Origin of the sequence: Pseudomonas sp. JH-2, assembly GCF_036231725.1 — a bacterium.
In the GTDB taxonomy this organism is placed as follows: Bacteria; Pseudomonadota; Gammaproteobacteria; order Pseudomonadales; family Pseudomonadaceae; genus Pseudomonas; species Pseudomonas delhiensis.
This window is the reverse complement of the sequence record NZ_JAZAQP010000033.1, coordinates 1-55,389: the sequence shown is the minus strand read 5'-3', so window position 1 is coordinate 55,389 and position 55,389 is coordinate 1. Positions and strand designations below refer to the sequence as shown.

The 55,389-nt window shown below is 69.6% G+C and carries 55 protein-coding genes (1 of these 55 only partly in view); 44 read left to right on the top strand and 11 right to left on the bottom strand.

Translation table 11 applies throughout. The features are described from left to right. The 13 genes from VV867_RS21115 to VV867_RS21055 all read left to right on the top strand — a co-directional run. Positions 1 to 38 carry the 3' end of an aldehyde dehydrogenase family protein gene (locus tag VV867_RS21115; protein WP_328567473.1) on the top strand. It extends 1,384 nt beyond the left edge of the window, so 38 of the gene's 1,422 nt are visible here — the last part of the coding sequence; its start codon lies beyond the left edge, outside the window; it ends in the stop codon at positions 36 to 38. Between the two features lie 7 nt (positions 39 to 45). Further along, positions 46 to 882, top strand: a complete 837-nt coding sequence (eutJ, locus tag VV867_RS21110) for an ethanolamine utilization protein EutJ (RefSeq protein ID WP_328567472.1) — start codon at positions 46 to 48, stop codon at positions 880 to 882. A gap of 1 nt (position 883) precedes the next feature. Next, positions 884 to 2,083: an iron-containing alcohol dehydrogenase family protein gene (locus tag VV867_RS21105; protein ID WP_328567471.1), complete on the top strand. Its 1,200-nt coding sequence runs from the start codon at positions 884 to 886 to the stop codon at positions 2,081 to 2,083. 44 nt (positions 2,084 to 2,127) lie between these two features. Then, positions 2,128 to 3,384, top strand: coding sequence for an ethanolamine utilization protein EutH (gene eutH / locus VV867_RS21100; RefSeq protein ID WP_328567470.1), 1,257 nt, complete (start codon positions 2,128 to 2,130; stop codon positions 3,382 to 3,384). 10 nt (positions 3,385 to 3,394) lie between these two features. Next, positions 3,395 to 4,813, top strand: coding sequence for an ethanolamine ammonia-lyase reactivating factor EutA (locus VV867_RS21095; protein WP_328567469.1), 1,419 nt, complete (start codon positions 3,395 to 3,397; stop codon positions 4,811 to 4,813). A gap of 9 nt (positions 4,814 to 4,822) precedes the next feature. Further along, positions 4,823 to 6,184, top strand: coding sequence for an ethanolamine ammonia-lyase subunit EutB (locus VV867_RS21090; RefSeq protein WP_328567468.1), 1,362 nt, complete (start codon positions 4,823 to 4,825; stop codon positions 6,182 to 6,184). Between the two features lie 10 nt (positions 6,185 to 6,194). Further along, positions 6,195 to 7,076, top strand: coding sequence for an ethanolamine ammonia-lyase subunit EutC (eutC, locus tag VV867_RS21085; RefSeq protein WP_328567467.1), 882 nt, complete (start codon positions 6,195 to 6,197; stop codon positions 7,074 to 7,076). 25 nt (positions 7,077 to 7,101) lie between these two features. Continuing rightward, positions 7,102 to 7,761 (top strand): ethanolamine utilization microcompartment protein EutL, encoded by a 660-nt coding sequence (gene eutL, locus VV867_RS21080; protein WP_009615714.1) that lies wholly within the window; start codon positions 7,102 to 7,104, stop codon positions 7,759 to 7,761. Between the two features lie 13 nt (positions 7,762 to 7,774). Then, positions 7,775 to 8,269, top strand: a complete 495-nt coding sequence (locus VV867_RS21075) for a BMC domain-containing protein (protein WP_109933922.1) — start codon at positions 7,775 to 7,777, stop codon at positions 8,267 to 8,269. Beyond that, on the top strand, positions 8,266 to 9,636 hold the full coding sequence (locus tag VV867_RS21070; RefSeq protein ID WP_328567466.1) for a 4Fe-4S dicluster domain-containing protein: 1,371 nt from the start codon (positions 8,266 to 8,268) through the stop codon (positions 9,634 to 9,636). The genes VV867_RS21075 and VV867_RS21070 overlap by 4 nt, the downstream gene beginning before the upstream one ends. Further along, positions 9,621 to 10,169: a BMC domain-containing protein gene (locus VV867_RS21065; protein WP_275628626.1), complete on the top strand. Its 549-nt coding sequence runs from the start codon at positions 9,621 to 9,623 to the stop codon at positions 10,167 to 10,169. Before VV867_RS21070 ends, VV867_RS21065 begins: the two co-directional genes overlap by 16 nt. 108 nt (positions 10,170 to 10,277) lie before the next feature. Next, the gene (gene eutR, locus VV867_RS21060; protein WP_275628627.1) at positions 10,278 to 11,336 is read left to right on the top strand and encodes an HTH-type transcriptional regulator EutR; all 1,059 of its coding nucleotides are present in this window, start codon (positions 10,278 to 10,280) and stop codon (positions 11,334 to 11,336) included. 98 nt (positions 11,337 to 11,434) lie between these two features. After that, positions 11,435 to 12,619, top strand: a complete 1,185-nt coding sequence (locus VV867_RS21055) for an acetate kinase (protein WP_328567465.1) — start codon at positions 11,435 to 11,437, stop codon at positions 12,617 to 12,619. A gap of 24 nt (positions 12,620 to 12,643) precedes the next feature. On the opposite strand, the gene dxs is transcribed toward VV867_RS21055, so the two are convergent. The 3 genes from dxs to VV867_RS21040 all read right to left on the bottom strand — a co-directional run bounded on the left by dxs (position 12,644) and on the right by VV867_RS21040 (position 16,187). Further along, positions 12,644 to 14,554, bottom strand: a complete 1,911-nt coding sequence (dxs, locus tag VV867_RS21050; protein WP_328567464.1) for a 1-deoxy-D-xylulose-5-phosphate synthase — start codon at positions 14,552 to 14,554, stop codon at positions 12,644 to 12,646. 506 nt (positions 14,555 to 15,060) lie between these two features. Then, positions 15,061 to 15,948, bottom strand: a complete 888-nt coding sequence (gene ispA / locus VV867_RS21045; protein ID WP_328567463.1) for a (2E,6E)-farnesyl diphosphate synthase — start codon at positions 15,946 to 15,948, stop codon at positions 15,061 to 15,063. Continuing rightward, positions 15,945 to 16,187, bottom strand: a complete 243-nt coding sequence (locus VV867_RS21040; protein ID WP_009615726.1) for an exodeoxyribonuclease VII small subunit — start codon at positions 16,185 to 16,187, stop codon at positions 15,945 to 15,947. Before VV867_RS21040 ends, ispA begins: the two co-directional genes overlap by 4 nt. Before the next feature lie 116 nt (positions 16,188 to 16,303). Here VV867_RS21040 and VV867_RS21035 point away from each other — a divergent pair, with 116 nt between their 5' ends. After that, entirely contained in the window at positions 16,304 to 16,918 is a 615-nt protein-coding gene (locus VV867_RS21035) for an acyl carrier protein phosphodiesterase (RefSeq protein ID WP_328567462.1), read from the top strand. A 51-nt stretch (positions 16,919 to 16,969) separates the two neighbouring features. Next, positions 16,970 to 17,836, top strand: coding sequence for a universal stress protein (locus tag VV867_RS21030; RefSeq protein WP_328567461.1), 867 nt, complete (start codon positions 16,970 to 16,972; stop codon positions 17,834 to 17,836). A 148-nt stretch (positions 17,837 to 17,984) separates the two neighbouring features. Here the strand turns inward: VV867_RS21030 and VV867_RS21025 are convergent, their stop codons facing one another. Together VV867_RS21025 and olsB are read right to left on the bottom strand one after the other, a co-directional pair. Next, on the bottom strand, positions 17,985 to 18,749 hold the full coding sequence (locus VV867_RS21025; RefSeq protein ID WP_328567460.1) for a lysophospholipid acyltransferase family protein: 765 nt from the start codon (positions 18,747 to 18,749) through the stop codon (positions 17,985 to 17,987). Next, positions 18,749 to 19,507 (bottom strand): L-ornithine N(alpha)-acyltransferase, encoded by a 759-nt coding sequence (gene olsB, locus VV867_RS21020; RefSeq protein ID WP_328567459.1) that lies wholly within the window; start codon positions 19,505 to 19,507, stop codon positions 18,749 to 18,751. Before olsB ends, VV867_RS21025 begins: the two co-directional genes overlap by 1 nt. Positions 19,508 to 19,649: 142 nt before the next feature. Between olsB and VV867_RS21015 the strand changes: the two genes are divergently transcribed. From VV867_RS21015 to VV867_RS20955, 13 genes are all read left to right on the top strand, one after another. Further along, on the top strand, positions 19,650 to 20,546 hold the full coding sequence (locus VV867_RS21015) for an acyl-CoA dehydrogenase (protein ID WP_328567458.1): 897 nt from the start codon (positions 19,650 to 19,652) through the stop codon (positions 20,544 to 20,546). 70 nt (positions 20,547 to 20,616) lie between these two features. Then, positions 20,617 to 21,402 (top strand): MBL fold metallo-hydrolase, encoded by a 786-nt coding sequence (locus VV867_RS21010; protein ID WP_109934475.1) that lies wholly within the window; start codon positions 20,617 to 20,619, stop codon positions 21,400 to 21,402. Between the two features lie 96 nt (positions 21,403 to 21,498). Further along, positions 21,499 to 22,620 carry a serine hydrolase domain-containing protein gene (locus VV867_RS21005; protein WP_328567485.1) on the top strand — a complete coding sequence of 374 codons (1,122 nt, stop codon included), beginning with the start codon at positions 21,499 to 21,501 and terminating at the stop codon, positions 22,618 to 22,620. Beyond that, entirely contained in the window at positions 22,617 to 22,946 is a 330-nt protein-coding gene (locus VV867_RS21000; RefSeq protein ID WP_328567457.1) for an amidase, read from the top strand. Before VV867_RS21005 ends, VV867_RS21000 begins: the two co-directional genes overlap by 4 nt. A gap of 547 nt (positions 22,947 to 23,493) precedes the next feature. Further along, on the top strand, positions 23,494 to 24,069 hold the full coding sequence (locus tag VV867_RS20995) for a YceI family protein (RefSeq protein WP_328567456.1): 576 nt from the start codon (positions 23,494 to 23,496) through the stop codon (positions 24,067 to 24,069). Between the two features lie 74 nt (positions 24,070 to 24,143). Continuing rightward, a complete protein-coding gene (locus VV867_RS20990; protein WP_109934683.1) occupies positions 24,144 to 25,223 on the top strand; it encodes a phospholipase D-like domain-containing protein in 1,080 nt (359 codons plus the stop codon). 42 nt (positions 25,224 to 25,265) lie between these two features. Beyond that, the gene (locus VV867_RS20985; RefSeq protein ID WP_089389779.1) at positions 25,266 to 26,543 is read left to right on the top strand and encodes an acyltransferase family protein; all 1,278 of its coding nucleotides are present in this window, start codon (positions 25,266 to 25,268) and stop codon (positions 26,541 to 26,543) included. Between the two features lie 85 nt (positions 26,544 to 26,628). Further along, the gene (locus VV867_RS20980; RefSeq protein ID WP_328567455.1) at positions 26,629 to 27,228 is read left to right on the top strand and encodes a DUF2846 domain-containing protein; all 600 of its coding nucleotides are present in this window, start codon (positions 26,629 to 26,631) and stop codon (positions 27,226 to 27,228) included. 269 nt (positions 27,229 to 27,497) lie between these two features. Further along, on the top strand, positions 27,498 to 28,010 hold the full coding sequence (fae, locus tag VV867_RS20975; protein WP_275628635.1) for a formaldehyde-activating enzyme: 513 nt from the start codon (positions 27,498 to 27,500) through the stop codon (positions 28,008 to 28,010). Between the two features lie 10 nt (positions 28,011 to 28,020). Next, on the top strand, positions 28,021 to 29,055 hold the full coding sequence (locus VV867_RS20970; RefSeq protein WP_328567454.1) for an aldo/keto reductase: 1,035 nt from the start codon (positions 28,021 to 28,023) through the stop codon (positions 29,053 to 29,055). After that, positions 29,052 to 30,491, top strand: coding sequence for an NAD-dependent succinate-semialdehyde dehydrogenase (locus tag VV867_RS20965; RefSeq protein WP_109935376.1), 1,440 nt, complete (start codon positions 29,052 to 29,054; stop codon positions 30,489 to 30,491). Before VV867_RS20970 ends, VV867_RS20965 begins: the two co-directional genes overlap by 4 nt. Positions 30,492 to 30,610: 119 nt before the next feature. Then, a complete protein-coding gene (locus VV867_RS20960) occupies positions 30,611 to 31,972 on the top strand; it encodes an MFS transporter (RefSeq protein ID WP_328567453.1) in 1,362 nt (453 codons plus the stop codon). A 157-nt stretch (positions 31,973 to 32,129) separates the two neighbouring features. After that, positions 32,130 to 32,567 (top strand): hypothetical protein, encoded by a 438-nt coding sequence (locus VV867_RS20955; protein ID WP_328567452.1) that lies wholly within the window; start codon positions 32,130 to 32,132, stop codon positions 32,565 to 32,567. 395 nt (positions 32,568 to 32,962) lie between these two features. Here VV867_RS20955 and VV867_RS20950 read toward each other — a convergent pair whose 3' ends face one another. Both VV867_RS20950 and VV867_RS20945 read right to left on the bottom strand, forming a co-directional pair. After that, on the bottom strand, positions 32,963 to 33,223 hold the full coding sequence (locus VV867_RS20950; RefSeq protein WP_109933242.1) for a hypothetical protein: 261 nt from the start codon (positions 33,221 to 33,223) through the stop codon (positions 32,963 to 32,965). Between the two features lie 173 nt (positions 33,224 to 33,396). Beyond that, the gene (locus VV867_RS20945; RefSeq protein WP_109933241.1) at positions 33,397 to 34,272 is read right to left on the bottom strand and encodes a LysR substrate-binding domain-containing protein; all 876 of its coding nucleotides are present in this window, start codon (positions 34,270 to 34,272) and stop codon (positions 33,397 to 33,399) included. A 238-nt stretch (positions 34,273 to 34,510) separates the two neighbouring features. Between VV867_RS20945 and VV867_RS20940 the strand changes: the two genes are divergently transcribed. The 10 genes from VV867_RS20940 to VV867_RS20895 all read left to right on the top strand — a co-directional run bounded on the left by VV867_RS20940 (position 34,511) and on the right by VV867_RS20895 (position 44,557). Next, complete coding sequence (locus VV867_RS20940) at positions 34,511 to 35,683, top strand: hypothetical protein (RefSeq protein WP_371921125.1); 1,173 nt, start codon at positions 34,511 to 34,513, stop codon at positions 35,681 to 35,683. 93 nt (positions 35,684 to 35,776) lie between these two features. After that, positions 35,777 to 36,715, top strand: coding sequence for a LysR substrate-binding domain-containing protein (locus VV867_RS20935; protein WP_109933239.1), 939 nt, complete (start codon positions 35,777 to 35,779; stop codon positions 36,713 to 36,715). A gap of 213 nt (positions 36,716 to 36,928) precedes the next feature. Then, complete coding sequence (gene aldA, locus VV867_RS20930; protein WP_109933238.1) at positions 36,929 to 38,353, top strand: aldehyde dehydrogenase; 1,425 nt, start codon at positions 36,929 to 36,931, stop codon at positions 38,351 to 38,353. A gap of 87 nt (positions 38,354 to 38,440) precedes the next feature. Then, the gene (locus VV867_RS20925; protein WP_442965045.1) at positions 38,441 to 39,736 is read left to right on the top strand and encodes an MFS transporter; all 1,296 of its coding nucleotides are present in this window, start codon (positions 38,441 to 38,443) and stop codon (positions 39,734 to 39,736) included. Continuing rightward, positions 39,733 to 40,950 carry a mandelate racemase/muconate lactonizing enzyme family protein gene (locus tag VV867_RS20920; RefSeq protein ID WP_328567450.1) on the top strand — a complete coding sequence of 406 codons (1,218 nt, stop codon included), beginning with the start codon at positions 39,733 to 39,735 and terminating at the stop codon, positions 40,948 to 40,950. The genes VV867_RS20925 and VV867_RS20920 overlap by 4 nt, the downstream gene beginning before the upstream one ends. 52 nt (positions 40,951 to 41,002) lie before the next feature. Beyond that, positions 41,003 to 42,652 (top strand): GMC family oxidoreductase, encoded by a 1,650-nt coding sequence (locus tag VV867_RS20915; RefSeq protein ID WP_328567449.1) that lies wholly within the window; start codon positions 41,003 to 41,005, stop codon positions 42,650 to 42,652. Between the two features lie 92 nt (positions 42,653 to 42,744). After that, positions 42,745 to 43,326 carry a DJ-1/PfpI family protein gene (locus VV867_RS20910; protein ID WP_328567448.1) on the top strand — a complete coding sequence of 194 codons (582 nt, stop codon included), beginning with the start codon at positions 42,745 to 42,747 and terminating at the stop codon, positions 43,324 to 43,326. A 32-nt stretch (positions 43,327 to 43,358) separates the two neighbouring features. Continuing rightward, entirely contained in the window at positions 43,359 to 43,661 is a 303-nt protein-coding gene (locus VV867_RS20905) for a ribbon-helix-helix domain-containing protein (RefSeq protein WP_009615780.1), read from the top strand. 129 nt (positions 43,662 to 43,790) lie between these two features. Beyond that, positions 43,791 to 43,958, top strand: coding sequence for a YhfG family protein (locus tag VV867_RS20900; RefSeq protein WP_328567447.1), 168 nt, complete (start codon positions 43,791 to 43,793; stop codon positions 43,956 to 43,958). A gap of 2 nt (positions 43,959 to 43,960) precedes the next feature. Continuing rightward, entirely contained in the window at positions 43,961 to 44,557 is a 597-nt protein-coding gene (locus tag VV867_RS20895; protein ID WP_328567484.1) for a Fic/DOC family protein, read from the top strand. Positions 44,558 to 44,762: 205 nt separating this feature from the next. Here the strand turns inward: VV867_RS20895 and VV867_RS20890 are convergent, their stop codons facing one another. Further along, on the bottom strand, positions 44,763 to 46,286 hold the full coding sequence (locus VV867_RS20890; protein ID WP_109933232.1) for a fumarate hydratase: 1,524 nt from the start codon (positions 46,284 to 46,286) through the stop codon (positions 44,763 to 44,765). A gap of 254 nt (positions 46,287 to 46,540) precedes the next feature. Here VV867_RS20890 and VV867_RS20885 point away from each other — a divergent pair, with 254 nt between their 5' ends. From VV867_RS20885 to VV867_RS20875, 3 genes are read left to right on the top strand one after another with little or no spacing between them, the layout of a single operon-like run. Next, on the top strand, positions 46,541 to 47,668 hold the full coding sequence (locus VV867_RS20885; RefSeq protein WP_328567446.1) for a GGDEF domain-containing protein: 1,128 nt from the start codon (positions 46,541 to 46,543) through the stop codon (positions 47,666 to 47,668). Further along, positions 47,661 to 48,593, top strand: a complete 933-nt coding sequence (locus VV867_RS20880) for an iron-sulfur-binding ferredoxin reductase (RefSeq protein ID WP_328567445.1) — start codon at positions 47,661 to 47,663, stop codon at positions 48,591 to 48,593. The genes VV867_RS20885 and VV867_RS20880 overlap by 8 nt, the downstream gene beginning before the upstream one ends. Positions 48,594 to 48,641: 48 nt before the next feature. Continuing rightward, the gene (locus VV867_RS20875) at positions 48,642 to 49,415 is read left to right on the top strand and encodes an enoyl-CoA hydratase-related protein (protein ID WP_328567444.1); all 774 of its coding nucleotides are present in this window, start codon (positions 48,642 to 48,644) and stop codon (positions 49,413 to 49,415) included. Positions 49,416 to 50,246: 831 nt separating this feature from the next. On the opposite strand, the gene pyk is transcribed toward VV867_RS20875, so the two are convergent. The 3 genes from pyk to VV867_RS20860 form a co-directional block, all read right to left on the bottom strand. Then, entirely contained in the window at positions 50,247 to 51,698 is a 1,452-nt protein-coding gene (gene pyk, locus VV867_RS20870; RefSeq protein ID WP_109933228.1) for a pyruvate kinase, read from the bottom strand. Positions 51,699 to 51,763: 65 nt separating this feature from the next. Further along, complete coding sequence (locus VV867_RS20865) at positions 51,764 to 52,693, bottom strand: universal stress protein (protein ID WP_328567443.1); 930 nt, start codon at positions 52,691 to 52,693, stop codon at positions 51,764 to 51,766. 64 nt (positions 52,694 to 52,757) lie between these two features. Beyond that, the gene (locus tag VV867_RS20860) at positions 52,758 to 53,564 is read right to left on the bottom strand and encodes a tetratricopeptide repeat protein (RefSeq protein ID WP_275628655.1); all 807 of its coding nucleotides are present in this window, start codon (positions 53,562 to 53,564) and stop codon (positions 52,758 to 52,760) included. A 101-nt stretch (positions 53,565 to 53,665) separates the two neighbouring features. Here VV867_RS20860 and VV867_RS20855 point away from each other — a divergent pair, with 101 nt between their 5' ends. The 3 genes from VV867_RS20855 (at position 53,666) to VV867_RS20845 (ending at position 54,958) form a co-directional block, all read left to right on the top strand. Beyond that, positions 53,666 to 54,037, top strand: coding sequence for a hypothetical protein (locus VV867_RS20855; RefSeq protein ID WP_328567442.1), 372 nt, complete (start codon positions 53,666 to 53,668; stop codon positions 54,035 to 54,037). 76 nt (positions 54,038 to 54,113) lie between these two features. After that, a complete protein-coding gene (locus VV867_RS20850; protein WP_109933224.1) occupies positions 54,114 to 54,539 on the top strand; it encodes a DUF4124 domain-containing protein in 426 nt (141 codons plus the stop codon). Between the two features lie 59 nt (positions 54,540 to 54,598). Further along, a complete protein-coding gene (locus VV867_RS20845) occupies positions 54,599 to 54,958 on the top strand; it encodes a PilZ domain-containing protein (protein WP_328567441.1) in 360 nt (119 codons plus the stop codon). Positions 54,959 to 55,389 lie beyond the last annotated feature (431 nt).

Below are 55,389 nucleotides of genomic sequence, written 5' to 3'. Positions count from 1 at the left end.
GCCGCTGCGTCATGGTCGACCACCTGCGGATCGTCTGAGGCGGCCATGCAACGCGATCTCGAGCACTGGCTGTTCCCGCGCCTGGAGCGCGCCGCCTACTGCCTGGCGCACCCCGTGGCCGAACCGGGCGACCGCGGCCCCCTGACCCTGGGCATCGACCTGGGCACCAGCGACGTGGTGTCCATGGTGCTCGACGCCCAGGCGCTGCCGGTGGCGGTGCGCCTGGACTGGGCCGACGTGGTGCGCGACGGCGTGGTCTGGGATTTCTTCGGCGCGGTGAACCTCGTCCGCGCCCAGCTCGACAGCCTGGAACAGCAGCTCGGCGTGCGCTTCACCCGCGCCGCCACTTCCTTCCCGCCGGGCACCGAGCCGCGCATCTCCACCCATGTGCTGGAGGCCGTGGGCCTGGAGATCGCCTGCGTGATCGACGAGCCCTCGGCGGTGGCGCGGATGCTGCGCCTGGAGCGCGCCGCGGTGGTGGACATCGGCGGCGGCACCACCGGCGTGGCCGTGGTCCACGACGGCGAGGTGATCCACAGCGCCGACGAGCCCACCGGCGGGCACCACGTCAGCCTGGTGCTGGCCGGCCACCTCGGCGTGCCGCTGGAGGAGGCCGAACGGCGCAAGCGCGAGGAGGGTGCGGCGCTGTGGCCGCTGGTGCGCCCGGTGTTCGAAAAGATGGCCGACATCGTTCGCGAGCATCTGCAAGGCCAGGCCGTGGACGAGATCTACCTGTCCGGCGGCTCCTGCAGCCTGCCCGGCGTGCAGCCGCTGTTCGCCGCGGCCTTCCCCGCGCAGCGGGTGATCCTGCCCGCGCCGCCGCTGTTCACCACGCCGCTGGCCATCGCCGCCTGCGGCCTGCAAGCCCTGGAGGAACGCTGACATGCACGAGCAGGACGTCGGCCGGGTGATCCATCGCGCCCTGGACATGCTCAATGCCCGCGCGGTGCGCGAGTTCCGCGTGCCGCCCAGCACCTACATCGGCCCCGGCGCCACCGTGCGCACCGGCGAGGCCAGCGCGGCGCTGGGCATCCGCCGGCTGTTCGTGATGGTCGACGGCCGGCTGCACGAGCAGGGGCTGGACCAGGGCCTGCTGCGTTCGCTGGACGACGCCGGGCTGGCCCATGAATGCCTGGTCTACGCCGGCGGCGAGCCGCACAGCGAGGTGGTGGAGGCCGCCGGCCGGCAACTGCTGGCCGCCGATTGCGACGGCGTGCTGGCTTTCGGCGGCGGTTCGGTGCTCGACGCGGCCAAGGCCACCGCGCTGCTGGCGGCCAACCCGGAGCGCCGGGTGAGCGACCTCGGCGAGGGCCCGGCGCTGCGCCGGCGCATGCCGCTGATCGCCGTGCCGACCACCGCCGGCACCGGCTCCGAGGCCACCAACGTGGCGGTCATCACCGACAGCCAGCGGCACCTGAAGCAGGTGCTGGTGCACACCGACCTGATTCCGGACCTGGCGATCATCGACGCCTGCCTGACCCTCGGCGTGCCGCCGGCGGTGACCGCCGCCACCGGCATCGACGCGCTGACCCACGCCATCGAGGCCTACGTCGCGCCGAACGCCACGCCGCTGACCCAGGGCCTGGCCCTGCGCGCCGTGGCGCTGATCGGCGAGGCCCTGCCGCTGGCGGTGGGGCAGGGCGGCAACGTCGGCGCCCGCGAGTCGATGATGCTCGCCTCGTACATGGCCGGCATGGCCTTTTCCAATTCCGGCCTGGGCCTGTGCCATGCCACCGCGCACCCCCTGGGCGCGCGCTACGGCATCCCCCACGGCCAGGCCAACGCGCTGATGCTGCCGGCGGTGATGCGCTTCAACCAGCTCGTCTGCAAGCGCGCCTACGCCGAGATCGGCCACGCGCTCAGCCGCGAAAGCCTGGATGCCGAACGCAGCATCGCCGCGGTGCAGCGCCTGATCGACGAAGTCGGCGCCGCCGGCCGCGACCTGCAGGCCCACGGCGTGCGCCGCGAAGACTTCGCCACGCTGGCCGAGGCGGCCCTGCAGGACATCTGCCTGGCCGGCAACCCGCGCAGCGCCTGCGCGCAACAGATCACAGCGATCTACCAGGATGCCTGGCAGCGCTGACGCGCCTGCCGTGAAGGAAACGACGTTGTTCAGGAGTAGGTGTCATGAGCGTTAACGAAATCATCCTCTACGTGATGATGGTCTTCCTGCTGATCGGGGCGGTGGACAGGGTATTCAGCCAGTTCGGCGGCTCCGAGAAGGTCCTCGGCCGCCTCGGCCTGGGGTGGCTCGGGCGCGGCATCGGCGGCTCCGGCGGGCAGTTCGAGGAAGGCTTCATGGCCATGGGCGCGCTGGGCCTGGCGATGGTCGGCATCACCGCCCTGGCGCCGGTGCTGGCCAACCTGCTGGGGCCGCTGGTGATCCCGCTCTACGAGAGCGTCGGGGCCAGCCCGGCGATGTTCGCCGGCACCCTGCTGGCCAACGACATGGGCGCCTTCTCCCTGGCCAAGGAACTGGCCGGCGGCGACACCGCCGCCTGGCTGTACTCGGGGCTGATCCTCGGCGCCATGATGGGCCCGACCCTGGTGTTCATCATCCCGGTGGCGCTGGGCATCATCGCCCCGTCCGACCGCCGCTACCTGGCCCTGGGCACCCTTGCCGGGATAGTCACCGTGCCGCTGGGCTGCATCGCCGGCGGTCTGGTGGCGATGTACTCGGGCATCGAGGTGAACGGCGAGCCGGTGCAGTTCAGCCTGGCGATGATCCTCGTCAACATGATCCCGGTGCTGGCGGTCGCGGTGCTGATCGCCCTGGGCCTGAAGTTCTGCCCGGAGAAGATCATCGCCGGCTTCGAGGTGTTTGCCAAGCTGCTGGTGGGGCTGATCACCCTCGGCCTGGCCGCCGCGGTGGTGCAGTTCACCGTGGGCTGGACGCTGATCCCGGGGATGGACCCGATCTTCATGAGCGAGGGCGACGAGCCCGGCGCGGTGATGCGCGCCATGGAGGTGATCGGCTCGATCGCCTGCGTGCTGCTCGGCGCCTACCCCATGGTGCTGCTGCTGACCCGCTGGTTCGGCACCCCGCTGATGAAGGTCGGCGGCCTGCTGGGCATGAACAAGGACGCCGCCGCCGGCATGGTGGCGACCCTGGCCAACGTGATCCCGATGTTCGGCATGTTCGGCAAGATGGATGCCCGCGGCAAGATCATCAACTGCGCCTTCGCCGTGTCCGCCGGCTTCGCCCTGGGCGACCACCTCGGTTTCACCGCGGCGAACATGTCCGCGATGATCTTCCCGATGCTGGTCGGCAAGCTGTTCGGCGGCGTCACCGCGGTGGTGGTGGCGTTGCTCATCGCGCCGAAATCCGAACCCCAGCCCGAGCCGGTGGCGTTGCCCGACGCCGACCTGCAGCGGGCCGAGTAAGGGCACGGCCATGAGCAGGCGCGAGCTGCGCAGCGTCGGCATCGACGTCGGCACCACCACCACGCAGGTGATCTTCTCGCGCCTGGTGCTGGTCAACCGCGCCTCGCTGTCGCAGGTGCCGCACTACGAGTTCGCCGCGCGGGAGGTCACCTACGTCAGCCCGGTGGCCTTCACCCCGATCGACTTCGAGGGCCACCTGCGCGAGGACGAGCTGCTCGCCTTCATCCTCGACCAGTACCGCGCCGCGGGGCTGGAACCTGCGCAGGTGGAATCCGGCGCGATCATCATCACCGGCGAGACCTCCAAGGCGCGCAACGCGCGCCCGGCGGTGCTGCGCCTGGCCGAGCGGCTGGGCGACTTCGTGGTCGCCAGCGCCGGGCCGCACCTGGAGTCGGTGATCGCCGGGCGCGGCGCCGGCGCGGCGGAACTGTCCGCCGCCTGCGCCGGGCGGGTGCTGAACATCGACATCGGCGGCGGCACCGCCAACTACGTGCTGTTCGAGGCCGGCCGGGTGATCGGCTCGGCCTGCCTGAACGTCGGCGGGCGCCTGGTGGAGACCGACAGCCGCGGCGCATTGCTGCGCCTGCATGCGCCGGCGCGGGCGATCTGCCGCGAGCTGTTCGGCAGCGAGCCGCAGACGCTGTCCGGCGAGCAACTGCGCGCGCTGGCGCGGCGCATGGCAGCGCTGCTGTACGAGGTGATCGACGGCACGCCGTCGCCGCTGGCCCGGGAACTGCTGATGACCGAGCCGCTGCCCGCGGTCGGCCAGCTGCAGGCGCTGACTCTCTCCGGCGGCGTCGGCGAGTGCTACTACCACGGCGCGGACCAGGCGCCGTTCCGCTTCGGCGACATCGGCCCGCTGCTGGCCGCGGCGCTGCACGACGACCCCGGCTTCCAGCGCCTGCCGCTGGCCGAGCCGAAGCAGACCGTGCGCGCCACCGTGATCGGCGCCGGCGCCCACAGCCTGTCGCTGTCCGGCAGCACCATCTGGCTGCGCGAAATGCAGCTGCCGATGCGCAACGTGCCGGTGGTGCCCTGCGCGACGAACTGGGCCGCCGGCCAGGGCGAGGGCCTCGCCGACGGCTGGCGGCAGAACCTGCGGCGCATGGACCTGCGCGCCGACGAAGACCTCTACGCCCTGGCCCTGCCGGCGGACCTGCCGGTGGCCTACCGGGCCATCCAGCGCTGCGTGGACGAACTCACCGGCTTCCAGAGCCATGCAACCCAAGCCCATCCGCTGCTGGTGGTGGCCGCCCAGGACCTCGGCAAGGTCCTCGGCATGCTCCTGCAGCCGCGCCTGGCCGGCCGCGCCCTGGCGGTCATCGACGAGGTGGCGACCAGCGATGGCGACTACATCGATATCGGCAGCCCGTTGTTCGACGGCGAGATCCTCCCGGTCACCGTCAAGTCACTGGCTTTCCCTTCCTGAGGTGGTGTTATGAAGCTCAAGACCCAGTTGTTCGGCAAGACCTATCAGTTCAAGGACGTCAAGGAGGTCCTGGCCAAGGCCAATGAGCCGCGCTCGGGCGACGTGCTCGCCGGCGTGGCGGCGGCCACCGCGCAGGAGCGGGTGGCGGCCAAGCAGGTGCTGTCGGAACTGACGGTGGCCGACGTGCGCATGAACCCGGTGATCCCCTACGAGGAGGACAGCGTCACCCGGCTGATCCAGGACGGCATCAACGAGAGCGCCTACGCGCGCATCGCCCAGTGGCGCATCGGCGAACTGCGCGAGTACATCCTCGCCGACGACACCGGCGCCGACGACATCGCCTTCCTGCGCAAGGGCCTGAGTTCCGAGGTGGTGGCGGCGGTGGCGAAGATCTGCTCCAACGCCGACCTGATCTATGGCGCCAAGCGCATGCCGGTGGTGAAGAAGGCCAACAACACCATGGGCCTGCCCGGCCGCTTCAGCGCGCGCCTGCAGCCCAACGACACCCGCGATGACGTGCAGAGCATCGCCGCGCAGCTGTACGAGGGGCTGTCCTACGGCATCGGCGACGCGGTGATCGGCGTCAACCCGGTGACCGACAACGTCGAGAACCTCAGCCGCGTGCTGCACACCGTCTACGAGGCCATCGACAAGTTCGCCATCCCCACCCAGGGCTGCGTGCTGGCCCACGTCACCACGCAGATGGAGGCGATCCGCCGCGGCGCGCCGGGCGGGCTGATCTTCCAGAGCATCTGCGGCAGCGAGAAGGGCCTGCGCGAGTTCGGCGTGGAGCTGGAGATGCTCGAGGAGGCGCGCGCGGTGGGCGCCGAGTACAACCGCATCGCCGGGCCCAACTGCCTGTACTTCGAGACCGGCCAGGGCTCGGCGCTGTCCGCCGGCGCCCACCACGGCGCCGACCAGTTGACCATGGAGGCGCGCAACTACGGCCTGGCCCGCCACTTCGACCCCTTCATGGTCAACACCGTGGTCGGCTTCATCGGCCCGGAGTACCTGTACAACGACCGCCAGATCATCCGCGCCGGCCTGGAAGACCACTTCATGGGCAAGCTCAGCGGCATCTCCATGGGCTGCGACTGCTGCTACACCAACCACGCCGACGCCGACCAGAACTCCAACGAGAACCTGATGATCCTGCTCGCCACCGCCGGCTGCAACTTCATCATCGGCATGCCTATGGGCGACGACATCATGCTCAATTACCAGACCAACGCCTTCCACGACACCGCCACCATCCGCCAGCTGCTGGGCCTGCGCCCGGCGCCGGAGTTCGAGCGCTGGCTCGAACGCATGGGCCTGATGAGCGACGGCCGGCTGACCGCCCGCGCCGGCGATCCATCCATTTTCTTCTGAGGGAAGCGACATGCATCAGCAGCAGATCGAGGACATCGTCCGTTCGGTATTGAATGAACTCCAGGCCCGCCCCGCCAGCGCCGCGCCCCAGGCGCCGGCCACTGCCGGCAGCGCCGTCGAGGACGGCCTGTGCGCCTGGGACCTGGGCTCGGAGCAGGCCCGGCAGTGGATCGGCGTCGAGGCCCCGCAGCGCGCCGAGGTGCTGGAGGAATTCCGCAAGGCCACCGCCGCGCGGGTGTGCCTGGGCCGCGCCGGCGTGCGCCCGCGCACCCAGGCGTTGCTGCGCTTCCTCGCCGACCACTCGCGCTCCAAGGACACCGTGCTCAAGGAGGTGCCCGCCGAGTGGGTAGCCCAGCAGGGCCTGCTGGAAGTGCAGTCGGAGATCGACACCAAGGACCAGTACCTGACCCGCCCGGACATGGGCCGCCGCCTCAGCGAGAAGGCGGTGGCGACCCTGCTGGCCGAGTGCAGGAAGAACCCGCAGGTGCAGGTGGTGATCTCCGACGGCCTGTCCACCGACGCGGTGACGGTGAACTTCCAGGAAATCCTCCCGCCGCTGCTGGAGGGCCTGAAGAGCGCCGGGCTGGACGTCGGCACGCCGTTCTTCGTGCGCTACGGGCGGGTCAAGGTCGAGGACCAGATCGGCGAGCTGCTCGGCGCCCAGGTGGTGATCCTGCTGGTGGGCGAGCGCCCCGGCCTGGGGCAGTCCGAGAGCCTGTCCTGCTACGCGGTGTACAAGCCGACCCTGGCCGGCACCGTGGAGGCCGACCGCACCTGCATCTCGAACATCCACCGCGGCGGCACGCCGCCGGTGGAAGCGGCGGCGGTGATCGTCGACCTGGCCAGGCGGATGCTGGAGAAGCAAGCCTCCGGCATCGCCCTGAACCGCTGAGCCCCATCCTGAGGAGCAACCCGACATGAGCATTCTCGATCCGATCAAACCGAGCGTCACGGCCATGCGCCTGATCGCCTCGTTGCAGGAAGATTTCCGTCGTGAACTGAAGGTGGGCGAGCACATCCGCAGCCTCGGGCTGATCAGCGTCGACTCCGACGACGTCGCCTACATCGCCGCCGACGAGGCGACCAAGCAGGCCCAGGTGGAAGTGGTGTACGGCCGCTCGCTGTACGCCGGGGCGGCCAACGGGCCATCGTCCACCGCCGGCGAGGTGCTGATCATGCTCGGCGGCCCCAACCCCGCCGAGGTGCGCGCCGGGCTCGACGCCATGAACGAGGTGATCGAGGCCGGGCCGAGCTTCCGCTGGGCCGACGACGCCCACAGCGTGGCCTTCCTCGCCCACGTGGTGTCGCGCACCGGCAGCTACCTGTCGGCCGGCGCCGGCATCGCCCTGGGCGACCCCATCGCCTACCTGGTGGCGCCGCCGCTGGAGGCCACCTACGGCATCGACGCCGCGCTCAAGGCCGCCGACGTGCAACTGGTGACCTACGTGCCGCCGCCCTCGGAAACCAACTACTCGGCGGCCTTCCTCGCCGGCAGCCAGGCGGCCTGCCGCGCCGCCTGCAACGCCTTCTCCGAGGCGGTGCTGGAGATCGCGCGCAACCCCATCCAGCGGGCCTGAGGAGGTGAGCGCCATGATCGATGCCCTGGGGTTGCTGGAGGTCAGGGGCCTGGCCTGCGGCATCGAGGCCGCCGACGCCATGCTCAAGGCGGCGTCGGTGCGCCTGCTGCGCCAGGCCGTGACCAACCCGGCGCTGGTCACCCTGGTGGTGGAGGGCGACCTGGCCGCCTGCCGCGCCGCGCTGGACGCCGGCGCGGCGCTGGCCAGCCGGCGCGGCTGCCTGGTCGGCCGCAAGGAAATCGGCCGCCCGGAAGACGACACCGCCTACCTGCTGGGCACCCTGCTGGACGCCGGGCAAGACCCGGCGCCGCGCCCTGCGCCGGCGCCGGAGGAGGCGCTGCTCGGCCTGCTCGCCCGGCGCAGGCAGGGCTACAGCGCCAGCGAGGTGGCGGCGGCCTTCGACATCCCGGTGGCGCAGGCCCGGGCCTGGCTGGAGGGCCTCTTCGCCCAGGGCCGGCTGCGCCGCCGCAGTAGCCGCTACCGCCTGCCGGGAGGGGCGCCGCGATGATCGCCGTGCAGGCCCTGGCGCCCGACGAGATCCGCCGCCGGGTGTTCGCCGCCGGCGTGGTGGGGGCGGGGGGCGCGGGCTTCCCGACCCACGTCAAGCTGCAGGCCGAGGCGGAGATCTACCTGGTCAACGGCGCCGAGTGCGAGCCCCTGCTCAAGGTCGACCAGCAGCTCGCCGTGGAACAGGCCGAATGGCTGCTCAAGGGCCTGCTCCACGGCATGGCCGCCACCGGCGCGAAGGAGGGGATCATCGCCCTCAAGGCCAAGTACCGGGCGGCCATCGACTGCCTGCAACCGCTGCTGCCCGAGCGCGTGCGCCTGCACATACTGCCGGACGTCTACCCGGCCGGCGACGAGGTCATCACCATCTGGCTGGCCACCGGCCGGCGCGTGCCGCCGGCGGCGTTGCCGCTGGCCATCGGCGTGGTGGTGAGCAACGTGCAGACGCTGATCAACGTCGGCCGCGCGGTGGAACGGCAGCAGCCGGTGACCCACCGCACCCTGACCGTGAACGGCGCGGTGCGCCGGCCGCTGACCCTCAGCCTGCCGCTGGGCACGCCGCTGCGCGAGGCCCTGGCCCTGGCCGGCGGCAGTACCGTGGATCGCCCGGCCTTCATCAATGGCGGGCCGATGATGGGGCACCTGCTGGACGACCTCGACGAGCCGGTGAGCAAGACTACCGGCGGCCTGCTGGCGCTGCCGGACGACCACCTGCTGGTGCGCCGCCGCCGGCAGGGCATGGACTCGGTGCTGGCCATGGCCCGCTCGGTGTGCGAGCAGTGCACGCTGTGCACCGAGCTGTGCCCGCGGCACATGATCGGCCACGAGCTGCCGCCGCACCTGATCGTGCGCGCCACCAACTACCAGCACGTGGCGCAGCCCAGCGTGCTGCTGTCGGCGCTGACCTGCTCCGAATGCGGCATCTGCGAGGCCTATGCCTGCCCGGTGGACATCTCGCCGATGCGCCTGAACCAGGCGCTCAAGGCCCGCCTGCGCGAAGAGGGCGCCCGCTACCAGGGCGAACTGCGCGGCGCCGACCCCATGGCCGAATACCGCCTGCTGCCGGTCAGCCGCCTGGTCTCGCGCCTGGAACTGCAGGCCTACAACCACAAGGCGCCGCTGCTGGCGCAGGAACACCACCCCGCCGAGGTGTGCCTGGCGCTGTGCCAGCACATCGGCGTGGCCGCCCGGCCCTGTGTCGCCGTGGGCCAGCAGGTGGCATTGGGCGATTGCATCGCCGAAGTGCCCGAAGGACAACTCGGCGTGCCGCTGCACGCCAGCATCGCCGGCCGCGTGGCGGAGGTCGGCGACGGCCACATCCGCCTCGTCGCCAACCCGCCAGGAGAAGCTTCATGCACCACGCCATAGGCTTGATCGAACTGACCAGCATCGCCCGCGGCGTGCAGCTCGCCGACCTGATGCTGAAGAGCGCCGACGTGCAGCTGCTGGCGGCCAAGACCATCTGCCCCGGCAAGTACATCGCCATGGTCGGCGGCGAGGTCGCCGCGGTGCGCCAGGCGGTGCAGGCCGGCGCGGCCGAGGGCGGGCAGATGCTGGTGGACCAGTTCGTCCTGGCGAACATCCACGAGTCGGTGCTGCCGGCCATCAGCGGCGTCAACCCGGTGGACGAGCCGCGCGCGCTGGGGGTGGTGGAAACCTTCAGCGTGGCGGCCTGCATCGAGGCCGCCGATGCCGCGGTGAAGGCGGCCAACGTCACCCTGGTGCGGGTACACATGGCCTTCGGCATCGGCGGCAAGTGCTACCTGGTGCTGACCGGCGAGATCGCCGACGTGGAGGCGGCGGTGCGGGTGGCCTGCGCCAGTGCCGGGGAAAAGGGCCTGCTGGTGCACGCCATGACGGTGGCCAGGCCGCACCTTGACCTGTGGCAACACCTGCTCTGACGAATTCTCCACAGTGTGAGGCAGCCACAGAGCTACCCACCTGGCCGTGCCTTGCAGACGAAACCCGACCCGCTCGCGCGGGTCCCTGAAGTCATCGGGCAAGGCGTCATGTCGGACAAGAAAAGCACAATCGATCTGCATCACCTGTGGGCGTGCGAAGGCGCGCCGGGCGGGCTGGACGAACCCCTGGGCCACGGCGACGGCGTGCGCCGGCGGCAGACCGGCGACGTCTACGCCCACGCCTGCAACATCACCGCCTGGCAGCAGCTCTACGACCAGCTCGACCCCGGGCCCTTCCGCGGCGAGCTGACCGAGGTCTGGCTCGACGGCCTGCAGTTCTTCCGCGAATACACCAGCCACGCGCTGCACCAGTCCTGCATGGTCTGGCCCGGCGCCTTCTGGTTCGGCATCCCCTACGGCGACAAGGACGTCGGCTACATCGGCCGCGACTGCATCGACGCCCAGGCCATCGCCGTGCGCCCGGGCGGGCGCGAGTTCGAGCTGAGCACCCCGGACGACTACAACATCCTCGGCCTGGTGGTGGAGCGCGAGGCGCTGCTGGAGCACCTGGAGCTGGAGGAGTTGCGCCACCTCGGCCTGCTGCTGGAGGAGTCGCGCCTGCTGCAGGTCGAGCCCGGCGCCCGGCGGCGCCTGTGCGACTTCATGCGCGCCGCGCTGGCGCTGGCCCAGGTCGAGCCGCTGAGCCTGCGCGAGCCCGCGGTGGCGCGGCAGCTGAACCACGACCTGCTGCTCTGCCTGCTGGACCTGCTGCAGGGCGCCGAAGCGGCCCGCCACGCCTGTTCCCGCACCCTGCTGCGCAAGCACTGGGTGGTCGCCAGGGCGCGCGAATACGTGCTGGACAACCCCGCGCGGCCGGTGAGCGTGCTGGAGCTGTGCCGGCTCCTGCACGTCAGCCAGCGCACGCTGCGCAACTGCTTCCTGGACGTGCTCGGGCGCAGCCCCATCCACTACCTCAAGGCCGTGCGCCTGAACGCCGTGCACCGCGAGCTGGGCAGCCCCCACTCGCCCTACGCGACCGTGCAGGACGCCGCCATGGCCTGGGGGTTCTGGCACATGGGGCAGTTCGGGCGCGACTACCAGCTGCTCTTCGGTGAGCGCCCCTCGGCCACCCTGGCCAATCGCGAACGCCTGAGCGCGGCCTGGTAGGCCGCACCTCTTCCTCCCGGCGCGCCCGTGCCCGGCCCTTCGCGGTCCGGGGCGGCGTGGCGCGTCGGGCTCTCCCTTGTCCTGCAGGAAACCCTTCCATGTCCGACCGAAGCATCCTCGTCATCAACTGCGGCAGTTCGTCGATCAAGTTCGCCCTGGTCGAGGAAAGCGCCGCCGAGTTCCGCGCCAGCGGCATCGTCGAATGCCTGGGCACGCCCCAGGCCAGCCTGCGCATCGTCGACGCCGGCGGCCGCGCCGACCTCGCCCTGCCCAACGCCGACCACCGCCAGGCCCTGGCGCGCCTGCTGCCGCTGGTGCAGGCGGCCGCCGAAGGGCGCCTGCAGGGCATCGGCCACCGCGTGGTGCATGGCGGCGAGCACTTCAGCCAGGCCTGCCGCATCGATCCGCAGGTCATGAGTACCATCCGCGACACCGTCGCCCTGGCGCCGCTGCACAACCCCGGGGCCCTGGCCGGCATCGAGGCCGCCCTGGCGCTGTACCCGCAACTGCCGCAGGTGGCGGTGTTCGACACCGCCTTCCACCAGAGCCTGCCCGAGCACGCCTACCGCTACGCCCTGCCGGAACGGCTGTACCGGCATTTCGGGGTGCGCCGCTACGGCTTCCACGGCACCAGCCACCGCTACGTCAGCCAGCGCGCCGCCGCCCTGTGCGACCTGCCGGCGGAGGACAGCTGCTGGCTGTCGGCGCACCTGGGCAACGGCAGTTCGACCTGCGCCATCGTCAACGGCCGCAGCCGCGACACCAGCATGGGCATGACGCCGCTGGAGGGGCTGGTGATGGGCACGCGCAGCGGCGACGTCGACCCCAACCTGCACGGCCACCTGATCCGCAGCCTGGGCTGGAGCATCGAGGAAGTCGACAGGATGCTCAACGAGGACAGCGGCCTGCTCGGCCTGTCGGGGTTGTCCAACGACATGCGCACGCTGGAGCAGGCGCGCGCCCGGGGCCATGCGGGCGCGGCCCTGGCCATCGAGGTGTTCTGCTACCGCCTGGCCAAGTCCCTGGCGGCGATGGGCTGCGCCATGCCGCGCATCGACGGCCTGGTGTTCACCGGCGGGATCGGCGAGAACTCGTCGCTGGTGCGCGCCAGGACCCTGGCCCACCTGGAATTTCTCGGTTTCGCCGTCGACGAGGCGGCCAACGACGCGTGCGTGGGCGGGCGCTGCCGGGCAATCCACCGGCCCGGCTCGCCGCGGGTGCTGGTGGTGCCCACCGCCGAGGAACGCATGATCGCCCTGGACACCCTGGCGCTGCTGGGCTGACGCGGCCCGGCGCCGCGCCGGGGCTCAGGCCCCGGGCGCGGGGGTGGCCAGCTGCGCCAGGCGCTCGGCGATGGCGCGCTCGATGCCGGCGGCGTCCAGGCCGCATTCGGCGAGCATCTGCGCCGGCTTGGCGTGTTCCACGTAGTAGTCCGGCAGGCCCAGGTGCAGCAGCGGCTGCTGGCGGTTCTCGCGGGCGAGGAACTCGCCGACCGCGGCGCCGGCGCCGCCCATCACGGCGTTCTCTTCCACGGTCACCAGCAGTTCGTGGCTGTCGGCCAGCTCACGCACCAGGGCCTCGTCCAGCGGCTTGACGAAGCGCATGTCGGCGACGGTCGCGTCGAAGCGCTCGGCCACCTGCAGGGCCTCGGCCAGTTGCACGCCGAAGGCCAGGATGGCGACCTTGCCCGCCTTGCCCTGGCGGCGCAGCACGCCCTTGCCGATTTCCACCGGCTCCAGCGCCGGGTCGATCGGCGTGTTCGGGCCGCTGCCGCGCGGGTAGCGCACCGCCGCCGGGCCCTGGAACAGGTAGCCGGTGGTCAGCAGCTTGCGCAGCTCGTCCTCGTCGCTGGGGGCCATCACCAGCATGCCGGGGATGCAGCGCAGGTAGGAAAGGTCGAAGCTGCCGGCGTGGGTCGGGCCGTCCTCGCCCACCAGGCCGGCGCGGTCGATGGCGAAGAGCACGTCGAGGTTCTGCACGGCGACGTCGTGGATCAGTTGGTCGTAGCCGCGCTGCAGGAAGGTGGAGTAGATCGCCACCACCGGCTTGATGCCGTCGCAGGCCATGCCGGCGGCGAGGGTGACCGCGTGCTGCTCGGCGATGGCCACGTCGAAGTAGCGCTCCGGGAAGCGCTCGGCGAAGGCCACCAGGTCGGAGCCTTCCTTCATCGCCGGGGTGATGCCGACCAGGCGCGGATCCTGCGACGCCATGTCGCACAGCCACTGGCCGAAGACGTTGGAGTACTTCGGCCCGCCGGCCTTCTTCGGCGCGGCGCCCGCCGGCTCCAGCTTGGTGATGGCGTGGTAGCCGATGGGGTCGGCCTCGGCCGGGGCGAAGCCCTTGCCCTTCTTGGTCACCACGTGGAGGAACTGCGGGCCCTTGAGGTCGCGCATGTTGCGCAGGGTGGCGATCAGCGTGGGCAGGTCGTGGCCGTCGATGGGGCCGATGTAGTTCCAGCCCAGCTCCTCGAAGAGGGTGCCGGGGACCAGCATGCCCTTGGCGTATTCCTCGGTGCGGCGGGCGATCTCCCAGGCCCCGGGCAGGCGCGAGAGCACCTTCTTGCTGCCCTCGCGCATGCTGCTGTAGGTGCGGCTGGAGAGGATCTTGGCCAGGTAGTTGGACAGGCCGCCGACGTTGTGCGAGATCGACATGTCGTTGTCGTTGAGGATCACCAGCATGTCGGCCTGCACGTCGGAGGCGTGGTTCAGCGCCTCGAAGGCCATGCCGGCGGTCAGCGCGCCGTCGCCGATCACCGCCACCGACTTGCGCCCCGAGCCCTGCATGCGGGCGGCGATGGCCATGCCCAGGGCGGCGCTGATGGAGGTGCTGGAGTGGCCGACGCCGAAGGTGTCGTACTCGCTCTCGGAGCGGCGCGGGAAGGCGGCCAGGCCGTCCTTCTGGCGCAGCGTGCCCATGCGCTCGCGGCGGCCGGTGAGGATCTTGTGCGGGTAGGCCTGGTGGCCGACGTCCCACACCAGGCGGTCGTCCGGGGTGTCGAAGACGTAGTGCAGGGCGATGGTCAGTTCGATCACCCCCAGGCCCGCGCCGAAGTGGCCGCCGGTCTGGCCGACGCTGTAGAGCAGGTACTGGCGCAGTTCGTCGGCGAGGGTGACGAGCTCCGCCTCGCCCAGCCGGCGCAGTTCGACCGGCGTGCCGGCGCGGTCGAGCAGGGGGGTGGCGGGGCGCTCGCGGGGAATCTCGTGGAACGTCGTGGGCATCAGGCTGATCGTTATGAGAGGCAAAGATGCGGCAGTTTACCTGATGCTTCTGACAGGCCCAAGCAAGGCGGTCGTGCCGTTTGCCCGAGAAAGCGGGTGGTTTGCGTCCGGTTGTTCGTGTGGGGTGGGGCAGGGCTTTGCTTGCGGACCTAGGTCCTTCGCCCTGCCACGCCGGCGAAGACGGCAACCTAGAGCTGTCGGCGTGGATATGGCGCGCTCCTGCAGCTCCAGGAAAACACGGTCGTAGGAGCGGACTCCGTCCGCGATTGGTCCCCGCCACGCCGGACACCCCGGTGGCACGGCCAACGGCGGATAACCGCGAACGGTTATTCGCCCTACGTCATGGGTGGGCCTGGCGTTATCCGCCGGATCGCGGACGGAGTCCGCTCCAACGCGGGCCGAGCCATGCCATTCCCCTGTAGGAGCGCGCCCTGCGCGCGAATCGCGGGCAGGGCCCGCTCCTACAGTTCCAGGGGAGTGCGGTTATAGGCGAAACGACCGGTCGGTCAGTTGCGCCGCTCGACGATGTAGCGGGCCAGGTCGCGCAGTGGCTCGGCGCCGGCGCCGAAGCCTTCCAGGGCCGCCAGGGCCTGGTCGCGCAGGGCCAGGGCGTAGGCCTTGGCGGGTTCCAGGCCGAGCAGCGCGGGATAGGTGGGCTTGTCGTGGGCCTGGTCCTTGCCCTGGGTCTTGCCCAGGGTGGCGGTGTCGCTTTCCACGTCGAGGATGTCGTCCTGCACCTGGAACGCCAGGCCGACGGCGCCGGCATAGCGGGCCAGGGCCTCCAGGCGCTCGGCGTCGGCGTGGCCGCTGGCCAGGGCGCCGAGGCGCACGCTGGCTTCGATCAGCGCGCCGGTCTTGTGCCGGTGCATGGTTTCCAGGGCCGCCTGGTCGATGCGCCGGCCCACCGCCTCGAGGTCGATGGCCTGGCCGCCGACCATGCCGGCGGAGCCGGCGGCGCGGGCCAGGGCGCTGACCATGGCCAGGCGCGTCCCGGCGTCCTGCGGGTTCAGCCGGGCATCGGCCAGCACCTCGAAGGCCAGCGCCTGCAGGCCGTCGCCGGCGAGGATGGCGCAGGCCTCGTCGAAGGCGATGTGGGTGGTCGGCTGGCCGCGGCGCAGGGCGTCGTCGTCCATCGCCGGCAGGTCGTCGTGGACCAGCGAGTAGGCGTGGATCAGCTCCACCGCGCAGGCCGCGCCGTCGGCCCGGGCGGGGTCGCCGCCGAGGGCCTCGCAGGCGGCGTAGGCCAGCAGCGGGCGCACGCGCTTGCCGCCGTTGACCACGCTGTAGCGCATGGCCCGGTAGAGGCGCTGGAGGTCTTCGCGGGGCGGGGTGAACAGGGTTTCCAGGGCGGCATCGACGCGCGCCTGGCAGCGCGCCTGGTAGGCGGCGATCATGCGTCTTCGCCTTCGCTGTCGAAGGGCGCCTCGCTCAGCTCTCCATCGCGCTCCAGCAGCACCTGCACCTTCTGCTCGGCCTGGCTCAGCGCCGCCTGGCATTCGCGGGTCAGGCGGATGCCCTGCTCGAAGGCGCCGAGCGAGTCCTCCAGGGACAGCTCGCCGCTCTCCAGGCGTTCCACCAGGGTTTGCAGTTCGGCGAGGGACTGTTCGAAATCGACGGCTTTCTTGCGGGCCATGGGACATCTCGGCGGGGTATTCGGAACCCGGCGACACTAGCAGAGACGGGCCTTGCGGGCAAATCCGCGGGCCCGCCCGCACCCCGCCGCGGCCGCTTTCGCGCTAAGCTTGGACGATGAACTACCTCGCCCACCTCCACCTCGGCGGCTCGCAGCCGGCGCAGTTGCTCGGCAGCCTCTATGGCGACTTCGTCAAGGGGCCGCTGGCCGGGCGCTGGCCGGCGGACGTCGAGGCGGCCATCCGCCTGCACCGGCGCATCGATGCCTTCACCGACAGCCATCCGCTGGTGCACGCGGCGAAGCTGCGTTTTCCCGCCGAGCGGCGGCGTCTGGCCGGGGTGCTGCTGGACGTGTTCTTCGACCATTGCCTGGCCCGCGACTGGGACACATTCAGCAACGAGCCGCTCAGCGAATTCACCCGCCGCGTCTATGGTGTACTGAACCAGACCCCGCAACTGCCCGAGCGCCTGGCGCGTATCGCCCCGCGCATGGCGGCGCAGGACTGGCTGGGCAGCTACCGCGACTTCGCGGTGCTGCAGGACGTGCTCGCCGGCATGGCCCGGCGGCTGTCGCGCCCGGGCCTGCTGGACGGCGCCTGGGAGGAGCTGGCCGAGCGCTACCAGGTGCTGAGCGACGACTTCCGCGCCTTCTACCCGCAACTGCTGGCGCTGGCCGGGCGGTGCGACGATTTGCCTGGGGATCGCCCCCGGCTTGATATGCATCAAACGTAGGAAAGCCATGAAAGGATGCAATAGAACCCACGATGGAGAGGGAGGTGCTGCATGCTCAAATCATTGATGATCGCCACGGACTTGTCGTCGCGCTCGGAGAAGGCCCTGCAACGCGCCGGGGCCCTGGCCAAGCGCTTCGGCTGCCCGTGGACGGTGCTCTGCGTGGTCGACGAGGACCAGCCGGCGGCGCTGGTCGAGCAGGAGGCGACGCAGGTCCGGCTGCTGCTGGAGGCGCGCCTGGTCGAGCTCACCGCCTTGGGCGGCAGTTGCCCGCGCATCCGCGTCGAGGTGGGCGACCCGAACCAGAAGATCGTCAGCTGCGCGCTGGAGGAGGACGTCGACCTGCTGGTGATGGGCTCGCACCGCAAGAGCGTATTGCGCGACATCTTCGTCGGCACCACGGTGGAGCGGGTGGTGCGCGCCGGCAAGCTGCCGGTGCTGATGGTCAACCAGCCGGCCGCCGGCGAATACCGCGACCTGCTGCTGGCGCTGGACACCTCGCCGGCCTCGGCCAACGCGGTGCGCGTCGCCGAGCGCCTGGGCCTGCTGCAGGGCGCGGTGCGCCGCGCCATCTACGCCTTCAGCCCGCTGGCCAAGGGCATGATGCAGTACTCCGGGGTCAGCGAGGAGCGCATCGACGAGTTCGTCGGCACCGAGACGCGGCAGGCGGTGGACGAGTTCAAGGCGTTCCTCAGGGACCAGCGGCTGGAGCCCTGGATCGACGAACAGCTGGTCGCCGTCGGCCTGCCGGGCAACGTGCTGGAGCGCATGTCCGAGAAGCACCGGCCGGACCTGCTGGTGATGGGTACCCGGGGCATGGGAGGGATCAAGCGTGCCCTGATCGGCAGTGTTGCCGACTACGCCCTGCGCGAACTGGATTGCGACATCCTGGTCGTGCCGCCGGACACCGACGTATAGGGCGGCGCCGCGCAGGCCCCGCGCGCCACTGGAACGACGGCGCCCGCCAATGGCGGGCGCCGGTCTTTCCGGGGGCCTGGGCCTGCTCCGCCGTCCGGGGCGGAACCTGCCAGCCGTGGCGCCCGGCAGGTTCGACTTCCTTCCTGTTTCAGGCGGCCAGCGCCTGGTCCCGAGCGATTTCCCCGTAGATCACCGTGCCGATGGCGGCGTGGGCCTGCTGCGCCAGTTGGGCGCGGTCGCGGCCCTGGCTGGGCAGCGGCGCGAGCAGGTGGATCTCCACGCAGCCGCGGTCGTTGCGCAGCAGCCGCAGCAGGTGGCTGAGCAGGTCGTCGTCGCCGATGAAGGGCGCCAGCGGGTCCGGTTCGCCGTTGCGCAGGTAGCGCAGGGCCACCGGCTGCAGCGGCACCCCGGCGTGGATGGCGCCGGCCAGCAGGCGCGGGTGGAAATTGCGCAGGCCGCGGCCGTCGGTGGTGGTGCCTTCGGGGAAGATCAGCGTCGAGCGGCCCAGCTGCAGGGCCCCGGCGATCTGCTCGCCGAGGCGGCTGCCGTCGCCCGAGCCGCGGCGGATGAACAGGGTGCCGGCCTTTTCCGCCAGCCAGCCGGCCAGCGGCCACTGGCGCACCTCGGCCTTGGATAGGAAGGTCAGCGGGGCCAGGGCGCCGAGCAGCGGGATGTCGAGCCAGGACACGTGGTTGCTGACCCACAGCGCCGGGCCCCGGGGCAGCTCGCCATGGACCGTCACCCGCAACGGCAGGGCGCGGCGCAGGCGGGCCAGCCACCAGCGCGTCAGGCCCTGGCGCAGGGCGGTCCAGTCGTAGCCGGGCAGGCGTTCGAGCAGCGCCACCGCGGCGGCCAGCGCCAGGCCCAGGCCGACCACCGCCAGCAGGCGGGCGGTTCGCCAGGCGCCGCGCATCACACGGCCGCCTTGAAGTGGCGGGCGTAGCGCGGGCACAGCTCGTCGCGCTTGAGCAGGATGAACACGTCGGCGACCTGGAAGTCCGGGTCCCAGCAGGGCTCGCCGCAGATCTTCGCGCCCAGGCGCATGTAGGCCTTGAGCAGCGGCGGCAGCTCGGCGGTGAGGTTGTCCGGCAGTTCCCGGGCCGGCAGCGGCGTCTTCGGCTCGGCGCGCAGGTGCTCGCGGCACAGGTAGCGCTCGCGCAGGCGCTGCATCACCGCCAGGGCCTGGACGCCGCCGTCGCGCATGGGGATGCTGGCGCAGCCCATCAGGTAGCGGTAGCCGCCCTCGTTGAGCACCTCGGCCAGCTCGCCCCAGAGCACGGCGATGGTGGCGCCGTTGCGGTAGGCCGGGTCGACGCAGGTGCGGCCGATCTCCAGCACCGGGCCCTGCAGCTCGGCCAGGCCGTCGAGGTGGAATTCCTCTTCGCTGTAGAAGCGCCCCAGGCGTCCGGCGGCGCGGTGGTCGAGCAGGCGGGTGGTGGCCACCAGGGCGCCGCTGGCCAGGTCGCGCACGCCGATGTGCAGGCAGTGGCTGTCGTAGTCGTCCAGGTCCAGGCCGAGTTCGGCCCCCTTCAGGCGCGCATCGAACTCGGTGCTGAACACGCGGAAGCGCAGGGCCTGGGCTTCGCGCAGGGCGCGGGCGCCGCGCAGGCGCACGGCCTTGAGGCGGCGTTCTTCGCGCGGGGTGTCGCAGGCGTGGGCGGTCTGACTCATGCGGAGGCCTCCATGGGCCGGCCAGGCGGGTTGCGGCCGGTCGCCTTTGTTGTGCAAGCTCAGGCTAGGAAGCGGCGGTGTCACGCTCGTGACCCTGGCGTGATGCTTGTATGACAACCACCCCCTGGATGAGGATCGCCCCATGCCCTGGAACCGCCTGCTCGGCCCACTGGAGCCACTGCCCGCCGGCCTGGCCCTGGAGGACTGGTACGCCGAACTGCTGGCCTGCGCCGACGGCGCCGGGCCGCTGGAGCTGGCGGTGCTCGCCGGGCGCCTGGCGGCCACCCCCGGCCTGGCCTTCCTCGGCGGCTACCAGGCGGCCCTGCGCGCCCTGTGGCCGGCGGCCCCGGCCGGCCTCGGCGCGCTCTGCGTCAGCGAGGGCAAGAGCCTGCGCCCGGCGGACCTGGTCACCCGCCTGGACGGCCTGACCCTGCACGGCCGCAAGGACTTCGCCACCGCCGCCGACAGCGCCGCCTGGTACCTGGTGGCGGCGCGCGACGAGCCGGCCGGCGACGCCCCGCGCCTGGCGATGACCGTGGTGCTGGCCGGCGCCCCCGGCGCGCGCCTGGAGCCGATGCCGGCCATGCCGCTGATCCCCGACATCCCCCATGCCCGGCTGATCCTCGACGGCGCCCACTGCGAGCGCCTGCCGGGCGACGGCTGGGACGCCTACAGCAAGCCGTTCCGCGGCCTGGAGGACCTGCACGTGATGGCCGCGCTGCTGGCCTGGCTGTACGGCGTGGGCCTGGCCAGCCGCTGGCCGCGCGAGCTGCCGCTGCGCCTGGCGGGGCTGCTGGCCGGCTGTGCGGAGGTGGCGCGGCACCCGGTCGGCGACCCGGCCACGCACCTGCTGCTGGGCGGCCTGTTCGCCCAGTTCGACGCCCTGACCCCGGCGCTGGACGCCGCCATCGCCCAGGGCCCGGAGCACTGGGCGCAGCTGTGGAAGCGCGACCGCGCGGTGCTCGCCCTGGGCGGCAGCGCCCGCGCCAGGCGCCTGGACAAGGCCTGGGCGGCACTGGGGCTTGACCCAGGTCAGTGAGGCCTGCGCCCGCGCCTGGGTACCCTGCGCGACATTCCGCCGCCCACCGGCATGATCCGCAGGAAGCTCCATGCGTCGCGAACCCATAGTGCTGTTCGACAACGGCACCCACCAGTGCCTGTGCTTCGATGACCTCGTTACCGGCGACGGGGTGCAGTCCAACCAGTTCCTCATCGTCGACCACGGCCAGTACCTGCTGCTGGACCCGGGCGGCGACCTGACCTACACGCCGCTGTCGCTGGAACTGTCGAAGCTGATGCCGCTGCAGGAGCTGGACTACATCTTCGCCTCGCACCAGGACCCGGACATCATCGCCGCGCTGGACAAATGGCTGCTGCACACCCGCGCCAAGGTCATCTGCTCCAAGCTCTGGGCGCGCTTCCTGCCGCACCTGACGGCCAACTACCTGGCGGTCAGCCACGGCATCTCCACCTACGACCGCGTCATCGCCGTGCCCGACCGCGGCCAGTCGCTGAACCTCGGCCGCTGCCAGCTGAAGATACTGCCGGCGCACTTCCTGCACTCGGTGGGCAACTTCCAGATCTACGACCCGGTCAGCCGCATCCTCTTCTCCGGCGACATGGGCGCCTCCCTGGTGGACGACGCCAACCCGGTGCAGGACTTCGCCGAGCACCTGCCGCACATGCTCGGCTTCCATCGCCGCTACATGGCCAGCAACAAGGTGTGCCGGCTGTGGGCGGACATGGTGCGCACCCTCGACGTGCAGATGATGGTGCCGCAGCACGGCCGGCCCTTCGCCGGCAGGCCGATGATCGACGCCTTCCTCGACTGGATAAGCGGCCTGGAGTGCGGCATGGACCTGCTCGGCCCGGCCGACTACCAGGTGCCGCGCTGAATCCGTCCGCCATTACGGCGTGATCGGCGCTTATGGCCGTCATGGCGCCGTGCTAGGGTTCCGCCGGAGCTGAAAACAAGAGGCCCGCCGATGCCCATGCCCTGCCTGCGCCCGCTGCTGCGTGGCGCCACCCTGGTCGCCAGCCTGTGCCTGCTGGCGCCGGCCCACGCGCAAACCTGGCCGGAGGCCGACTGGCAGCCCGGCCCCGCGGCCAGCGGCCCGGCGTTGCAGGCCTTCGAGGCCTATGCCTTCCCGGCGCGCGACGACGCCACCCGCCAGGGCGTGCGCAGCGACGCCGTGGTGGTGATCCGCGACGGCCAACTGGTCTACGAGCGCTATGCCGGGCCGACCCGCGCGCAGACCCCGCACCTGGCCTGGTCCATGAGCAAGAGCATCATGGCCTGCGTGCTCGGCGTGGCCTACGGCGAGGGCCGCTTCCAGCTGGACGACGCGGTGGCGCAGCACTTCGCGCCCTTCGCCGCGCACCCGCAGGTGAAGATGCGCCACCTGCTCAACTGGGCCTCGGGCCTGGCCTGGGAAGAGGACTACGAATACGCCCCGCTGAAGTCCTCGGTGGTGGCCATGCTCTACACCCGCGGCCGCGACGACATGGCCGGCTTCGTCGCCGGCTTCCCCGCCGACGCCGAGCCGGGCCAGCGCTTCCGCTACTCCAGCGGCGACAGCAACGTGCTCGCCGCCAGCCTGAAGCAGATGGTCGGCGAGGCCTACGCGGACTATCCCTGGACCGCGCTGTTCGAGCCCCTGGGCATCCGCTCGGCGGTGTGGGAGCGCGACGCCAGCGGCACCTTCGTCGGTTCCTCCTACGCCTACATGACCGCCCGCGACCTGGCGCGCATCGGCCTGCTGATGCAGCGCGGCGGGCGCTGGAAGGAACGCCAGCTGCTGCCCCAGGCCTGGATGCAGTTCGCCCTCACGCCGTTCGCCAACTACCACCCCACCGCGGAGGACGCCGCCGACGGCGTGCCCGGCGGCCAGTGGTGGCTGAACCGCGCCCCGGCCGGCGCCGGCCTGCCCTGGCCGAACGCCCCGGAGACCACCTTCGCCGCCCTCGGCCACTGGGGCCAGGCGCTGTACGTGCTGCCCGACCAGAAGCTGGTGATAGTGCGCTATGCCGACGACCGCGACGGCAGCTACCGCCACGACGACTTCCTCAAGCGGGCCCTCGCGGCCTTCGCCCAGCCGGAGGCCAAGCCATGATCCGCCGCCACCCGCTGCTCAGCCTGCTGCTCCTGCTGCTGGTCGCCCTGGCCGGCTGGGCCTGGGCCAACCGCGTGCACCTGGAATCCTTCCCGCCGATCATCGGCGCCTACACGGCCAAGGAGTACTGCTCCTGCCGCTACGTCATGGGCAACAGCGCCGAGTACTGCCAGGGCTACACGAAGCAGTACGTGCCCACCAGCGCCTTCCTCGACGACGCCGAGCACAAGCGCGTGACTGCCCGCGGCCTGGGCAGCACCCAGACCGCCGCCTGGCTCGGCCCGCGCGAGGGCTGCCGGCTGCTGCCCCAGGCGGACGCTTTGTAGGGCGAATAACGCCTACGGCGTTATCCGCCGCTTGGCCTCGGTCCCCGGCGGCTCCGGGGTTGACCTGGGTGTTGGCCATAGCCTCGGTGTATCCGGCGGATAACCGCGAACGGTTATGCGCCCTACGCCTGGTGTAGGGCGCATAACGCCTGCGGCGTTATCCGCCGCTTGGCCTCGGTCCCCGGCGGTTCCGGGGTTGACCTGGGTGTTGGCCATGGCCTCGGTGTATCCGGCGGATAACCGCGAACGGTTATGCGCCCTACGCCTGGTGTAGGGCGCATAACGCCTACGGCGTTATCCGCCGCTTGGCCTCGGTCCCCGGCGGCTCCGGGGTTGACCTGGGTGTTAGCCATGGCTTCGGTGTATCCGGCGGATAACCGCGAACGGTTATGCGCCCTACGTTCTCGCCTGGGATTGCCGCGCTGCCGGCCGACTGAACCATTGGCGCTGCCGCCTGCCCAATGGGCTCGCCGGTCGGCCGGTTTGCAAGGCGGCGGCGGGCCGCTATCGTTGGCCTGATCCAGCCGTTTTTCATGTAAGGGACTTCATGCGCTCGCTGTTCGCTTTCCTCCTCGTGGCCTGCTTCGCCGCTTCCGCCCAGGCGGCCTGGTACCTCGACTACGAATCCTCGCGGTTGAACTTCGTCACCGGCCGCGGCGCCGCCGGCGCCGACAACAACCGCTTCCTGGTCATGCACGGCGCCGTCGACGACCACGGCAAGGCCAGCCTGCGCATCGAGCTGGACTCGGTGCTCAGCGGCGTGCCGCTGCGCGACGAGCGCATCCGCGAGCTGCTGTTCGAGACCGAGCGCTACCCCGAGGCCACGGTGGACGCGCAACTGGACCTGGGGCCGATCCTCGGCCTGGCCAATGGCGCGCAACTGGAGATGCCGCTGCCGCTGCGCCTGGACCTGCGTGGCACCAGCCACGGCTACCGCGCCGAAGTGCTGGTGACGCGCCTGGACGAACGGCGCTTCCAGGTGGTGACGCTGTCGCCGCTGATCCTCGACGCCGCCGACTTCGGCCTGGCGCCGGGGCTGGAGCGGCTGCGCAAGCTCGCCGGCCTGCAGACCATCAACCTGGCGGTGCCGGTGGGCGCCGTGCTGATCTTCGCCCAGCGGTGAGCGGGCCGGTCTTCCCCTGGCGCAGCGGCAACCGCTTCGCCCTGCTGGTGGACGGGGAGAACTTCTTCCCGAGCATGCTCACGGCCATCGCCCGGGCGCAGCACCAGGTCGACCTGGAGCTGTACCTGGTGGAAGGCGGCACCTGCGCCGAGCTGCTGCTGGAAACCCTGATCGACGCCCTGCGCCGCGGCGTGGCGGTGCGCTGCCTGTTCGACGGCTTCGGCGCCCTGCGCCTGGGTAGCGCCTGGGGCCGCCGGCTGCGCGAGGCCGGCGGCGAGCTGCGGCTGTACAACCCGCTGCGCTGGCGCGGCGGCTGGCGCAACCTGTTCCGCGACCACCGCAAGCTGCTGCTGGTGGACCAGGACGTCGGCTACGTCGGCGGCGCCGGCGCCACCGACGAGTTCTGGTCGGTGCCGGAGAACACCAGCGCCTGGCACGAGGTGATGGTGCAGATGCAGGGCCCGGTGCTGGCCGACTGGCTGGTGCTGTTCGAGCGCCAGTGGCACGCCTGCCTGCAGGCCAAGGCCTGGCGCCCGCTGGAAGCGGTGCACCCGGCGCGCCTGCCGCCCACGCCCATCGGCAGCAGCGGCCTGGGCCGGGTGGCCTACGCCGACGCCCGCCAGCACCGCGACATCCTGCAGTCGCTGGTGCGCAGCCTGAACGGCGCGCAGCAGCGCATCTGGCTGGCCACGCCGTATTTCCTGCCCACCTGGAAGGTCCGCCGGGCCCTGCGCAAGGCCGCGCGGCGCGGGGTGGAGGTGCGCCTGCTGCTGACCGGGCGGCTCACCGACCACGCCCCCGTGCGCTATGCCGGGCAGCGTTATTACCCGCGCCTGCTGCGCGCCGGCATCCGCATCTTCGAGTACCAGCCGCGCTTCCTGCACATGAAGGTGGCGCTGGTGGACGACTGGGCGAGCGTGGGCTCGTGCAACTTCGATCATTGGAACTTGCGGTTCAATCTGGATGCCAATATCGAGATACTGGACGCCGACTTCACGGCGGCGGTGGCCGATTGCCTGATCGCCGACTTCGCCGCCAGCCGGGAGATCGATTTCACGCTGTGGCACGGCCGCTCCCTGTGGATGCGCCTGCACCAGCGGTTGTGGGGCTGGCTCGACCGGGTGGTGGTGAATTTCCTCGACCGCCGCCGTTGAGCCGCCCGCCGGGGCAGGCACCCGGGGAAACGGGAGAAGGTCGTGAACAAGATCCGCAAGGAAAGGTTCATCGGGCTGGAGTGGTTGCGCTTCCTGCTCGGGATGTACGTGGTGGTCTACCACACCCTGCACGTCTACCCGGCGGAGCAGAAGTTCCGCGGGCTGGACGAGCTGACCAGCCTGGGCTTCTTCGCCACCAGCACCTTCTTCGTGCTCTCCGGCTTCCTCCTGGCCCACGTCTACGTCACCGACGGCCAGCTGCGCGAGAGCCCGCGCAGCTTCCTCACCAAGCGCTTCTCCAACCTCTACCCGATCCACATCTTCTCGATCCTGCTGACCATCGGCGTGCTGCTGCTGATCAGCCAGCTGGGCATCGGCCCGGACCTGGACCAGGCCACCCCGCGCTTCGTCGTCTACGATACCCATGACCACCTGGGCCAGACCCACCCGGAGCTGTTCCGCCACTGGATGAGCGACCGCGAGCTGCTGTTCAACAGCATCCTCCAGCTGACCATGCTGCAGGCCTGGAACCCGCTGTACCTGACCTTCAACGCGCCGCTCTGGTCGCTGTCGACGCTGTTCTTCTTCTACCTCTGCTTCCCGGCGCTGGCGCCGCGGCTGATGCGCATCGGCAACAAGCGGCGGGCGCTGCTGGCGCTCTGGCTGCTGTACCTGGTGCCGCCGCTGCTGCTGGCGCTGCACCAGCAGTACGGCATGCCCTGGACCGGCCTGTTGCACCGCAACCCCATCCTGCGCCTGCCGGAGTTCCTCGGCGGCATCCTCGCCTACGGCCTGTTCCGCGAGCACAAGGACGGCGGCCGCCTGCCCGGCACCGGCGCGGTGCTGGCGCTGGGCGGCTTCGTGGTGGCCAACTTCCTCGCCGCCGACTACCTCTATACCCAGGGCGCGCGGCACTGGTACTTCCTGCTGCACAACGGCCTGCTGCTGCCGGCGCAACTGGTGCTGGTGTACATCAGCGCGTTGCCGCGCGACCCGCACAGCCCGGCGATCCGCCACTGGTCGCCGCGCCTGGGGGCGGCCTCGCTGTCGCTGTTCGCCCTGCACGTGCCGCTGTTCACCCTGTTCTCGCGCACCGAGAAGCTGATCCGCGCGCCGGGCGATTGCCTGGCCGACTGGGCCTACTGCATCACCGCGGCCACCGAGCAGCAGCTGTCGCTGTGGCTGTACCCGCTGTTCCTGCTGTTCATGGTGGTCAGCTGCGTGCTGTTCCAGGAACGCTTGGTGGTACCCACGCGCAAGTGGCTGGTGCGCCACCTGTTACCGCAGGCGGCGCAGCGGCGCCCGGCGACCCTGCCCTGAGGCGCCGCCACCCGGACTTTCGGCGGGTGGTCTGGCGGCCGTCGCTGGTTATGCTCAAGGCATGACCACAAGAAGGGACTGACGCATGTTGCGATCGCTGCTGGGCCTGGTTCTCCTGCTGCTGGCCGGCTGCAGTACCCCCGGCGCCTTCTTCGGCGCCACCGACGGCCAGGCCTTCGCGCCGCTGCAGCCCAGCGATGCGCGCCATGCCCTGGTCTACCTCTACCGCCCGCAGAACCAGTGGGCCGACGAGGAGCTGGAGGCGCCCGGGCTGTTCCTCAACAACGAGCAGATCGGCAGCCTGCCGAGCAACGGCTACCTGGCCCTGGAGTTCGAGCCGGGCAGCTTCAAGCTGGAAATGCGCCGCCCGCTGTTCGGCAGCTTCTGGACCTTCTTCGCCGACGGCCCGCTGGACTTCACCCGCATCGCCAGCTTCATGCTCGAAGCCAGGGCCGGCGGCGTCTACTACCTGCGCTACGACGAGGACCGCGTGCCCGGCAAGCGCAGCCACAGCGAGGGCGACGGCCCGCTGCAGCTGATCGAGGCGCGCCTGGCCGAGCCGGAGATCGCCCGCACCCGGCTGGTCCAGGAACCGGCGCAGATCGCCGCCAGCGGCTACGAGGTGCGCCGCCAGCAACGCTTCTGGCAGGGCGTGGGCAAGGCCCTGGACAAGGTCGGCATCTGATCCCCCGGTTATGAGTTGAACTCATAGCTCCTTGAGTTTTTATGCTTACCGGCCCGCAACGGGCCGGTGCTAAAAAATTGCGCAACGGCTCCCGACAACAACAACGAGCGATTGCGCCATGCCTTCATTCCTCCTGCTTTCCCGCTTCCCGCTCGTTCCCCCGCCAGCCCCGTCGCGAACCGATCACTGAACCCGGCTGCCCCGCAGCCTTGCGCACGGACCCCCGCGGCCCGCGCCCCCGCTCGCCCCGACTATCCCACGAGGTACCCATGAAACAGCTCGCCCTCTACATCGGTGAAGGCTTCGAAGGCCCCGGCGTCAACGCCGCGCACATCAACATCCTGCTCGGCCCGCGCAACGGCCCCGCCGGCCAGGCCTTCGCCGGCAGCCTGGCCTCGCCCAGCCAGGGCCATTGCCCGTTCATGGTGATCGCCCAGCCGAACATCCCGGTCAAGCCGATGACCCTCTACGTGAACAAGGCCCCGATCGGCGGCGACCTGCACGCCAACGCCACCTGGGGCGCGTCCCAGGCCGGCATCGCCAAGGCGGTCACCGAGGCGCTGCTGGACGGCACCCTGCCGGCCGAGGCCGAGGACGAGTGGGCCATCGTCACCGCCAACTGGGTCAACCCGGCCTGCGACGACCTGGATGCCGTCTACCTGAACAACTACAACGCCTGCCGCACCGCCATCCGCGCGGCGCTGGCCTGCAAGCCCGAGCGCGCGCAGCTGGCCGACGTGGCCGGGCAGATCGCCAACCCCTTCTACACCCCCAAAGCCTGAGGGCCGCGCCATGCAATACATCCGTCTCGGCAACTCCGGCCTGCAGGTCTCCAAGCTGTGCCTGGGCACCATGAACATGGGCACCCCGGACTGGAAGCCATGGATCTTCGACGAACAGAAGAGCGAGCCGATCGTCAGGCACGCCCTGGACGCCGGGGTGAACTTCATCGACCTGGCCGACTTCTACTCCGCCGGTGTTGGCGAGGAAGTGGTCGGGCGCATCCTCAAGCGCCTGGTGCGCCGCGAGGACATCGTCGTCACCACCAAGGTCGGCTACGGCACCCGCCAGGGCATCAACGCCAGCGGCCATTCGCGCAAGCACATCATGGACAGCATCGACGCCTCCCTGGCGCGCCTGGGCATGGACTACGTCGATATCTACATGCTGCATTTCTATGACGTGAACACCCCGGTGGAAGAGGTGATGGGCGCGCTGAACGACATCGTGAAGGCCGGCAAGGCCCGCTACATCGGCGTGTCCACCATGCTCACCGGGCAACTGGCGAAAATCCTCATGGCCTGCGAGCGCAACGGCTGGGTCAAGCCGATCAACATGCAGCTGCAGCTGAACTGCGCCTACCGCGAGGAAGAGCGCGAGATGATCCCCTTCTGCCGCGACCAGGGCCTCGGCGTCTCGGTGTTCAGCCCGCTGGCCCGCGGCCTGCTGACCGGCGATGCGCAGTCCACGCGCAACCAGACCGACTTCTTTACCCAGCAGATGTACGCCGACGAGGCCTCCTTCGAGATCGCCCGCTCGGTGCAGCGCGTGGCCCGGCGCCGCGACGTGAGCAACGCGCAGATCGCCCAGGCCTGGGTGCTGAACCACCCCGGCGTGGACTGCATGCTGGTCGGCGCCGACACCACCGCGCAGTTCGACAGCGCCCTGGCCGCCCTGGAAACGCGCCTGGACGAGGAAGAACTCTACGAGCTGGAACGCAACTACACGCCCTGCGACGTCATCAACGACTATACCGCCGGCAAGCGCATCCTCCGTGTGGCCCGGCCGATGCGCGAGACCTTTTCGCTGACGGAGGCCGTGGCATGAGCGAACTGCTGAGAGCCGGCCACTACATCGACGGCCAATGGCGGGCCGGCGGCCCCACCTACGCGGTGCGCAACCCGGCCAACGACGAGGTCATCGCCCAGGTGCCGCACGGCGGCGCCGAGGAAACCAACGCCGCCATCGCCGCCGCCGAGCGCGCCCTGCCGGCCTGGCGCGGCCTGCTGGCCAAGGAGCGCGGCGCGCGCCTGCGCCGCTGGGCCGAGCTGATGCTGGCCAGCCAGGACGAGCTGGCGCGCCTGCTCAGCCGCGAGCAGGGCAAGCCGCTGGCCGAGGCGAAAGGGGAGGTGGCCTACGCGGCGAGCTTCCTCGACTGGTTCGCCGAAGAAGCCAAGCGCGTGTACGGCGACGTGATCCCCTCGCACAAGACCGACGCGCGCATCGTCGTCACCAAGCAGCCGGTGGGCGTGGTGGCCGCCATCACGCCCTGGAACTTCCCGCTGGCGATGGTCACCCGCAAGGTCGGCCCGGCGCTGGCGGCCGGCTGCACCCTGATCCTCAAGCCGTCCGAGGAAACCCCGCTGTCGGCCTTCGCCCTGGCCGTGCTGGCCGAGCAGGCGGGCATCCCCGCCGGGGTGTTCAACATCGTCTCCGGCGATGCCGCGGCCATCGGCGGCGCGCTGCAGGCATCCCCGGTGGTGCGCAAGCTGACCTTCACCGGCTCCACCCGCACCGGCAAGCTGCTGATGCGCCAGGCCGCGGACACCCTGAAGAAGGTCTCCCTGGAGCTGGGCGGCAACGCGCCCTTCATCGTCTTCGCCGACGCCGACCTGGACGCCGCGGTGCGCGGCGCCATGGCCTCGAAGTTCCGCAACACCGGGCAGACCTGCGTGTGCGTCAACCGCTTCTACGTGCAGGACGAGGTGTACGAGGCCTTCACCGCCAAGCTGGCCGAGGCGGTGCGCGCGCTGCGCGTGGGCAGCGCCCTGGAGGGCGAGACCGAGCAGGGCCCGCTGATCAACGCGGCGGCCCTGGCCAAGGTCGAGCAGCACGTCGGCGACGCCCTGGAGAAGGGCGCCCGGCTGCTTTGCGGCGGCCAGCGCCACGCCCTGGGCGGCACCTTCTACGAACCCACGGTACTGGCCGAGGCCAACGCGGACATGCTGATCGCCGGCGAGGAAACCTTCGGCCCGGTGGCCGCCTGCTTCCGCTTCCGCGACGAGGCCGAGGTGCTGCGCCTGGCCAACGACACGCCCTACGGCCTTTCCGCCTACTTCTACAGCCGCGACATCGGCCGCGTCTGGCGCATGGCCGAGGGCCTGGAGGCCGGCATGGTCGGCATCAACGAAGGGATCATCTCCACCGAGGTGGCGCCCTTCGGCGGCATCAAGGAATCCGGCCTGGGCCGCGAGGGCTCCAAGTACGGCCTCGACGACTACCTGGAGATCAAGTACCTGCTGCTCGGCGGCCTGGCCGACTGACGCCGCCGCGCACGCAGCCGCGGCCACGCCGCTAAGGAGTTCCGCCAACCGCCGCCGCCCCGACCGGTGCGGCGGTCACCCTTCCGTTCAGACAACAAGAAAAAGACTCGGAGACGATCATGTCGGGTAACACAGTCAGAATCGATGACCTGCCCATCGGCAGGTTCCACATCAAGATCGCCGGCCTCACCTTCGGCGCCCACTTCACCGACGGCTACATCCTCGGGCTGATCGGCATCGCCTTCACCCTGATCAACCCGCAACTGAACCTCGACCCCTTCTGGCAGGGCCTGATCGGCAGCTCGGCGCTGCTCGGCCTGTTCTTCGGCAGCCTGTTCTTCGGCTGGATTTCCGACCACCTGGGGCGGCAGAAGATCTTCCTCATCAGCTTCGTGCTGATCACCCTGGCCTCGCTGCTGCAGTTCTTCGCCGAGACCGCGCTGCAGCTGTTCCTCTGCCGGGTGCTGATCGGCATCGGCCTGGGCGGCGACTTCAGCGTCGGCCACGCCATGCTCGCGGAGTTCTCGCCGAAGAAGCACCGCGGCGTGCTGCTGGGCTCCTTCAGCGTGATCTGGACCTTCGGCTACGTCGCCGCCACCTTCGTCGGCAGCGCCATGCTCGGCCTTGGCGACGACGCCTGGCGCTGGATGCTGGCGTCCTCGGCGATCCCCGCCGCGCTGATCCTGATCGCTCGCATCGGCACCCCGGAATCGCCGCGCTGGCTGGTGCACAAGGGCCGCATCGAGGAGGCCCGGGCCATCGTCCGCAAGCACCTGGGCGCGCACGTGGTGCTCGACGACGAGATCGCCGAGGACCACAAGGGCGGCTTCCGCCAGCTGTTCAGCGCGCAGTACCGCAAGCGCACCGCGTTCAACTGCCTGTTCTTCATCTGCATCGTCATGCCGTACTTCGCCATCTACACCTTCCTGCCGTCAATCCTGCAGAAGATGGGCCTGGCCGAGGGCTTCGGCACCGAGATGCTGCTCAACGCGCTGCTGGTGGTGGGCGCCCTGCTGGGCATCTGGTGCACGGTGAAATTCACCCGCCGCGGCTTCCTCATCGGCGCCTTCCTGATCCTCTCCGCCGCGCTCTTCCTGCTGGTGCTGCTGCCCGGCAGCCTGGCCTGGCTGATGGTGGCGACCTTCGGCCTGTTCACCCTGGTGCTCTCGGCGGTGAGCAACCTGGTCGGCGTCTACCCGGCGGAAAGCTTCCCCACCGAAGTGCGCGCCGGCGGCATCGGCCTGGCCACCGCCGCCAGCCGCCTGGGCTCGGCGCTGAGCACCTTCCTGCTGCCGGTCAGCGTGGCCGGCATCGGCCTCAACCCGACCATGGCCATCCTCGCCGGCATCCTCCTGTTCGGCGCGCTGATCTCCATGGCCTGGGCGCCGGAGACCAAGTACCTGACGCTGACGGATGCGGGGAAGGGGGAAGGCGAGGCGGGGCCGGTTCAGCCGTCGGCGAAGGCGGTGACGGTGCTCTGACCGGTCATGTCAGGGAGCCTGCGAAGGGGGCTCCCTGTTCATATCGGGAGACAAAAATAGCTATCCTGCCATTCATGATCAGGACGCTTCGGACATGGGGTAGGGATGCACGCACTCTACGAGCCAGTGCAAAATTGAGCACCGCACGAGGTGCCTCATGACTGCGAAAGCGAAGACGGAGAAGGAAAAGAAGGGGAACCAGCCCCCAGCGTTTCCCATTGAGGTGCATGTTGCCGGTCCTGAGGAGACCGGACGGTACCTGCCTGTCCATCTGGACGACGAGGGTGAGCAGAGGAGCCTCTACGCCACCCTCGTTCGTGCTTCGGGCAGACCGGAAATCGTGGCGGAACATATCGAGCCGTACAGTCATGCCATGCGGAGTTTCCAACACAGCAGTAGTCGGATTGCTAGCGCCTTGTCCGTGGCGGTGAGGGGCCATGACATGGCGATGCCCCTGTCGGGGGATGCGTCGCGGGCTACAGATCGACTCGCCTCCTGTGGTGAGACGGTTCTGAATGTTCGGCGGGCGCTGGAGATGCTGGAGAGTCCACCGAAGGCTAACAGGGCCTTGAAGAAGATCCTCTCGCTGCGCTGACTGCTGGTGCTAAAAGAGTCCAGAGAGTAAATCCGTCTCCTTTCCAGCCTGCGGAGCGAAGCGTCATCCGGCAACGGCGGATAACGCTTCGCGTTATGCGCCCTACGGTGGGGGCGTTCCTCTGCGGCGGCATGCAGCCTCTTGGCATCGGTGGTCAGGTATTCCGGCGCGCTCCGGAAATGCGGGCGCCGCCGATCACCGCCGGCCCTGCCGATCCTCCCGAGCCTGTACCTCATGCCCAACCGCTACGCCGGAAACTGGTGCGCGCTGTTCCGCGGTGGCGGCTGGCGGGGATCGGTCATGGGGGCTCCTCGTAGGGCTCTGCGGGCTACGGGCCTGGAAAGGTAGCAGCAAAGCCCCGGCGATCGCCTGCCGGCCCCGGCGCAGGCGTGGGTTCAGGGGCTCATCAGCCCGCGGATCCGTTTGGTGAGGCTGTCCAGCTGGCGGAGGGTGCCCACGTCGTGGGCGCGTTCGTCCTCGGCCTGCGACAGGCCCAGGGCGACGTTGGCCAGGGCGTGGACCCGCGCCGGCTCCACGCCCAGCATGTGGGCGACGCGCTTGGCGGTGGCGGTGTCGTTGAGGGCTTCCTGGGCGGCGTCGAGCAGTTCCTTCAGCAGCCGCTCGTCCAGCAGGTTCAGTGTGTGCTTGATAGACATGGTCTTGTCCTTGCGGTGGAGGTTTCCGGCGTCCGTGAGCGGGGGCGGACTCCAGCGCATGATCTTGGACCTGCGGGCCCTTGGGAGGAGCCCGAAGGCCTGTGCAACTCCTCCGAGTCGGACGGGGGAGATTTCCCCGCATGGCGCGAAGCTGTCGGCAAATCCTCAAGCGGCTAGGGGTTGCTCACCAATTCCAGCCAGTCCTGGAAGCGCTGCACCTTGGACAGGCCGCGCTTGTCCGTGGAGATGTCCAGCCAGTAGCCGTAGGGGCCGATCACTTCCACCGGGGTGATCGGCAGCAGGCTGCCGGCGGCCAGTTCGCGCTCGATCATCTGCCGGTCGATCACCGCCAGGCCACCGCCGGCCAGGGCGGTGTGGATGACCTGGTCGAGGGTGCTGAACTCGATGCCGCTGCCGGCGTCGACGTCGTTGCGGCCCACGGCTTCCAGCCAGTTCTCCCAGACCTTCAGGCGCTTGCCCTCGTGGAGGATGTGCAGCAGCGGGTGGGCGTCCAGCTCCGGCGCCCGCTCGCCGTCGAACAGCTCCGGGCTGGCCACGGCGATGTGCCGTTCCATCACCAGCAGGCGGCTGTGGCAGTGGGGGGCGGCTTGCAGGCCGAAGCGGATGCGGCAGTCCAGTTCGCCGGGGTTGTCCGGGTCCTGGGCGTTGGTCACGCTCAGGCTGATGTCCGGGTAGCGCTGCAGGAAGCTGCGCAGGCGCGGCGACAGCCAGCGCGTGCCCCAGGTGGGCGGGGCGAGGATGCGCAGGCGCTGGCGCAGGTTGGGCACGCGCACCGCCTGCAGGGCGCGCTCGATGCGGTCGAAGGCCTCGCCCAGGTGCGGCGCCAGGGCGCTGCCGGCCTCGGTGAGGCTCAGGCCGCGGGGCGTGCGCACGAACAGGCTGACGCCCAGGTAGTCCTCCAGTTGCTTGATCTGCCGGCTCACCGCGCCCTGGGTGACGTTGAGCGCCTCGGCGGCGCGGTTGAAGCTGCGGTGGTGGGCGACTTCCTCGAAGACCCGGAGCATGTTCAGGGGCGGCAGGCTGCGCATGGGGCGGCTTCCCAAAGGGCGCGCGGGGGCGCGCGGGCTTGTCATCGTGCGCCGATTCTAGCGCCGGGGCAGTCCTACAAACATGCGCTTTTCTCGGGTTGGGGCGGCGATTTAGTCGTTTGTGCGCGGCTCGCGCCAGCGGCTAGTTTCGGCCGCGCACAAGGTGTGGGGGGAGTGTCCGCGCCAGGTGCGCCGAATAACGACAAGAACTTCGCCGAGGCTTTCCATTGTGGCCATATTGCTCCTGCCGCGCCGCTGTGCGCACCTGCTGTTTCCCGCCCTGCTGACCTGCAGCGCCGCCGCCCTGGCGGTGCCGGTGACGGACGAACTCGACGTCGGCGGCGCCCTTCGCGCGCGCTTCGACCACGACCCGGACCGCGACATCGACAAGGCCGGCTTCGACACCCTGATGCTGCGCGCCACCTACACCTCCGACAGCTGGATAGGCGCGGCGCGCTACCGTTTCTATGGCAAGCAGTACCCCTACCAGTACACCGACCACATCGGCGATGTTGCCTTCGCCGAGTACGCCTGGGTCGGCTACCGCTTCGACGCCGAGCGCCAGGTGCAGGTCGGCCTCAACCAGGTCCCCTTCGGCCTGCAGCCATACTTCGGCAGCACCTTCTACGAGACCCTCGGCAACGTGGTGGGCCTGGAGGACGTGGCCGCGGTGGGCGCCAAGTACATCCAGCAGCAGGGCGACTGGAACCTGCAGGCGGGCCTGTACGGCCGCCCGGCCTGGCCGGGGCGCGGCACCAGCAACGGCAGCACCTACTCGACGGTGGTGACCTCCGCCGACGACTACGTGCCCGAGGGCACCCGCAACCAGGAGCGGCAGATCGTGGTGGCCCGCCTGGCGCGCTCGCTGCAGCTGGGCGAGTGGAAATCCGAGGTCGGGGTTTCCGCGCTGACCTCGCGCCTGGAGAACAAGGACACCCACGACGCCGGTCGGCGCAACGCCTACGCCCTGCACTACCTGGGACAGAACGGCCCCTGGGGCGTGCAGCTGCAGGCCGGCCGCCAGCAGATGTCGCCGCGCAACCCGGGCAGCGACGAGGTGGTCAGCTTCGGCGGCTACGACGGCACCTTCAACGTCGCCAGCCGTGGCAACCTCTACGTCGGCGACCTCAGCTACAGCTTCCCCGGCACCTTCGTCGGCGGTTGGGTGAGCGGCATGAAGGTCTACGGCAACTACAGCCGCTTCGACAAGTCGGCCAGCGGCTTCGACGCCTCCGAGCGCTTCATCCTCGGCACCTCCTTCTCGGTGCACTCCTTCTACATCGCCGTGGAGTGGCTCAACGGCCGCAACGACCCCTACATCGGCGGCAGCAGCTACACCGACAGCCTGGCCCAGGGCGGCACCGACCACTGGGAGAACCAGCTGTACGCCAACGTCGGTTATTACTTCTGAGTGAGCCTCGGCAGCGGTCCCGGTGACTCCGGGGCCGCTGCCATACTCCAATGCGCATGCCGCGTCCAACGGGGCGCGAGGGGAGGGCCAGCGATGAAGCGCAAGATCCCGGCGCTCAATGCACTCAAGGCGTTCGAGGTGGCCGGCAGCACCGGCAGCTTCACCCGCGCTGCCGAACTGCTCAACGTCACCCAGAGCGCGGTCAGCCGCCAGGTGCGCCAGCTCGAGGCGCAACTCGGCGAGCCGCTGCTGCAGCGCCGCCACCATCACCTGCAGCTGACCGATGCCGGGCGTATGCTGCTGCGCGCGCTGCAGCAGTCGTTCGACCGCATCGAGCTGACGGTGCGTGGCATCCAGCAGCGCCAGCACCTCAACCGCCTGCGCCTGAACGCCCCGCCGACCTTCGCCAGCCGCTGGCTGCTGCCGCGCCTGGGGCGCCTGCGCGAGGCCCACCCGGGGCTGGAGGTGACCCTCACCACGCACCTGCAGGACAGCCTGGCCGAGACCGGCACCCTGGATTGCGCCATCCGCTTCGGCAACGGCGAGTGGGAGGGCCTGGACAGCTCGCTGCTGATGCACGAGAAGCACATCGCCGTGTGCGCGCCGGGCCTGCTGGCGCAGCGCGAGGAGCAGGGCCTGGACCTGAACGACATGACCCTGCTGCACGTGCTGGCCCGCGACGACCAGCGCTACCTGACTTGGAGCCACTGGCTGGCGGCGGCGAAGATCCAGGGCGTCGACCTGCAGGGCGGCTACGAGTTCGACCTGCTGGACATGGCCATCCGCGCCGCCATCGACGGCCTGGGCGTGACCATGGCCGACCGCCAGATGGTGGCCCGCGAACTGGTGGCCGGGCAACTGGTGCAACTGCTCGACGTGCAGGTGGACGGCCACCAGTCCTACTGGTGGGTGAGCCGCCCCGGGCAGGAGCTACCGGAGCACGTGGAGCGCTTCCGCGACTGGCTGCTGGAGGAGGTGCGCCTGGCCGAGCGCAGCCTGGACAACGCCGCGCACATCGTCAGCCCGCGCTGAAGCGCCGCCGGGTAACATGCGAAAAATGCAGGTTACCCGGCGTTATTAATCGTTTGTCCGGCCTGCCGCGCCTGTCGAAACTTGGCCCATCCAAGAACGACAAGAGTGTTTCCCATGCCTGCCCGCACCCGCCTGCCGGCGCGGCTTCGCGCCCGCCCCGCGCTCCGCCTGTCGTTCCTCCGCCACCGCGCTGCTTGAACCACAGGAATGCCCATGCGTACTGACCAGAACTTCATCGACGGCCGTTTCCACGACTCCGGCGTGGCCGCGCGCATCGCCGTGTTCGACCCGGCCACCGAGGCCTGCATCGCCGAAGTGCCGGCGGCCACCGAGGCCGAGGTGCTGAGCGCGGTCGAAGCCGCGCAACGCGCCCAGCGCGAGTGGGCCAGGCTGCCGGCCATCGAGCGCGGCGAGTACCTGCGGCGCTTCGCCGAGGCCATCGAGCGCAACGCTGCAGGTATCGGCGCGGCGCTGGCCCGCGAGTCCGGCAAGAGCGTGCAGGACGCCACCAGCGAAGCGTTCTACGCCGCGCAGATCACCCGCTACCACGCCGAGTGGGCGCGGCGCATCGAAGGCGAGGTGATCCCCAGCGACTCGCGCGACGAGACCATCCTGCTGCAGCGCGAGCCGATCGGCGTGGTGGCCTGCCTGATCCCCTTCAACTACCCGGTCTACACCCTGCTGCGCAAGGTCGCCCCGGCGCTGATCGCCGGCAATACCGTGGTGGTGCGGCCGAGCAACAACACCCCGACCTCGGCCTTCGAGATCGCCCGCGCCGCCGCCGAGGCCGAGCTGCCGGCCGGCGTGTTCAACGTGCTGACCATGGTCCACGAGGTGGCCGCCAGCCTCTGCCAGCACCCGGCGGTGGGCATGATCACCCTGACCGGCAGCGTCGGCGCCGGGCGCACCGTGCTCGACTACTGCAAGGCCAACATCGCCAAGCCGTCCCTGGAGCTGGGCGGCAAGACCCCGGCGATCATCGAGGCCGACGCCGACCTGGAGCAGGCCGCCAGCGCCATCGCCGCGTCCAAGACCACCCACTGCGGCCAGTTGTGCACCGCCATCGAGCGCGTGTACGTGCAGGCCAGCGTGCACGACCGCTTCCTCGACCTGCTGCGCGAGAAGCTCGCCGCCGTGCGCATCGGCGACCGCGCCGAGGATGCTTCGCGCATGGGCCCGCTGGTCAACGCCCGCGCGCGCCAGGACGTCCACGCCAAGGTGCGGCGCGCCCTGGCCGAAGGCGCGCGCCTGGAATGCGGCGGCGTGCTGCCGGAAGGGCCGGGGCACTTCTACCCGGCCACCCTGCTGAGCGAGTGTCGCCAGGACATGGAGATCGTCCAGGAGGAAATCTTCGGCCCGGTGCTGCCGGTGCTGCGCTACGAGACCCTCGACGACGCCCTGGCCATGGCCAACGACCACCAGTTCGGCCTGGCCTCGGTGCTCTACAGCGAGAACTACCGCACGGCGATGAAGGTGGCCAACGCCATCGAGGCCGGCGAGCTGTACGTCAACCGTACCCCCGCCGATCCCTACCAGGGCTACCACGCCGGCTGGAAGCGCTCGGGCCTGGGCGGCGACGACGGCAAGCACGGGATGCTGGAGTTCACCCAGACCCGCCTGGTGGTCCTGAAGTACTGACGAGCCGCGCGGGGCGCCTGCCTGCGCCCCGCGTCGCCGCGCTTTTCCGACAACCCGCCGGTGCCGCCACCGGCCACGAGACGCATGATGAAAAAAACAATAAGTGCAGAGGCCATGCCCATGGCCGTTCCGTCCAGCGCCAACCTGACCCGCTACCTGCAGCTGGCCCTGCTGGTGCTCGCCGCCGGCGCCATCTACCCCATGCTCTACCTGCGTCAGGTGTACCAGAGCACCATGCTCGAGGCCCTGGCCATCAGCAACAGCGAGCTGGGCTACCTGTATTCCATCCTCGGCACCGCCTTCCTGGTCAGCTACCTGCCCAGCGGCTGGCTGGCCGACCGCATCTCGCCGCGCTTCCTGATCAGCTTCTCGCTGCTGGGTACCGGCGCGCTGGGCCTGTGGTACGCCCAGTTGCCAGGCTTCCGCACCCTGCTGGCGATCTTCTGCGGCTTCGGCATCACCACCGGGCTGACCTTCTGGGCCTCGCTGATCAAGCGGGTGAAGATGCTCGCCGGCGACGACGAGCAGGGCCGCTTCTTCGGCGTGCTCGACGGCGGCCGCGGGCTGGTGGAGGCGCTGCTGGCCACCGTGGCCATCGCGCTGTTCGCCTACGTCACCGAAACCCGTGGCGAGCGCAACGCCGAGGGCCTGCAACTGGTCATCCACTTCTACGCCGCCTGCTGCATCGCCCTCGGCGCCGCGCTGATGCTGCTGCGCGACCCCCGGGGCGCGCGTGGCGAAGCGGCCATCGAGAAGGGCAACCTGTGGCAGGACCTGCGCACCCTGGCGCGCATCCCCGAGTTGTGGCTGGTGACCGCCATCGTCTTCTGCGGCTACCACTTCTTCTGGGCCACCTACAGCTTCTCGGCCTACCTGCAGGAAGGCGGCTTCGGCCTCAGCGCCACCATGGCCGGGCTGATCACCACCATCAAGCTGTGGATGCGCCCGGTCGGCGGCATCGGCGGCGGCTGGCTGGGCGACCGCTTCTCCCGGACCGGCGTGCTGACCTGGGCCATGCTGCTCTCGGCCCTGGGCATGCTCGGCCTGGTGCTGCTGCCGAGCCTGCACGTGCTGGGCGTGCTGGTGTTCCTGGTGATCTTCATCGGCCTGATGACCTACGCCATCCGCGGCCTGTACTGGGCCATCCTCGACGACTGCCACATCCCCCTGCGGGTCACCGGCCTGGCCATCGGCATTATCTCCCTGGTCGGCTACTCGCCGGACGTCTTCCTGCCGCTGCTCAACGGCTGGATCACCGACCGCTTCCCCGGCTTCGTCGGCTACCAGATCTACTTCTCCTACGTCGTGGCGGTGGGCCTGCTGGGCGTCGTCGCCACCCTGATCCTGAAGAAACGCATCGACAAGAGAGCGCGCCAAGCATGAAAGTCGTCTCCCTGCAGACCCACGTGGTCGCCGTCCCGCCGCCGCACGTCGGCGGCATGTACTGGCTGTTCGTGACCCTCAAGACCGACTGCGGCATCGAGGGCGTCGGCGAGATCTACGCCGCCACCTTCCACCCCAGGGCCATGGTCCCGGTGATCGAGGACGTGTTCCAGCGCTACCTGCTGGACCAGGACCCGCACCACATCGAGCGCTTCTTCCGCCGCGCCTATTCCAGCGGCTTCACCCAGCGCCCGGACCTGACCATGATGGGCGTGGTCAGCGGCCTGGAAATGGCCTGCTGGGACATCATCGGCAAGGCGGCCAACAAGCCGGTGTACGAACTGCTCGGTGGCAAGGTCCACGAACGCCTGCGCTCCTACACCTACCTGTACCCGAAGAACGCCCGGGGCGAGTACGACTACTCCGACCCGGACCTGGCCGCCGAATGCGCGGTGCGGAACATGAACCTGGGCTTCACCGCGCTGAAGTTCGACCCGGCCGGGCCCTACACCGCGTTCTCCGGCCACCAGCTGTCGCTGGAAGTGCTGGAGCGCTGCGAGACCTTCTGCCGCAAGGTCCGCGAAGCGGTGGGCAACCAGTGCGACCTGCTGTTCGGCACCCACGGGCAGATGGTGCCGTCCTCGGCCATCCGCCTCGCCAGGCGCCTGGAGAAGTACGACCCGCTGTGGTTCGAGGAACCGATTCCGCCGGGCCAGGAAGAGGCCATGGGCCAGGTCGCGGCCAAGACCAGCATCCCCATCGCCACCGGCGAGCGGCTGACCACCAAGTACGAGTTCTTCCGCCTGCTGCAGGCCGGCGGCGCATCCATCCTGCAGATGAACCTGGGGCGCTGCGGCGGCCTGCTGGAAGGCAAGAAGATCGCGTCCATGGCCGAGGCCTTCTACGCGCAGATCGCCCCGCACCTGTACAACGGCCCCATCGGCGCCGCGGCCAGCTTCCAGCTGGCGGCCTGCACGCCGAACTTCCTGATCCAGGAAAGCATCGGCACCTGGGACGGTTTCCACGCGGAAATCCTCAAGAAGCCGCTGTACTGGGAAGACGGCTACATCATCCCCTCCAGCGAGCCCGGCCTGGGCGTCGAGCTGGACATGGACGTGGTGCGCCGGCATTCCCCCTACACCGGCGAGCGGCTGCACCTGCAGATGGGCCCGGATCCGGTCGATGTCAAGGACACCGCCCCGGCCAAAGGCTGACCCCGCGCCCGCGCCGGCCGGCGCGGGCCCCCTCACTTGCGGTACGAGATTCATGAAATACGACTACATCATCGTCGGCGCCGGCTCGGCCGGCTGCATCCTCGCCAGCCGCCTGAGCGAATCCGGCGAGCACAGCGTCCTGCTGCTGGAAGCCGGCGGCAAGGACGCCTCGCCCTGGTTCAAGGTCCCGGTGGGCTTCGCCAAGCTCTACTACAACCCGGCGTACAACTGGATGTACTACAGCCAGCCGCAGGCGCAACTCGCCAGCCGCCAGCTGTACGCACCGCGCGGGAAAGTGCAGGGCGGCTCCGGCTCGATCAACGCGATGATTTACGTGCGCGGCCAGGCCCACGACTTCGACGACTGGGCGGCGAACGGCAACGACGGCTGGTCGTTCAAGGACGTGCTGCCGTACTTCCGCAAGCTGGAGTCCCACCCGCTGGGCGACAGCGAGTACCACGGCGCCAGCGGGCCGATCCGCATCAGCCCGATGAAGGGCCACACCCACCCGATCTGCGATGCCTTCCTCAAGGGCTGCGGGGAGCTGGGCTACCCGCGCAGCGAGGACTTCAACGGCGAGCACTTCGAAGGCGCCGGCATCTACGACGTCAACACCCGCGATGGCCAGCGCTGCTCCAGCAGCTTCGCCTACCTGCACCCGGCGCTGGGCCGGCCGAACCTGCACATCGAGCACCACGCTCTGGCCGAGCGCATCCTGTTCGACGAGCACAAGCGCGCCATCGGCGTCAGCATCAGCCAGCACGGCGTGCAGCGCGAATTCCATGCCCGCCGCGAAGTCATCCTGGCGGCCGGCGCGGTGGATTCGCCGAAGCTGCTGCAACTCTCCGGCGTGGCCGACCGCGAACTGCTGCAGGAGCACCGCATCCCCGAGGTGCTGCACCTGCCGGCAGTGGGCAAGAACCTGCAGGATCACCTGTGCGTCAGCTACTACTACAAGGCCAGCATCAAGACCCTCAACGACGAGTTCGGCTCGCTGTTCGGCCAGCTGAAGCTGGGCCTGGAATACCTGCTGACGCGCAAGGGCCCGCTGTCGATGAGCGTCAACCAGAGCGGCGGCTTCTTCCGCAGCGACGACAGCCAGGCGCACCCGAACCTGCAACTGTACTTCAACCCGCTGTCCTACCAGATTCCCAAGAGCAACAAGGCCAGCCTCAAGCCGGAGCCGTACTCGGGCTTCCTGCTGTGCTTCAACCCGTGCCGCCCGACTAGCCGCGGCGAGGTGCGCATCGCCTCGAAGAACCCGGCCGACGCGGCGCTGATCGACCCCAACTACCTGAGCACGCAGAAGGACATCGACGAAGCCATCCAGGGTAGCCGGCTGATCCGCAGGATCATGAATGCCCCGGCGCTCAGGGCGGTGACCGTGGAGGAAGTGCTGCCAGGTGCGGCGGTGCAGTCCGACGAGGCCATGCTGCGCTATTTCCGCGAGAACTGCGGCTCCATCTACCACCTGTGCGGCAGCTGCGCGATGGGCGCCGACCCGCAGACCTCGGTGGTCGACAAGCGCCTGCGGGTGCATGGCATCGAGGGCCTGCGGGTGGTGGATGCGTCGATCTTCCCCAACGTCACCTCCGGCAACACCAACGCGGCGGTGATGATGGTGGCGGAGAAGGGCGCCGAGCTGATCCTGGAGGATGCCCGCCAGGTCCGGGCCGAAGTGGCGCAGCGCCTGGCGGTGTAGTAGCGGCCTATTACCCGCCGCGGCGGGGAGTGGCTAACCTGTCTGGCATGCCCGGCCGCCCATGGCCGGGCCCTGCCTGGAGGAATGCCGCGATGGCCGCGAAGAAAATCCTGATGCTGGTCGGCGACTACGCCGAGGACTACGAAACCATGGTGCCGTTCCAGGCGCTGCAGATGGTCGGCCACGTGGTCCACGCGGTGTGCCCGGACAAGAAGGCCGGGCAGAGCGTGCGCACCGCCATCCACGACTTCGAGGGCGACCAGACCTACAGCGAGAAGCCGGGGCACAACTTCGCCCTCAACGCCGACTTCGCCGGCGTGCGCGCCGAGGACTACGACGCCCTGCTGATCCCCGGCGGCCGCGCCCCGGAGTACCTGCGCCTCAACGCGAAGGTGATCGAGCTGGTGCAGGCCTTCGACGCCGCGAAGAAACCCATCGCCGCGGTCTGCCACGGCGCCCAGCTGCTGGCCGCCGCCGGCGTGCTGAAAGGCCGCGCCTGCAGCGCCTACCCGGCCTGCGGCCCGGAAGTGAAGCTGGCCGGCGGCGAGTACGTGGACATTCCGGTGGACGCCGCCCACGTCGACGGTAACCTGGTCAGCGCTCCGGCCTGGCCGGCGCACCCGGCGTGGCTGGCGAAGTTCCTCGAAGTGCTCGGCACGAAGATCAGCCTGTAGACTGGCATTCGCATCGACAAAGGAGGCGGAGCATGTGCGAGCTCTACGTGAAGGCCGACCCCATCCTCTACGAGTCCCGCTCGCGCTCCCTGCGCATTCGCGGCGTGGTCACCACCCTGCGCCTGGAGAACCAGTTCTGGGACATCCTGCGGGAGATCGCCGAGGTCGACGGCATGACCACCAACCAGCTCATCGCCAAGCTCTACGACGAGGTGATGGACTACCGCGGCGAGGTGGTCAACTTCGCCTCCTTCCTGCGCGTGAGCTGCACCCGCTACCTGGCCCAGCGCCGCGACAACATCGTGGAGCTGAGCCGGGTGCCGCGCAGCGCCTGAGCCCCGACCCTGTAGGAGCGGGCCCTGCCCGCGATTTCGCGCGCAGGGCGCGCTCCTACATGGGAATGCCGCAGGTGGGGCCAGCTCACGTATAATGGAATTTCAGCCCCTGAAGCGAGGCATCGACTGGTGAAACCCCCCAGCCTGGAAGCCAAGAAAGCCTACTGCGCCAAGACCCGTCGTTCCAACTACGCGGCCAGCCTGCGTCTGGAAGGCTACGAAGTTACTGAGAGCGACGCCGCCCGCGAATTGCCCAGCCGCGAAGCGGTCCTGCGCGCGTACCGCAAGCAGGCCTGAGCCTGGACAAGTACGGCGCCGGCCAGGACCCGTACTGCTATCCGGGTACGAGCGTCCTGCGCAATCACCTCGATCTTCACAGCGATGACCTGCTGTCCCGCGCCGAGCGCGACCTTTCCGAAATCGCCGCCAGCCATCTCGACTTCGAACCGCCGCCTTACGACTTGGCGTACCTGAAACGCATCCACCATGCCCTGTTCCAGGACCTCTACGACTGGGCCGGGCAGATTCGCAGCGTGGATATCTCCAAGCGCGACACCCATTTCTGCAACGTCAATCGCATCGAGCCGGAAGCCGACAAGATTTTCCGCACCATGGCGCGAGCCAACTGGTTCGAGGGCTACGAGCGTGAGCGACTGATAGTGGCCGTGGCCGAGCATTACGGCGACCTCAACATGATCCACTCGTTTCGCGAGGGCAATGGCCGGGCCCAGCGCATTCTGTTCGAGCACCTGATCGTCAACGTCGGATTCGAGGTCAACTGGTGGGCGGTGGAAGAGAACGAGTGGATCGGCGGCAACATAGACGCAGTGCTCTGTGATTACAGAGCGCTGGAACGCATCTTCGCGCACTGCATCGGCCAACCCATCGGATCGTAGGGCGGATAACCGTTCGCGGTTATCCGCCGGTGGCGTTGGCGTCGAGGCCTGTAGGAGCGAGGGAGCCGCCTGGTTCTTGTTCGCGAACGAACTCCGCGGCGGGACATCAGGTTCGCGAGCAAGCTCGCTCCTACGAAGATCTGTCGCGCGGGCATGAAAAAGCCCGGCACATGGCCGGGCTTTTTCCTGGCGCTGAAGGGAAGGCTTACTTCACTTCCACCGCCAGGCTGTGGGCGATCTTGTCTTTCCAGATCGCAGGGCCGGTGATGTGCACCGACTCGCCGTTGGTGTCGACCGCCACGGTCACCGGCATGTCCTTCACGTCGAACTCGTAGATGGCTTCCATCCCCAGTTCGGCGAAGGCCAGGACCCTGGACTTCTTGATCGCCTGGGCCACCAGGTAGGCGGCGCCGCCGACGGCCATCAGGTACACGGCCTTGTTGTCCTTGATCGCCTCGATGGCGATGGGGCCGCGCTCGGACTTGCCGATCATGCCCAGCAGGCCTGTGCTCTCCAGGATCTGGCGGGTGAACTTGTCCATGCGGGTGGCGGTGGTCGGGCCGGCCGGGCCGACCACTTCGTCGCCTACCGGGTCGACCGGGCCGACGTAGTAGATGAAGCGGCCTTTCAGGTCCACCGGCAGTTCTTCGCCCTTGTTCAGCATGTCGACCATGCGCTTGTGCGCGGCGTCGCGGCCGGTGAGCATCTTGCCGTTGAGCAGCAGGGTCTCGCCCGGCTTCCAGCTCTGCACTTCTTCCGGGGTGATCTTGTCCAGGTCGACGCGGCGCGCGGAGGGGCCGGCTTCCCAGACGATTTCCGGGTAGGCGTCCAGCGGCGGGGCTTCCAGTTCGGCAGGTCCCGAGCCGTCGAGCACGAAGTGGGCGTGGCGGGTGGCGGCGCAGTTGGGGATCATGCACACCGGCAGCGAGGCGGCGTGGGTCGGGTAGTCCATGATCTTCACGTCGAGCACGGTGGTCAGGCCGCCCAGGCCCTGGGCGCCGATGCCCAGCTGGTTGACCTTGTCGAACAGCTCCAGGCGCAGTTCCTCGATGCGGTTCTGCGCACCGCGGGCCTTCAGCTCGTGGATGTCGATCGGGTCCATCAGGACTTCCTTCGCCATCACCGCGGCTTTCTCGGCGGTACCGCCGATGCCGATGCCGAGCATGCCCGGCGGGCACCAGCCGGCGCCCATGGTCGGGACGGTCTTGAGCACCCAGTCGACGATGGAGTCGGACGGGTTGAGCATGGCCATCTTCGACTTGTTCTCGGAGCCGCCGCCCTTGGCCGCGACGTCGACCTCGACGGTGTTGCCGGGGACGATGGAGTAGTGGATCACCGCCGGGGTGTTGTCCTTGGTGTTCTTACGCGCACCCGCCGGGTCGGCCAGGATGGAGGCGCGCAGGACGTTCTCCGGCAGGTTGTAGGCGCGGCGCACGCCTTCGTTGATCATGTCGTCGACGCTCATGGTGGCGCCTTCCCAGCTCACGTCCATGCCGACGCGGACGAACACGGTGACGATGCCGGTGTCCTGGCAGATCGGACGGTGGCCGGTGGCGCACATGCGCGAGTTGATGAGGATCTGCGCCATGGAATCGCGGGCGGCCGGCGATTCTTCGCGCAGGTACGCCTCGTGCATGGCCTGGATGAAATCGACCGGGTGGTAGTAGGAGATGAACTGCAGGGCATCGGCGACGCTCTGGATGAGGTCGTCTTGCTTGATCACGGCCATGGAGCACGGTCCTCTTCAGGCGGGAATGTCAGGCGGGTATTTCAGGCGGCTAAGCCACGTACACCGAACGCGTCCGGTCAGGCACCGGCGCAAAAAGGGCGCCGTAGTATAGCGCCGTGCCAGGGCCGGGCGCACGCGCCGGCGATCCGACCTTGGTCGGCAGGGGCGGCAAGCGCCCACTTTCCGGTCGGCTAGGCATGCTGTGGCTTTGATAGTAGAGTGAGGGCCAAGTGCCATTACGGGATGGAGCCCCCATGAGCACACCGAGTTCCCCGCTGAAGCAGCGCGCCCTCCAAAAGCTCTTGATCAGGCGGTTCGGCATGGCCCTCGGCACCTACGCGATGGCCCTGCTGCTGCTCTGGCTGACCGTGATCGGCGACTTCTACCATGGCTCCCTGGCGTTGGCGGTTTCCGCCAGCCTGTGCGCCGTGGCCAGCCAGGCGGTGTTCCTCTGGCTGTTCGTCAGCGGCCGCAACCAGCGCTTCGTCGACGCCAGCCTGACCGAGCCGCAGGTGCTGGTGGCGCTGGTCTGGACCACCTTCTTCCTGGCCCACGTCGACAGCGTGCGCGGCACCCTGATGGTGCTCTACGTGCTGATCCTGCTGTTCGGCGTGTTCCAGCTGCAGCCGCGGGTGTTCGCCCGCTGCGCGGGGCTGGCCTTCATCGCCTTCGCCGGCCTCAACCTCTGGGAGGCCTTCCGCCAGCGCCTGGAGCTGCCCGGGCAGGCCGTGCTGCAGTTGCTGGTGCTGTTCAGCGTGCTGGTCTGGCTGACGCTGTTCGCCGGCTACGTGCAGGCCCTGCGCCAGCGCATGCGCCAGCGCCGCTACGCGCTGCAGGCGCACCAGGACACCCTGCGCGGGATGATGCGCCAGCTGGAAGACCTGGTGGCTACCGACGAACTCACCGGGCTGTTCAACCGCCGCCACTTCCTGCGCCTGGCCGGGCGTGCCCTGGACGACATGCAGGCGGACCAGCGCCACGGCCTGGCGCTGATCGACCTCGACCACTTCAAGCGCATCAACGACATCCACGGCCACTCCGCCGGCGACCGCGTGCTGCAGACCTTCGCCGCGGTGGCGCGGGCCTGCCTGCGCCAGGGCGATGTGCTGGCGCGCTACGGCGGCGAGGAGTTCGTGCTGCTGCTGCCCGACGCCGACAGCGACCGCCTCGCCGCCTGCTGCGAACGCCTGCGCCTGGCCTATGCGGCGGCCGAGCCGATGGGCGTGGAAGTGCCGGTGCTGAGCCTTTCCGCCGGCATGACCCTGCTGCAATACGGCGACGACCTCGACGAGGCCTTGCAGCGGGCCGACCAGGCGCTCTACCGTGCCAAACGCAGCGGACGCAATCGCTGCGAGGCGGCATGGGAGGAGAGCGATGCCTGAACTGCGTGCCGGCGGCCGGCACTGGGAAGTGGCCGCCGGGAGCAACCTGCTGGACGCCCTGCGCGCCGAGGGGATCGCCATTCCCTACAGCTGCCGCGCGGGCAGTTGCCATGCCTGCCTGGTGCGCTGCAGCGGCGGCGAGCTGCTCGACGAGCGCCCCGAGGCGCTGGACGCCGCGCGCCGCGCCGAGGGCTGGCGCCTGGCCTGCCAGTGCCGGGTGGTGGCGGATTGCGCCATCGAGGTCTTCGACCCCGAGCGCGACGGCCTGCCGGCGACGGTCGCCGAGCTGCACTGGCCGGCGGCGGACGTCCTGCGCCTGCGCCTGCAACCCCAGCGGCCCCTGCGCTACCGTGCCGGCCAGCACCTGGTGCTGTGGCTGGGCGAGGTGGCGCGGCCCTATTCCCTGGCCAGCCTGCCGGACGAGCCCTGGCTGGAGTTCCACATCGCCTGCCAGGCCCCCGGTGCCTTCTGCGACGCGGCGCGCAACCTGCGGGTGGGCGACGAACTGCGCCTGGGCGAGCTGCGCGGTGGCGCGCTGCACTACGACCCCGAATGGCAGGAGCGCCCCCTGCTGCTGCTGGCCAGCGGCACCGGCCTGGCGCCGCTGTGGGGCATCCTGCGCCAGGCCCTGGCGGCGGACCACCAGGGGCCGATCCGCCTGCTGCACCTGGCGCGCACGCCGGCCGAGCACTACCTGGCGGCGGAGCTGGCGGCCCTGGCCGCGGCCCATCCCGACCTGCAGGCGAGCCTGGCGCTGCCGGCCGATCTGGACGCGCATCTGGCGCAATTCCGCCTTGTCTCGCGGCGAAGCATCGCCTTACTCTGCGGCCAGCCCGCCAGCGTCGAGCGCTTCGCCCGCCACCTGTACCTGGCCGGGCTGCCGCGCGGCCAGACCCTGGCCGACCTGTTCCTCTCCCACGCCTGAGCCGGGCCCGCGAACCCGGCCGCCACAGCCTGCTGCCAAGGAGTTGCCATGAGCCAACAGATTCTCGTCGAGCGCGAACAGGGCCTGCTGACCCTGCGCCTGAACCGCGCGGACAAGATGAACGCGCTGACCCGGGAGATGTACGCCGCCCTGGCCGACGCCCTGGAGGCCGCCGAGCACGACCGCAGCGTGCGCGTGGTGCTGATCGCCGGCAACGCCGAGTGCTTCACCGCCGGCAACGACATCCACGATTTCCTCCAGTACCCGCCCAGCGGCCAGGACAGCCCGGTGTTCCGCTTCATGCGCGCGCTCATGGAGTTCAGCAAGCCGGTGCTGGCGGCGGTGGCCGGCCCGGCGGTGGGCATCGGCACCACCCTGCTGCTGCACTGCGACCAGGTCTTCGTCGCCCGCGGCGCCAAGCTGAAGATGCCTTTCGTCAACCTCGGCCTGTGCCCTGAATTCGGCTCCAGCTTCCTGGTGCCGCGCCTGCTCGGCCACGTCCGCGCCGCCAGCCTGCTGATGCGCGGCGACGGCTTCAGCGGCGAGCAGGCGGTGGCCTACGGCATCGCCAACGAGGCCCTGGCCGACGGCGCCGCCGCCATCGAACGCGCCCGCGAGGCGGCTCGGGCCCTGCAGGCCCTGCCGCCGGCGGCCCTGGCGCTGAGCAAGCGCCTGCTCAAGGCGCCATACATCGAGGAGCTGCGCAAGGTAGTGGCCCAGGAGGGCGAGCTGTTCGTCCAGCGCCTGAGCTCGCCGGAAGCCCTCGAGGCGCTGGGCGCCTTCACCCAGCGCCGCCAGCCGGACTTCTCGCGCTTCGCCTGAGCTGGCCAGCTGCCCACAGAAACTGTGGGCAGAGCTGTGCATAACCTTGGGGCCAACTGCCCGGGCGCCCGCTGCGCCTGGGTTGCGCGGCGTTGTGCGGTATTTGATCCATCGCCCGTTGCGCCGTCCTCCCGGTTCGTCGCAAGTGCCTGATTTCGTGGGATTGTCCGACAGCCGGGCAGCAGGCCGGGCTGTGCGATCAGCGCACGGCGCTTGCCCACAGTAACTGTGGGAAGGGCTGTGGATAAGCTTGGGGCGGAAGCGTTGGAGGCGCGTGGTTGCTGGGTTGCGCGGAGCTGTCCGGGTTTTGACCAGCGTGTGGGAGCCGTTGTCTTATAGGCTGCGCCGAGGTGCTCTTCGTAGGAACGAGCTTGCTCGCGAAAGCGAAGCCTGTTCGCGAGCAAGCTCGCTCCTACGAAAAGCCGTGCCCCCTGCAACGTAGGAAGCGGACGGTCTTGCCGACTGCGCCGAGGTGCTTTCGTAGGATGGGTTGAGTTTTTGCGAAACCCATGCGGTCATGGCGGTGGAGGCGTGTGCCGGTTGGTCTTGGCGTGTGGCTTGGCCGCTGCCCTCTCCCTAACCCTCTCCCTGAAGGGAGAGGGGACCGTTGGGCAGACGCTGGTGCTCCTGAGCCAGCCGGCGACGCCGAAGGTTTCCGGCTGAAACCATTCCTTCTCTCGGCACGGACAAGCCCCCTCTCCCTTCAGGGCGGGGCGCGCAGCCGAGGGCTGGGGAGAGGGAGCGGAGTTGGGCGAAAGTAATGAACTACAGGTGACTTCCCCCAAAAACAAAGGCCGCCCAAAGGGCGGCCTCCGTCACTCACCATCCCACTCAGACCAACAGGTCCCCCACATGCAGCACCTTCATGGTGTTGGTGCCGCCCTGGGTGGTGTAGCTGTCGCCCTTGGTCAGGATCACCCAGTCGCCCTTGGTCACCACGCCGCGTTGCAGCAGCGCGTCCACGGCTTCCTGGCTGACGCGCTCCGGCGGCAGCGCGGCGGGGTCGAAGGGGATGGTCTCGACGCCGCGGAACAGCGCCACGCGGGCCTGGGTCTCGCGGTGCGGGGAGTAGGCGAAGATCGGCACCGAGGAGCGGATGCGCGACATGATCAGCGGGGTGTAGCCGCTCTCGGTGAGGCAGATGATCGCCTTGATGCCCGGGAAGTGGTTGGCGGTGTACATGGCCGCCAGGGCGATGCTCTCGTCGCAGCGCTCGAAGGTCTGGCCCAGGCGGTGGCTGGATTTCTTGGTGGTCGGGTGCTTTTCCGCGCCCTGGCAGATGCGCGCCATGGCCTGGACCGCTTCCACCGGGTATTCGCCGGCGGCGCTCTCGGCCGAGAGCATCACGGCGTCGGTGTAGTCGAGCACGGCGTTGGCCACGTCCGAGACTTCCGCGCGGGTCGGCATGGGGTTGTGGATCATCGACTCCATCATCTGCGTCGCGGTGATCACCGCCTTGTTGTAGCGGCGGGCGTGCAGGATGATCTTCTTCTGGATGCCCACCAGCTCGGCGTCGCCGATTTCCACGCCGAGGTCACCGCGGGCCACCATGACCGCGTCGCTGGCGCGGATCAGGCCGTCCAGCGCCTCGTCGTCGGCCACCGCCTCGGCGCGTTCGATCTTGGCCACCAGCCAGGCCTTGCCGCCGGCCTCGAGGAGCAGGCTGCGGGCGTATTCCATGTCCTTGGCGTCACGCGGGAAGGACACGGCGACGTAGTCCAGGTCCATGCTCGCGGCCAGCTTGATGTCGGCCTTGTCCTTCTCGGTCAGGGCCGGCGCGGTCAGGCCGCCGCCGCGGCGGTTGATGCCCTTGTGGTCGGACAGCGGGCCGCCGATCAGCACTTCGCAGACCAGCTCGTCGGCCTTCACCTGCTTCACCACCATGACCACGCGGCCGTCGTCCAGCAGCAGCTCGTCGCCCACGCCGCAGTCCTTGACCAGGTCCGGGTAGTCGATGCCCACGACTTCCTGGGTGCCGGCGTCGCGCGGGTGGCTGGTGGAGAAGCGGAAGCTGTCGCCCACGGCCAGTTCGATGCGCTTGTTGGCGAACTTGGCGATGCGGATCTTCGGCCCCTGCAGGTCGCCGAGCAGGGCGACGAAGCGGCCATGCTTGGCGGCCAGGTCGCGCACCAGCTGGGCGCGGGCACGGTGCTCGTCGGGGGTGCCGTGGGAGAAGTTCAGGCGGGCGACGTCGATCCCGGCGAGGATCAGCTGCTCGAGGACTTCGGGGGACTGGCTGGCTGGGCCGAGGGTGGCGACTATCTTGGTGCGGCGGACGGACATGCGGGACTCCTTGGAAGACGAGCGTGCGGGCCGGCGGCGTGAGCCGGGCCGGCCCGGCGGCCATCTTACCCCTTTTCCGATGACGGTTCGCGTGCCGGCTTGAGCACCAGCAGGTCGCACTCGATTTCTTCCAGCACGCGCTCTGCGGTGTGGCCGATCAATGCGCTTTCCAGCTGGCTACGGGCCACCGCGCCCATCAGCAGCAGGTCGATGCCCTGGTTGCGGACGAACTCGGGGATCACCTCCTCAGGGAAGCCCTGCAGCAGGTGGGTGTCGCCGGCGGCCATGGCCGGGTGGGCGGCCATCAGCCTGTGCAGGGCCTGACGGTGGTGCGCCTCGGTGGCCTTCAGGTGCTCGTCGTAGCTGCCCAGCAGCTGGGCGTCGAAGGCCAGAGTCTGCGGCAGCGCCACGTAGGCGTGCAGGTAGCTGGCGTGCAGGCTCAGGCGGCGGTTCAGCTCCAGCGCCGTGGCGATCAGCCGGCGGTCCAGCGCCGCCGGCTTGTCGCCCTCGTGCAGCGGGTCGAGGGCGGCGCACAGCTTGCGCCCTTCCCAGGCGCCGTGGTGGACCAGCCACAGCGGCGCCTCGCAGTGGCGGATCAGCTGCCAGTCGGTGTTGGTCAGGAACAGGCGCTTGAGCAGGCCGTGGCGGCTGCTGGACTTGAGCACCAGGTCGGGTTGGTGCTCGGCCACGGCGGCGAGTATCTCGCGGTACAACGGCTTGCCCCAGCGGGTGTGGCAGCGCGCGTCGATGCCGGCCTGGCGCAGCGGTGCGGCCAGCTTGTCGAGCCAGTCCAGGCGCTCGGTCTGCTGCAGGATGCGCACCCGCTCCAGCTCGTGCTGCGGGATCAGCAGGCCGTTGTCCAGCGCCGGGTTGTAGTCGCACACCAGCAGGGTCACGCTGGCGCCGCTGCGCTCGGCGATCCACTGGGCACGGGTGAGGGCGGGCTGGTCGTCGCGGGTGGGGTCGATGACCACCAGCAGGTGCTGCAGTTTCATGGTCGGCTCCTCGCTTGGCTGCTGCCATTGCAGTGCAAGCGTAGCCGGCCCGGCTTGACCTGCGTCAGTCGCCGCCCTGGTTCAGCGCCTGGTCCAGGTGGCGCGCGGCCTTGTTCGCCAGCTCGCCGTCGGGGTAGTCCACCAGCAGGTGGCGCAGGTAGCCGATGGCCTTGCTGCGGCTGGGGTGCGGGTTGTCGGGGGCCATGTACATCAGGCCCAGCTGGTACAGCGCCTTCTGCTTGATGTCGGCGGGGATGGCCGGGTCGTTGACCGCCAGCAGGTACAGCTGCTCGGCCTCGGCGACGCGGTCCTTGAGCACGGCGCGGCGCGACAGCAGGGTCATGTCCGGGTCCAGGCTGGTCTTGTTCAGGTCCAGGTTCTGCTGCGGCTTCCAGGTGGCCAGCAGCTCGCGGGCGTTCTTCTGCACCGGCTCCCTGGCGCGCTGGCGGATCATCAGGATGCGCGCGTCGGCATGGCTGGCCGCGGCGGTGCCGGGGAACTCGCGGTCGATGCGCTGGAAGTAGTCCAGGGCCTTGGCGTCGTCGCGCTGGTCGTTGTAGCGGCTCATGTAGATCAGGCCGATCTGGTACAGGGCGATGGCGCGCACGTCGGGGCTGTAGCGGGTATTGTCGTAGCCGGTGAGGTAGAGCTTCTCGGCCTCGGCGCTCTTGCCGTCGCGGATGGCCTGGGCGCTGTAGGTGAGCAGGTCGCCTTCCTCTTCCACCGCGGCGGTCATGCGGTCGCTCTTGAGCTTCTTGTACTCGGCGACTTCGCCGGTGGTGACCTGGGCGACGAACAGCGGCGTGGTCGGCGAGCAGGCCGCCAGCAGGCCCAACAGGGCGACCAGGGGCAGGGCGGGGTGCAAGCGCATGGCATCTCCTTGGCGCCGGGGCGGGTTCCCTGCGCAGTCTAGTGATGCCCTTCAGCGCGGCCAAGGCGCGCCGATACAGTTCCCAACGGAGGATATGCCCCATGCGAATACTGTGCGTCCTGGCCCTGGCGGCGAGTGTTACCGGCTGCAACAGCTGGTCGACCAACAAGAACCTGGACAGCGCCTACCGCGCCTACGATCGCGGCGACTGCGAGCAGGTGATGCTCGACCTGTCGCGCACCGAGCGCAAGAGCCGCGCGCGGCCCTGGCTGCAGCCGGAGATCTCGATGCTCCGTGGCCTGTGCCTGGAGCGCCAGAAGTACTACGTCGACGCCGCGCAGACCTACGACTTCATCATCGCCCGCTACCCGGCCAGCGAGTACGCCTACCGCGCCAAGGCGCGCCTGGAGACCCTGCGCCTCAACGGGCGGCTTGGCAGCGGGGCGGCACAACCGTTGCCGGCGCGTCCGTGACCGTCGGTCGTTGCCGGCTTGAGCGGGATGGGCCGCTCGCTAAGCTCAGTTAGCTGGCTTCAAGGAGGAGGTTGCGATGCGTTCGTTGCTGTGCCTGTGTATGGCCCTGGCTCCCTTGCTGGCAGCGGCCGACATCTATCGCTGGACCGATGCCCAGGGCAAGGTGCATTTCAGCGAAACCCCGCCGCCGGGGGCGCAGCGCGTCGAGGTCAGGCCGCAGGTGGTCGAGCGCGATGCCGCCACGCGCGAGCGCGAGGAGCGTACCCGCCAGTTCTACCAGGCGCGCAGCGAGGAACAGGCCGCTGCGCGCAGCCGCGCCGCCGAGCAGCAGGCCAAGGCGGGCGCCGAGTGCGACCGCCTGCGCGACCAGTTGGCGACATTGCAGCGCGGAGGTCGCTACTACTCCACAGATACCCGGGGCGAACGCCTCTACTATAGCGACGAGCAGATCGATGCCGCTCGTCGCTCGCTGGCCGCGCGGGTAGCCGAAGGCTGCCGTTAGTGCTGGCCGTGGCGGGGTTGCATCGTCATACTGGGTAAAAATCATAGCGAATAGCCATTATGCGTCATCAACGACACATAGAGCGCCATCAGCTGCCGTACTACCTGAAGGTGTTCAATAGCATCACCGACAAGCCCATGGGCTACCTGGGCAACGTATCGCTGGACGGCATGCTGCTGATCAGCCAGCTGCCGATGCTGGTGGGCGGGCGATTCGACATGCGCCTGAAGATCCCCGGGCAGGACGGCAAGGTCCAGCACATCGACTTCAGCGGCACCTGCCAGTGGTGCCGCGAAGACGTCACGCCGGGCAGCTTCGATTCCGGCTTCAGCCTGGTGGCGCCGCCGCCGGAGTATGCCGAGCTGGTCGAAGCGCTGCGCCGTTATTTCAGTTTTCGCCGCCAGGTGGAGTCGGTCTGAGCCGCGGGATGCGCTGAACCGACCTGGGCGGTAGTTGAAGGAAAGGGAAACATCGGCGGTACGCGAATGATACGTGTAGGAGCGGGCCCTGCCCGCGATTCGCGCGCAGGGCGCGCTCCTACATGGGCGTGGCTTGTGGGGCGACCCGTAGGAGCGGATCTCATCCGCGAATCGCGCCGATACGCCAGGCTATCGCGGACAAGGTCCTACATCGATGCTTCCCTGGAACCGTAGGAGCAACTGTCTATTGGGTTTGGGTGTAGCGCGCCGCTCCGAGTGCGTTGATGTCTCTCGTTTCGCCCCCTCGGGCGAGTCACTTTTGTCAATCGGTGGAAGGCCACCCCCGCAAAAAGTAACCAAAAAGGCTTGCCCCGACATACGGGCCCGATGGAGCCGGGCTACCCTCGCGAATTCCCCCGCCACGGAGGCCC

Bases quoted from the DNA above. Each gene is read 5' to 3' on its own strand.
- eutL (WP_009615714.1), top strand. From the start codon at position 7,102: ATGAGCATTCTCGATCCGATCAAACCGAGCGTCACGGCCATGCGCCTG.
- ispA (WP_328567463.1), bottom strand. From the start codon at position 15,948: ATGATCGCCGCCTACCAGGCGCGCTGCCAGGCGCGCGTCGATGCCGCC.
- VV867_RS20915 (WP_328567449.1), top strand. From the start codon at position 41,003: ATGAAATACGACTACATCATCGTCGGCGCCGGCTCGGCCGGCTGCATC.
- VV867_RS21030 (WP_328567461.1), top strand. From the start codon at position 16,970: ATGCTCAAATCATTGATGATCGCCACGGACTTGTCGTCGCGCTCGGAG.
- VV867_RS20990 (WP_109934683.1), top strand. From the start codon at position 24,144: ATGCTCACGGCCATCGCCCGGGCGCAGCACCAGGTCGACCTGGAGCTG.
- olsB (WP_328567459.1), bottom strand. From the start codon at position 19,507: ATGAGTCAGACCGCCCACGCCTGCGACACCCCGCGCGAAGAACGCCGC.
- fae (WP_275628635.1), top strand. From the start codon at position 27,498: ATGAAACAGCTCGCCCTCTACATCGGTGAAGGCTTCGAAGGCCCCGGC.
- VV867_RS20920 (WP_328567450.1), top strand. From the start codon at position 39,733: ATGAAAGTCGTCTCCCTGCAGACCCACGTGGTCGCCGTCCCGCCGCCG.
- VV867_RS21095 (WP_328567469.1), top strand. From the start codon at position 3,395: ATGAGCAGGCGCGAGCTGCGCAGCGTCGGCATCGACGTCGGCACCACC.
- VV867_RS21040 (WP_009615726.1), bottom strand. From the start codon at position 16,187: ATGGCCCGCAAGAAAGCCGTCGATTTCGAACAGTCCCTCGCCGAACTG.
- pyk (WP_109933228.1), bottom strand. From the start codon at position 51,698: ATGTCCGTCCGCCGCACCAAGATAGTCGCCACCCTCGGCCCAGCCAGC.
- VV867_RS20890 (WP_109933232.1), bottom strand. From the start codon at position 46,286: ATGGCCGTGATCAAGCAAGACGACCTCATCCAGAGCGTCGCCGATGCC.
- VV867_RS20980 (WP_328567455.1), top strand. From the start codon at position 26,629: ATGTTGCGATCGCTGCTGGGCCTGGTTCTCCTGCTGCTGGCCGGCTGC.
- VV867_RS20910 (WP_328567448.1), top strand. From the start codon at position 42,745: ATGGCCGCGAAGAAAATCCTGATGCTGGTCGGCGACTACGCCGAGGAC.
- VV867_RS21090 (WP_328567468.1), top strand. From the start codon at position 4,823: ATGAAGCTCAAGACCCAGTTGTTCGGCAAGACCTATCAGTTCAAGGAC.
- VV867_RS20955 (WP_328567452.1), top strand. From the start codon at position 32,130: ATGACTGCGAAAGCGAAGACGGAGAAGGAAAAGAAGGGGAACCAGCCC.
- VV867_RS21015 (WP_328567458.1), top strand. From the start codon at position 19,650: ATGCCCTGGAACCGCCTGCTCGGCCCACTGGAGCCACTGCCCGCCGGC.
- eutH (WP_328567470.1), top strand. From the start codon at position 2,128: ATGAGCGTTAACGAAATCATCCTCTACGTGATGATGGTCTTCCTGCTG.
- VV867_RS21025 (WP_328567460.1), bottom strand. From the start codon at position 18,749: ATGCGCGGCGCCTGGCGAACCGCCCGCCTGCTGGCGGTGGTCGGCCTG.
- VV867_RS21070 (WP_328567466.1), top strand. From the start codon at position 8,266: ATGATCGCCGTGCAGGCCCTGGCGCCCGACGAGATCCGCCGCCGGGTG.
- aldA (WP_109933238.1), top strand. From the start codon at position 36,929: ATGCGTACTGACCAGAACTTCATCGACGGCCGTTTCCACGACTCCGGC.
- VV867_RS20865 (WP_328567443.1), bottom strand. From the start codon at position 52,693: ATGAAACTGCAGCACCTGCTGGTGGTCATCGACCCCACCCGCGACGAC.
- VV867_RS21035 (WP_328567462.1), top strand. From the start codon at position 16,304: ATGAACTACCTCGCCCACCTCCACCTCGGCGGCTCGCAGCCGGCGCAG.
- VV867_RS21010 (WP_109934475.1), top strand. From the start codon at position 20,617: ATGCGTCGCGAACCCATAGTGCTGTTCGACAACGGCACCCACCAGTGC.
- VV867_RS21075 (WP_109933922.1), top strand. From the start codon at position 7,775: ATGATCGATGCCCTGGGGTTGCTGGAGGTCAGGGGCCTGGCCTGCGGC.
- VV867_RS20995 (WP_328567456.1), top strand. From the start codon at position 23,494: ATGCGCTCGCTGTTCGCTTTCCTCCTCGTGGCCTGCTTCGCCGCTTCC.
- VV867_RS21065 (WP_275628626.1), top strand. From the start codon at position 9,621: ATGCACCACGCCATAGGCTTGATCGAACTGACCAGCATCGCCCGCGGC.
- VV867_RS20945 (WP_109933241.1), bottom strand. From the start codon at position 34,272: ATGCGCAGCCTGCCGCCCCTGAACATGCTCCGGGTCTTCGAGGAAGTC.
- VV867_RS21105 (WP_328567471.1), top strand. From the start codon at position 884: ATGCACGAGCAGGACGTCGGCCGGGTGATCCATCGCGCCCTGGACATG.
- VV867_RS20880 (WP_328567445.1), top strand. From the start codon at position 47,661: ATGCCTGAACTGCGTGCCGGCGGCCGGCACTGGGAAGTGGCCGCCGGG.
- VV867_RS20850 (WP_109933224.1), top strand. From the start codon at position 54,114: ATGCGTTCGTTGCTGTGCCTGTGTATGGCCCTGGCTCCCTTGCTGGCA.
- VV867_RS20905 (WP_009615780.1), top strand. From the start codon at position 43,359: ATGTGCGAGCTCTACGTGAAGGCCGACCCCATCCTCTACGAGTCCCGC.
- VV867_RS20885 (WP_328567446.1), top strand. From the start codon at position 46,541: ATGAGCACACCGAGTTCCCCGCTGAAGCAGCGCGCCCTCCAAAAGCTC.
- VV867_RS20855 (WP_328567442.1), top strand. From the start codon at position 53,666: ATGCGAATACTGTGCGTCCTGGCCCTGGCGGCGAGTGTTACCGGCTGC.
- dxs (WP_328567464.1), bottom strand. From the start codon at position 14,554: ATGCCCACGACGTTCCACGAGATTCCCCGCGAGCGCCCCGCCACCCCC.
- VV867_RS21005 (WP_328567485.1), top strand. From the start codon at position 21,499: ATGCCCTGCCTGCGCCCGCTGCTGCGTGGCGCCACCCTGGTCGCCAGC.
- VV867_RS20925 (WP_442965045.1), top strand. From the start codon at position 38,441: ATGAAAAAAACAATAAGTGCAGAGGCCATGCCCATGGCCGTTCCGTCC.
- VV867_RS21055 (WP_328567465.1), top strand. From the start codon at position 11,435: ATGTCCGACCGAAGCATCCTCGTCATCAACTGCGGCAGTTCGTCGATC.
- VV867_RS20935 (WP_109933239.1), top strand. From the start codon at position 35,777: ATGAAGCGCAAGATCCCGGCGCTCAATGCACTCAAGGCGTTCGAGGTG.
- VV867_RS21000 (WP_328567457.1), top strand. From the start codon at position 22,617: ATGATCCGCCGCCACCCGCTGCTCAGCCTGCTGCTCCTGCTGCTGGTC.
- VV867_RS20860 (WP_275628655.1), bottom strand. From the start codon at position 53,564: ATGCGCTTGCACCCCGCCCTGCCCCTGGTCGCCCTGTTGGGCCTGCTG.
- VV867_RS20960 (WP_328567453.1), top strand. From the start codon at position 30,611: ATGTCGGGTAACACAGTCAGAATCGATGACCTGCCCATCGGCAGGTTC.
- VV867_RS20950 (WP_109933242.1), bottom strand. From the start codon at position 33,223: ATGTCTATCAAGCACACACTGAACCTGCTGGACGAGCGGCTGCTGAAG.
- VV867_RS20970 (WP_328567454.1), top strand. From the start codon at position 28,021: ATGCAATACATCCGTCTCGGCAACTCCGGCCTGCAGGTCTCCAAGCTG.
- eutC (WP_328567467.1), top strand. From the start codon at position 6,195: ATGCATCAGCAGCAGATCGAGGACATCGTCCGTTCGGTATTGAATGAA.
- VV867_RS20965 (WP_109935376.1), top strand. From the start codon at position 29,052: ATGAGCGAACTGCTGAGAGCCGGCCACTACATCGACGGCCAATGGCGG.
- eutJ (WP_328567472.1), top strand. From the start codon at position 46: ATGCAACGCGATCTCGAGCACTGGCTGTTCCCGCGCCTGGAGCGCGCC.
- eutR (WP_275628627.1), top strand. From the start codon at position 10,278: ATGTCGGACAAGAAAAGCACAATCGATCTGCATCACCTGTGGGCGTGC.
- VV867_RS20845 (WP_328567441.1), top strand. From the start codon at position 54,599: ATGCGTCATCAACGACACATAGAGCGCCATCAGCTGCCGTACTACCTG.
- VV867_RS20875 (WP_328567444.1), top strand. From the start codon at position 48,642: ATGAGCCAACAGATTCTCGTCGAGCGCGAACAGGGCCTGCTGACCCTG.